Consider the following 57,671-nt stretch of genomic DNA (forward strand, 5'->3'; position numbering starts at 1 on the left):
CGACTCCTAGGAGCTCGAGTCATAAGCAAATACTCTGCGGGAGAAGAACCCTCCCTCCGAGTATTCGTCTTATGCTTATCGCTCCTGACCAGTCGTCTCAGCTTTTTAATCAATCCAGCTTCAGGGCCTAGGAGCTCGAGTCATAAGCAAATACTCTGCGGGAGAAAAACCCTCCCTTCGAGTATTTGTCTTATGCTTGTCGCTCCTGACCAAGGCCCTTCAGCTTTTTCTTAATCTAGCTTCGGCTCCTAGCTCCTCGAGGTCATAAGGATAGTCACTGCGGGAGGGAAGTGCGCCTCCCTGCGTTGCCTCTCCTTATGCTTGTCGGAGGCCTACAGGATGTAGGTCACAAAGATGTTGCCACACGATGTGGCGTTCTTAATCTTTGTTCCTTATTTCAGTCGCCTCAGCTTTTTCGTTTCCGCTGTTTTTGGCTTTCTCTTCGATTTAGGTAGGCGAGTTCGCGTTGGAGTTTGAGGTAGCTGGCAAAGCGTTCTTTGCTCAGCATTCCGGTTGATAATGCTTCTTGTACGCTGCAGCCTGGCTCGCTATCATGGTGGCAGTCTGTGAATTTACATTGTGATGATAATTCTTCTATATCCGTAAAACTATGACTGATTCCCTCGTCAGCATCCCATAATTGCAATTCCCTCATTCCAGGAGTGTCAATGATAATTCCGCCATTCTTCAGAAGTACAAGTTCTCGATGTGTGGTTGTATGTCGGCCTTTATCATCATCTTCCCGAATGGATTTTACTTCCAGAATGGAATCACCATATAGGACATTGGTTAAGGTTGATTTCCCCGTACCGGAGGAACCAAGTAAGGCAATCGTTTTCCCCTCTTGAATATAAGGGTCTAATTGCTCTAAACCCTCTCTTTTTTCAGCACTGATGGCATGAATCGGGACCCCTAAAGCAATTCTTTCTGCTTCTTTAATTTTTTGCTCACTATCATCACATAAATCGGATTTACTCAAGATAATGACTGGATTAGCTCCACTTTCCCAAGCCATTAGTAAATATCGCTCCAGTCTGCGCAGATTAAAATCGGTATTTAGAGCATTAACTAAGAAGACTGTATCAATATTGGTGGCAACTAGCTGTTCTTCTGTAGTCACTCCAGCCTTTTTTCTTGAGAACTTACTTTTTCTCGATAGAACTGCATGGATGGTTGCTTTTTGTTCCTCTTTTCTGGAAGTGATGACGACCCAGTCACCGACTGCGGGAAAATCGGAGCTTTCCTTTGCTTCATGCCGCATTTTTCCTGTAACTTCAGCTAACAGATTACCATCCTCGCATAAAACGCGATACATTCCTTTATGCTCCAGGGCGATCCGGCCAGCTGTATATCCCTTATTTGCATATTGTTTAAAAGCTTCTACAAAATATTGATTCCAACCTAATTGTTTTAATTTCAATTTAAATTCCTCCAAATGTTTGTATGTGATTGCATATAAAAAGGAGACCGAACGCACCGGTCTCCTTTTTGTCAGATCTGAATAAGACAAATCAGACAAATAAAAACCATGGGCTACGCACAGCCCATGGAAAATATGCAAATTCAATCATATGGAACATACGGAATTTAAGCATCCTTACCAGAGGGCTGTGATATGAAATTGATTTGGGTTAATTGAACAAATTGAGTATTCATAAAACATTCCTCCTTCATGTAAGTGATTACATTAACTATAGTGTAAGTGTGTACGGTTTGTAAATATTTTATTCAATTTTTTTGAAAATGTTCTATATGACATTTATCATATTCGCCTATTGACGTTTATGACTGTTTTGGAGCTCTGTGACGGTATATCATTAAAGATAAATAATAGTTTAGAGGTGAACAGAATGTCGAAGGAGAAAAATATATCCTTAAGAAAACAAATTGCTCCCTATGAAAAGGCAAATACAAAATCAAGCGTACAACAAATTTTAAATACATTTTTACCGTTTCTGATCTTTTGGTTTGCTGCGTATCAAAGCTTAGAGATTTCGTATTGGCTGACATTGTTTTTTGCGGTACTTACATCTGGGTTTGTTATTAGATTATTTATTATCTTCCATGATTGTTGCCATCAATCCTTTTTTAAGAAGAGGAAATGGAACGATATATTGGGGACAATAACCGGAGTTATTACGATGTTCCCGTATGAACAGTGGAAAAGAAGCCATTCTATTCATCACGCAACAAGCAGTAATTTAAATAAGCGCGGAACCGGAGACATTTGGATTATGACCGTTGAAGAATACAAGGAGGCATCGTTTAAAGAAAAATTAACGTACCGCCTGTATAGAAATCCAATTGTTATGTTCGGATTAGGCCCAATCTATTTATTCTTAGTTACAAATCGACTCAATCGTAAGGGTGCCAGAAGGAAAGAGCGCATCAATACGTATATTACCAATCTATCAATCATCGTCATTTATGCATCTATGTGCTTGCTCATCGGATGGAAGGAATTTTTATTAATTCAATTACCGATCTTGTTTATTGCTGGCGCTTTAGGAATCTGGTTATTTTATGTACAGCATCAATTTGAGGATTCGTATTTTGAAGAAGAACAAGACTGGGATTATGTAAAAGCGGCGATTGACGGAAGCTCCTATTATAAGCTTCCCAAAGTTCTTCAATGGGTAACTGGGAATATAGGCTTTCATCACGTCCACCATTTAAGTCCGAGAGTGCCGAATTATCATCTTGAAAAAGTCCATAACGAAACTGCTCCTTTACAGGAGGCTACGACAATTACAATTGCCACAAGTTTAAAAGCAATCCGTTTTCGATTATGGGATGAAAAAGGAAAAGGATTTGTGAGTTTTAAAGACTTGAATAGGCGTTCCAGCAAGGTAAAGCCATAATTTAAGATGAACCAAAAAATACAGTAGACATACTGTATTTTTTGTATTTACTGGTATATGCTAGAGTAAATTATTGGGGGAGGGAAGGGGCAAGTGAAAGCAGTGTATCAGTTATTACCGAACAAAGGGCTGAATATCTATATTTGGCTTGTATTTTGTATTCTCCCTTTTTATTTTATTATTAATACGAAATCAATTTTAATGATTGTAATAGGCATCATTCTTATCCTGTTATTTTTTGTTAGCAATCGTGTTTCAGCTATTTCAAAAGGTGGGTCTGTTTATTTTTGGGTGAGCCTCCAAATAGTCATTTGTATTGCTATGTCTTTAATTTTTAACTTCGTTTATTTTTCACTTTTTTTGGCCTATTTTATTGGGAATATTGAAAATAAAGTAGGATTCTTTATTTTATATGGCATCCATGTCGGTGGGACAGTTATGACGGTTTATTGGGGCTTCATTACACAAAACCCACTATTTTTTTCACAATTCCCCTTTATTATAATAAGTGTAATCGGTGTTATTTTACTTCCTCTGAGTTCTTATAGTATTCATAAAAGAGAAAGGTTGGAGGCTCAGTTGAAGGATGCCCACCAACAAATATCAGATTTAATTAAGCTTCAAGAACGACAACGTATTGCCAGGGATTTACATGATATTCTTGGACAGAAACTTTCTTTAATCGGATTGAAGAGTGACTTAGCTGGAAAACTGATCCAAATAAATCCTGAACAAGCAAAGCATGAACTGAATGATATTCGATTGACTGCCAGAGTTGCATTGAAAGAAGTACGTGAAATAGTGGCTGACATGAGAGGTACCAAATTAGAAGACGAGTTAATCCGGGTCAAGCAGATATTAAAGGCTGCTCAAATGGAGTTTTATGTTGAAGGTGAAAAGCGTGTTCATAAAATTCCGTTGCTCGTTGAAAATGTCTTGAGCATGTGCTTAAAGGAGGCGATCACTAACATTGTGAAACATAGCAGTGCGACTGCATGCAAACTGAATATACAAAAAACATCTACAGAATTAACAATGGTCATTCAGGATAATGGGAGAGGGATTGTCGAAAAAGATATGCAAGAAGGAAATGGTCTAAATGGCATGAGAGAGCGGCTTGAATTTGTAAATGGAAGTCTTGATATTCAAGTAGATTCAGGGACGGAACTAGTTTTTAGAATTCCATTGATAGATAGGCCACTCCAACAGGAGGTAATGGCATGATTAAAATCGTGATAGCAGAAGATCAAAGAATGTTGCTTGGTGCATTGGGCGCATTATTAGATTTAGAATCAGATATGACTGTGGTTGGTAAAGCAAAAAATGGAGACGAAGCTCTAAGCATGATCAACCAGCACCATCCTGATATTTGTGTGATGGATATTGAAATGCCTGGAAAAAGTGGATTAGATGTTGCAGAAGAATTAAAAGGAACCGGATGTAAAGTCATTATTTTAACGACTTTTGCGCGAGCAGGTTACTTTGAAAGAGCACGGAAAGCTGATGTGCGCGGTTATTTACTAAAGGATAGCCCGAGTGAAGAATTGGCTAATTCCATTCGGACTATCATGGATGGCCGGCGTATCTATGCACCTGAACTCGTTGACATGATCTACGAGGAGGAGAACCCTCTGACGGAGCGTGAACAACAAGTTTTGGGGTTAATTGCAGACGGAAAAAATACAAAGGAAATTGCCAAACAATTATATATAACGACAGGAACGGTTCGTAATTATATATCCGTTATCCTTGATAAATTAGACGTCAGTAATCGAATAGAAGCCATCTCTCGATTTAAAGAAAAAGGTTGGTTTAAATAGACTCTGAGTTTTTTGTAATACTATATGATTGATAATGTCCTAATTTTCTAGGAATATTTATAATATTTATGAATGAAGGTAAAATAGAATTGGGCAACTTGATTTATTTGTCACTCTATTTTACTTTTTTATTTGTTTTGAATATACCACAATAGACCGATCCCACATATTAATCCCTTCACAGTAATAGACTTCGTAGTACAGCAACTTAAATCCAAACGAAACTTCAATGCAATGCATTCACTAAACTATATTTAATCGTTTTAAATCCCTGCTTCTGATAATGATAAAAATATGTATTCCTAGATAATAAAATAATTTAATTTAATAGATTGATCACGAAATATAAAGTAGGTAGTAATAAGTAGTATTATTCCGAAAAATGGCAATCAGTGGAATAATTTGGTTGACGAGCCAACTTTATATACATATAATTCTAAATAACCCATATAATTTCTGAAAATAAAAAATATTGAGGTAAGTATTTGCAAGGGGGAAGAACGTTGATTGTTTTTGATCAGGTGAATAAGTATTTTGGTGATTTTCATGTTTTGAAAGATATAAATCTACAAATTGATAAGGGTGAAGTTGTAGTCGTCATTGGTCCCTCTGGATCTGGTAAAAGTACGATGCTCAGATGTATTAATCGGTTGGAGAGTATTAATAGCGGTACTTTAAAAGTCAATGATATTTCGGTCAATGATAAGAAGACAGATATTAATAAAATCCGTCGTGAAATTGGAATGGTTTTTCAACATTTTTATTTGTATCCTCATAAAACAGTACTTCAAAATATTACATTGGCTCCTATAAAGGTTTTAGGTAAATCTGAAAAGGAAGCTGTAAAAACTGCAAAAATCTATCTCGAAAAAGTAGGTATTCCTGACAAGGCGAATGCATATCCAGCCCAGCTTTCAGGTGGACAGCAACAACGTGTAGCCATTGCGAGGGGATTAGCGATGAATCCGGAAATAATGCTCTTTGATGAGCCAACTTCAGCTCTCGATCCTGAGATGATTGGCGAAGTGTTAGATGTTATGAAGGCATTAGCAAAGGAAGGCATGACAATGGTTGTTGTTACACATGAAATGGGCTTTGCGAAAGAGGTTGCCAATCGTATTGTCTTTATGGATGAAGGGAAGATTTTAGAGGAATCAACACCGGCTGAATTTTTTACGAACCCAGAAGAAGAAAGGGCTCGTACATTCTTGAGCCGTATATTAAATCATTAATAAGGGGGAAAAAGAATGTCACTAAAAAAGTTTTGGAAGGTATCTATCATTTCGATTATGGCTGTATTGATGTTGGCAGCTTGCGGCAAAGAGGATGAAAAAACAGGAGGATCTGCTGAAAACGGTCTGGGGAAAATCAAGGATAAGGATAAAATCGTCTTTGGTGTAAAAAATGATACTCGCCTGTTTGGATTAAAGAATACAAGTACTGGCGAAGTGGAAGGCTTTGATATTGATATTGCCAAAGCACTGACTAAAGAAATTCTTGGAGATGAAAATAAAGTCGAATTCACGGAAGTAACCTCTAAAACTCGTGTTCCACTCCTTCAAAATGGAAAGATTGATGCTGTAGTTGCCACAATGACCATTACAGAAGAACGTAAAAAAGAAGTGGATTTTACAGATGTATATTTTGAAGCAGGGCAATCCTTGCTTGTTAAAAAGGGAAGTAAAATCAAAAGTATTGATGATTTAAAAGCAGGTACGAAAGTTCTTGCAGTTAAAGGTTCTACGTCTGCTGTTAATATCGCTGAAAAAGCACCGGATACAGAAGTTCTTCAATATGAAAACTATGCTGAAGCCTTTACTGCCCTTAAATCTGGACAAGGGGATGCCCTAACTACGGATGATTCTATCCTTTATGGAATGGTTGCTGAAGACCCTTCCTATGAATTAGTTGGCGGTCAATTTACAGAAGAGCCTTATGGCATTGCGGTTAAAAAAGGTAATAGTGAATTAGTGGATGAATTAAATAAAGCACTTAAAACGATTAAAGAGAACGGAACTTATGATGAGATTTTCAACAAATGGATTAAAAAATAAATAATTTCTCCGGTCAGGATGGGCAGAAAGCTCATCCTGATTGATTAAGAGGAGTGAAATAATTGCTGGATTTTTCGATACTCACAGAAAATATGGATATGTATTTAGATGGTTTTTACAAAACGATACAAATTAGTCTCTTGGCTCTTGTGGGAAGCTTTTTATTAGGAGCGATTATAGCCGTGATAAGGATTGCACCATTCAAGCCGCTGAATTGGGTTGGTACAGCCTATGTTGAGTTTGTACGAAATATCCCATTGTTGATCATTGCATTTATCTTTTACTATGGGGCCAAGATGCCAGGTTTTGCGGCAGGTTCGTTAGCCTTAACGATTTATACGGCTGCGTTTATTGCAGAAGCCATTCGGGCAGGGATTCTTTCTGTACATAAAGGGCAAATGGAAGCGGCGCGTTCTTCAGGTTTAACCTATGGACAGGCTATGAGAATGGTTATTTTACCTCAAGCGATCAAAATAGTTATTCCTCCATTAGGAAATCAATTTATCAATCTAGTTAAAAATTCATCGATTCTGGCTGTTATTGCCGGGGGTGAATTAATGTATCAAGCTGATTTGATTTCTCTTCACACATTTGTCGTGTTCGATGTTTATGTGTTTGTTGCTGTATTCTATTTGATTCTAACTATTCCACTCAGTTTAGGTGTTGGCTATTTAGAAAAACACCTGGCAAAAAGTTCGTAAGGAGGCGTAATCATGGATTTTGCAGGAGCATATACGCCCGATAATCTCAAATTTTTATTAGATGGTTTTCTTGTTACATTAGAGGTTGCTGTTATTTCAATTATCCTTAGTTTTCTTATAGGAGGGATATTGGGCATCATCCGCTATGCCAAGATACCGGTGTTATCAAATGTAGTCGCTGTTCTGGTGGAAACCATCAGGAATCTGCCATTAATCTTAATTATTTTCTTTGTTTATTTTGGCTTACAGGATCCTAGCAGAAGCTGGTCCTTGGATATGAGTGTAACGACCGCTGCCATATTGGCGTTAACGACTTTTGAATCTGCTATGATATCGGAAATTATTCGAAGCGGTTTAAACTCCGTGCCAAAAGGTCATATAGAAGCGGCTCGTTCATCAGGGCTCAATTATATGCAGACTCTTATTCATATTATTTTGCCACAGGCCTTACGCAATATGGTTCCTCCTATCGTCAGTCAGTTTATTTCCTTATTAAAAGATACATCATTAGCGGTTATTATCGCCTTGCCTGAACTGACACATAACGGACAAATCATCTACGCTCAAAATGGGAACTATATTTACCCCGTCCTAATCCTTATTGCACTTATGTATTTCGTTGTCAATTATGGGTTATCACAGATTGCGCGGAGATTAGAGCTTAAGAGGGCTTAAAAAAGTACGAGTTTCGCATCATCCATAAGGATGATGCTTTTTCACTTTTGCTCATTAGATTGATTTATTATCATATACATAAAGAATACATTTCGTTGAACTCTGTATGTATAGGAATAAATGAATAAGAAAATATACTGTTTTTTAATCAGATACATTTATAGTATGATAATTATTGAGATTAAAAGAAAGTGACGCATGGATGGCTAATTAGTATGGTCATGGAAAGATGATTTTCATGATTTTCCAACCATTTGCAGTGATTTTCTATCGTGATTCATGTATATAATAAGATATGACAAATATAAATTCAGAAGGTTGAGAGTATGAATAAACAAAAAATAGTTGAAGAATTGCAACAGATTATTCAGACAGAACATATTAAACAGGATGAACCTTTACGTGAATATACTTTTACTAAAACAGGTGGGAATGCTGACTTTCTAGTGTTACCAACAACCTATGAAGAAGTTCAAAATACGATTCTATATGCCCATAAGAATGATATTCCGCTGACCATTTTAGGAAATGGGTCTAATTTAATTATTAGAGATGGTGGAATCAGAGGGATTGTCCTGATACTAAGTCATTTAGAAAAGATTTATATGGAAGACGGAAAAATTATAGCACAGAGTGGTGCAACTATTATTAATGTATCCAGATTTGCTTTAGAACAGAAGTTAACTGGCCTTGAGTTTGCGTGCGGTATTCCCGGATCAGTTGGTGGAGCTGTATATATGAATGCAGGCGCTTATGGCGGGGAAATATCACAGGTCATTGAGTCAGCTGTCGTATTAAATGAGAAGGGTGAACTTCTTACACTGACAAAAGATGAGATGGAGCTTACTTACCGCAGCAGTTTGATTGCTAAGCAAAATTATCTCGTTCTTGAAGCCCGTTTTGCACCGGTGCCGGGAGATGTAAACGTAATTAAAGAAAAAATGGATGAGTTAACGTTTTTAAGGGAGTCCAAGCAGCCACTCGAATATCCGTCCTGTGGAAGTGTATTTAAACGTCCTCCAGGCTATTTTGCTGGTAAACTTATTCAGGATAGCGGTCTGCAAGGTGCTCAAATTGGCGGAGCTCAGGTATCTACAAAACATGCTGGTTTCATCATCAATACTGGAAATGCAACGGCTACTGACTATCTGGCATTAATCAAACATGTACAGGATACGGTTAAAGCTAATTATGGTGTCAGTCTGGAAACAGAAGTAAAAATAATTGGTGAAGAAGAATAAATTTATAGGTATATTGAATGCAAAAGCCCCTCATGCAAGAGGGGTTTTTTTGTGTTAATCAGGAGTAAAAAGAGTTTATAAGAGCAAAAAAGTTTAGAATTTCCCTAAATGAGCTATAGTAATAAGTGGGGAAATAGTTTTGACTAAAAAAATACATAAAAGGAGTGGTTGTTTGCAGTCAAAAATAAGTATAAAAAATGTCGTAAAGGTGTTTGGTAAATCTCCGCAATCTGCAATGGATCTATTGAATCAGGGCGTTTCAAAAAAAGATATCTTAAAGAAAACGGGATGTACCATTGGTGTTAACAAAGTAAATCTTGATATCTATGAAGGGGAAATATTCGTAGTTATGGGATTATCGGGGAGTGGGAAATCCACGTTAATTCGAATGTTAAATCGTCTTATTGCTCCGACATCCGGTGAGATTTTGATTGATAATGAGAATATAGTCAACATGTCACCGGCTGAATTACGTGAAACCAGAAGAAAGAAAATTAGCATGGTGTTTCAAAACTTCGCCCTATTCCCTCATAAAACGATCCTGGAAAATACAGAGTATGGATTGGAAATTCAAAATATACCCGAACAGGAACGAAAACAGAAGGCAATGGAATCACTAGAAGTGGTTGGCCTAAAAGGATATGAAGATCAATATCCATCCCAGTTGAGTGGCGGGATGCAGCAGCGTGTTGGGCTTGCGAGAGCTTTAGCCAGTGATACAGATATTCTTCTTATGGATGAGGCGTTTAGTGCCCTTGATCCTCTTATCCGTAAAAGCATGCAGGATGAGCTGCTGGAAATACAGGATAATTACAAAAAAACCATTGTGTTTATTACACATGATTTGGATGAAGCTTTAAGAATAGGTGACCGGATCGCCTTGATGCGTGATGGCAGGGTCATTCAAGTGGGAACTCCTGAAGAAATCATGATGAATCCTGCTAATGATTATGTGGAGCGATTTATTGAAGGAATTGATTTGTCGCATGTTCTGACAGCGTCTTCGATTATGACACGGGCGGAACGTATTACAATTGATAGAGGTCCTCGTGTTGCCCTGCAAATTATGAAGGATAGGGGATACTCCAGTATATTTATTGTAGACCGTAGACAGACATTGCTTGGGGCGCTATCTGCCGATCAGGCAAGAGAAGCTATACTAAAGCAAATCCCTATCGAAGAGATCATGACAAAAGAAGTGCCAACAGCATTGGAAAATACTATTCTATCTGATTTGCTTGACGATATGGCAAATGCCCAAATTCCTTTAGCAATTGTTGATGAGGCTAACAGATTGAAGGGTGTTCTTGTACGTGGTGTTGTTATTGGAGCATTGGCTGGCAACAAAGATGTACTCCAAGATAAGGAGGAAAGTCAATGAACCTAGAAAAATTACCGATAGCTGCTGGAGTAGACCGTTTTGTTGATTGGGTGACAGAAGTATGTGGACCATTTTTTAATTGGGTCTCAATCGTTATTCAAACCATTATAGATACAAGTGTGGAGGTACTGGGCTTAGGGCCTTCTATTATATTAATTATCCTGATTACGCTGCTAGTTTTTTATACAAATAATTGGGGAATGGCCTTATTAACATTTATAGGATTATTACTGATTGATAATCTGGGACTTTGGGATGCTATGATTCAAACATTAGCATTAGTATTGGCATCCGTTCTGATTACGGTTATTATCGGAGTTCCGATTGGTATTTGGGCATCACAAAGTAATATTGTAAAGAGAATCATTATGCCGATCCTGGATTTTATGCAAACAATGCCAGGCTTTGTTTATCTGATTCCTGCGATCCTTTTCTTTGGAATTGGAGTCGTTCCTGGAATCGTGGCCTCTTTCATTTTTGCTGTTGCGCCGACGATTCGAATGACGAATTTAGGAATCAGGGAAGTTCCGGGAGATTTAATTGAAGCATCACAAGCCTTTGGTTCCACCACATGGCAAAAAATTACGAAAGTCCAATTGCCATTGGCTGTTTCCACTATTATGGCTGGAATCAATCAAAGTATCATGCTTTCTTTATCTATGGTGGTTATGGCATCCCTTGTTGGTGCACCTGGATTAGGTGCTGAGGTATACCGTGCCGTTTCACAAATTGCGGTAGGTGAAGGATTTGAAGCTGGACTAGCACTTGTCATCATTGCAATTATTTTGGATAGAGTATCGCAAAACCTTAGAACTCCTGTATATGAAAAAGTAATTTCTAAGAAATGGGTCTATGGTTTCTTAATTTTAGTCTTTCTTGGAGGATATGCTTATATTGCAGTATCTTCATCTGCAGAAACAGGCACGAAAGATAGTGCCTATGTAGGCGATCAGGTGGATTATAAGATCGTTGGCATCGAGCCTGGAGCAGGAATTATGTCAGCAACTGAAGAAGTGTTGAAGAAATATGAACTGGAAAAAGACTGGACTTTACAGGAAGGATCATCTGCTGCTATGGTTGCTGAGCTTCAAAAAGCTTACGATAATCAGGATCCAATTGTTCTGACAGGTTGGACACCGCATTGGAAGTTCCAAAAATATGATTTGAAATATTTAGATGATCCTAAGAATGTATATGGTGATAGTGAAAATATTAATACATTAGTCCGAAAAGGCTTGAAAGAAGAGTTGCCCGGAGCAGAACAAATCTTAGATCAATTTTACTGGACTCCAGCTGATATGGAAGAGGTAATGGTGAATATGGAAGGTGGAATGACTCCAGAAGAGGCAGCAACCGAATGGATTGAAAAATATCCAAATAAAGTGGATCAATGGCTGACAGGTGCAGAAAAGGGAGAAGGACAAAGTATTAGTCTAATCTATGTTGCCTGGGAGTCAGAGATCGCATCAACAAATGTTATTGGTGAAGTATTAAGAATGCATGGATATAGTCCGGAATTAAAGCAGGTAGAAGTTGGACCGATGTATGCATCAATTGCCAATCAAAAAGCAGATGCCATGGTTGCGGCTTGGCTGCCATTAACTCATAAAGCCTACTATGATAAGTATAAGGAAGATTTAATCGACCTAGGTCCAAATCTAAAAGGTGCCAAGAGTGGACTTGTTGTTCCTACTTACATGGATGTAGACTCTATTGAGGATTTGATAAAAAAAGAAGATTAGGTCCTATTTTTAGAAGAGAATTCAACTCTAAAGATTTGATAACCTGTAGGCATGAGTTCGGTACTATACTGGACTCATGCTTTTTTGTACAATTTTAAAAATCTCTTGAATTCGAGGTAAAGGGCGATAAAGAATCGCCCTTTTACTTTTCTAGGATTCGGTTTAATTCAGAGCTTAAAATTCGTATTCCATCTTGACTTAATATTAGTTTTCCATTGGCCAGGGAGATATTTTGGTTGCTCACTTCTCCGGTGATGGCACATGCTTTACCCGGAGTGTATTTTTGTAGAATAATTTTATCCTCATCCGTAAAAATCTCGATGGAATCTTTTATATTTATATCAAGAGTTCTTCTTAGTTCAATTGGGAGTACAATTCTGCCGAGCTCGTCTACTTTTCTAACTATCCCCGTAGATTTCATTTTTACACCACTCTTCTTCCTTTTTATTGAATAATAGTATTATTTTGGTTAAATGTAAATGGATTTGCTCAAATATTAACAAGATTGTAATACATAATACTATGTTAGAAATAATGTTATTCATATGCTCATCATTCTACGTTTTTTTTGAATAAATTATTGTACCAATGGACAATTTACAGAAGAAGGAGGTGGATGTTATGGCTAAAATTGGTGTGGAGCAATCTTTATCAGATGTTCAACAAGCTTTACGTGATAAAGGGCATAATGTAATTGAATTAAAACAGGAATATGACACAGAAGGGTGCGATTGCTGTGTTGTAACCGGCCTGGATAATAACGTAATGGGTATGCAGGATACCGCCATGAAAGGCTCAGTCATTAATGCGGATGGTCTTACTGCAGAGGAAGTATGTCAGGCAGTTGAAAATAAGATTCAATAAAAAAACTAACGGTTGCTAATCTGAGCGGCCGTTAGTTTTTTGTTATATGTAAAGTGTTTTTAATAGGATCGTACTGGTGAAATGAGATGAAGATAAGATGGATCATTAACAGGTTCAATTAAAACCGGTCTAAAAGATCCATCAAAACTTACTTTTATTTCACTTTCTTTGATATTTTTCAAGGCATCGAGCAGAAATTCTCCATCAAGAGAAAGGCTTAATTCTTTCTCCCCCTGAATCATATTGATATCCAATACTTCTACTATTTTCCCTATTTCTGTTGAGTTGGAAGAAATCTTTAGTTGTTTTCCATTTCGCATTTCAATAAATATATTGTTATTTTTCCATACACTTGCAAACAGACGAGCCCGATCAATGCCCTTTAACAGCTTTACTGTATCCAGTATGATAACGGTTTTAGAGTCTGTTGGAATAAGTTTAGATATGCCAGGAAAATTACCTTCAATTAGTCTGGAATAAAAAGAGGTAGTTGGTGATTTGAATACGATATAGTTGTCCGTTATGTGAAAATGTATAAAACCTTCTTCACTATTCATTAACTTTGTGAGCTCAGTAAGACTGGTGCCAGGAACAATGAAAGACGCTTCAATTCGGGAGTGTATGGGTATTTCCCTTAAAACCAGTCGATGTGAATTAGTTGCGATGCAAGTAAGCTTGTTGTCTTTAAAAGACATATTAACGCCAGTTAGAACAGGTCTAGTATCACTGTTGGAAACGGCAAATGTAGTTTGATTGATTATTTCTATTAAGGTAGAGTTGTTTATCTGTATAAAAGGATCTGTATCAATGGAAGGATAAGTAGGATACTCGCCGGGATTAAATCCATTTAGGTAGACCATGACTTCACCTGATTGAATAGTGGCTGATTTATTTCCACTCACCTTAATATGAATGTCCTCCGATAATTTTTTTACCACTTCACATAAGTATTTTGATGGAAGGACTGCACAGCCTGGTTCAACTACTTCTAAAATAATCTCTCCCTTCATTTCTAAGGGGATTTTTCTTTCTATTATTATATTCGTATTGCTGCCAATCAAAATTAAACCATCATGATGTGCTACTATCTTGATTCCGCTCAAAATGGGTAAAAGCGACTTTGTTGTTACTGCTCTGCTAACATCAGATAATGCCTGATTGAAATACTCTTTATCTATTATAAATTCCATAGGAAATCTCCAAGTTCTTAATTATTTTGATATATATTCAATTCTCTATAAAAAATCATATTCCTTCTTGCTTTAATCAGCTTCACATAAAAAGCATGGCTATCTTTGGTGGTTGGAAGATAAGCCTGATTTTAGAAGGTGCTTTTAAAATAGAATATCGAATAATATCGCATCTCTAAATATAAGGGTATGACTTTACTAAGAGGTTTGTCCAATTGCCAATTCAATATACTTTTATCTCCTTATCTTTTCATATAAAGAAAGTGCGGGCACTGGATTTCTCCTTAGTTGCTCCGCACGAATGGTTTACTCCATAACATTTCTGACGAATAGCTCTTTATTTTGGAAAATGATGATACTAGCCCAGGCAAGTAATAGACCGGAAATCAGGAATACGAATCTGACCCCCATTAAATCTGCTATGATTCCCATTAATAATGAGGAGATACCAAAAATGCCAGTAGAGACAGCTCCTAAAGAAGTATATACCGTTGATAGTTCATCCTTCCCTACACTGGATTGGATGATGGTTTGTTGCGGAATGTTCTTGATTTGTCCGACAATCCCTACGCATAAAGATAGGAATAAGGCGACAATAGGAATACTGTTCATACTAAATAGTATAGTTATCAGGAATGTCGCCAACAAATTTATTAAAATGACATTTCCTAACCTTTTTTCAATAAAGGTGGAGTATTTCACACAGTAGACGCTGCCAGCTATTAAACCCAAAAAGTAAGCACCGTTAATAAATCCCCACCATTTTTCATCACTATTTAAGGCATCTCCGACAAAAATCAAGATAATCGCCGCAATCCAAACTGTCCCAGCAATCGTTTCAAGAATATCCACCTTTACGATTTTTCTTAATATAGGTGTAGTAGATACTGTTTTCCAGCCTTTTTGAATTTGAGCTAATTTCCCGCTTTGATAGATAGGTTGTTTGCTAGGGACATGATCCAAAAAAGACAGCAAAATACTTGCTAGGGCAAATAGGCATCCAACAACCCAAATTAATTGTTGTGAACTTAGGAAAATCAAGAATAAACTGCCTATAAACCACATAATGGTCTGTACAAATTGGGTGACGGTTTCGCTAATTCCATTCGCTTTTAGCAGTTGATCTGATTTCACAAAGTAGGGGATCAAGGTTTGCCTGATCGGATTGGCGCACCCATCGAGGAATGCAATCAATCCGATAAGTAGAAATATCCAATAAAAAGTAGATTCCGTTATGACGATTAACAAGAAACCTAAAAAAATAAGCAAAATGGTTTTCCCTATTTGTGAACCTGTCATCAACCACTTTAGGCTGATTTTTCCGAATAACAAAGGTGTCAATAAACTAGATATAAACATGCAGGTCGTAATTGTAAATGGTACAAAAGAGGCTGCGGTTGCCGAGTCGGTTAACGTGAAAATTAAGTTGATTATACTCACTGTATAAAGAATGTCACCCATATTGGCAAGCGATTGACCAGTGAGTAATAAATTGAAGTTTTTATTCATTTAAATATCCCCCATTCTTTTAAAATCACTCAATCGATTAACAGGGGGGGTTAAATTGGACTGTTCATAAAAAGCATTCCTCCTATTCACAAGTAGATAAATCTTGGGGGAATAGATTTATCAAGATTTTATTTTAAGAACACCAATATTCTTATTTACTACGATGTACCTTTAGGTAATGGATGAGTATTGTTTGATTTTATATGTAGGGAATAAGAGGATTCTGATCATATGATATACCTATTCTATAATTCACTCGAAATTCCTCCCATTGGTTTAGAGAACAAGTGATAAAGCATTCCGAGCTTGGTAAATAGACTATTTCAGCGAAAATAGGCCGTTATCGATTTTTTTGCTTGGTATATTCTGGTTAATCCGGCCGATTAAGCACATAATTGAGCCGAATACAGGAGGAATCCAGCCGAATCAGCAAAAAATCCAGCGGAAAGCAGGGGTAATCCAGCTGAATCCGTCCAAGATCCAGCCAATGCTTCCTCATATTGAGTAAATTGATATCTCCTAAAACAAAAAAGCCACCGGTGCTGACCCGGCGGCAAACATACAATCAATATTTATAGTGCTTGAACATTTCGTACTTGAGCATGGTAAATTTGATAAAGCAACAGAGCTCCTAAGGTAAGAATCGCTCCTGAAATATAAGGGAGCCCAATCGAATAGGAGTACAATAAACCTCCAAGTGGAGGGCCAATGATTCTGCCCAGGGAATCAAAGGATGAAAGAAGTCCGGTTGAACCGCCATGCCCCCCTTTTGAAGTCTTCGTCAATAATGCAGTAACAGCTGGACGAATGACCCCGTTCCCCAAGCCAAAGATGGTCAAAAAGATTGTAGCTGTCCAGAAACTATTAGTGAATAGGATCAGGATAAACCCAATAACGGATACGACTAGCCCAATTTGAATGACGCGACCTTCTCCCCATTTCTTCGTCATGATACCAATGAGCCCTCCCTGTACAATTGCGCTGCCAAACCCCATCACCATAAAAATATAGCCTAATTGAACGGTATCAATTCCTGCCCTTTTAGCGGCAAAATAAGCAAATGTTGTTTCAAGACCAGCCATGGACAAAGATACAATGCATTGAAGCACAAAAAGAATGGAGACTGCACCGGTGAAGTTTTTCCACATCGAATGGTTCGTCGATTTCTGCTTCCCTAGTTGTTCAGCAGGCAAGGATTCTTTCAAGATGATGAGAACTAACAGGAAGGTGAAAGTCGAAAGGATTCCGGCAATTAAGAAGGGGGTATTTAAGCTTGATTTTGAAAGAATTCCCCCAATAGCGGGACCAAAGATAAAGCCTAACCCAGTTGCAGCACCGATAATCCCCATTCCTTTTCCACGATCCTCTTCCGTTGTAATATCCGCAACATAGGCCATCGTTGTTGGCATATTGGCAGAAGAAAGGATACCGCCAATGATCCGTGCTACAAACATGACCCACAATGAATCGGCCATTGCCATGATGAAGAATGATAAGGCCAGGCCAAAAATGCCGATTAACATGACTGGTTTTCTGCCAATCCGATCCGATATCTTCCCCCAAACCGGAGCAAAGATTAATTGCATTAACGAATAGGTCGCCATTAAAAAGCCAAGCTGAGTAGGCGTACCGCCAACCTCTTCTGCTAAGAAAGGAAGGACCGGAATGATAATGCCGAAGCCAACCATAACTAAAAACATGACAAGGAATAGAAGGGGCAATACTTTTTTATTTTCCATGCGTTTCTCCTCTAAAACCGCTTAAAATACTTGAATGGAGTAAAAGTGCTCAGGATGTTACACAGATTTATGTATCAAGCGGTTACGTAATAGTTATGTACTTTTCAACTGTACAAAATCAACATTTCAAACGTCAATTGTAAAGACTTTCAGAGTAATATAGCGGGCTTTAAAAAATGTTTTGACTGACATTTTACCGACACATTATGGTCATATAGTTTGTTTATAGAAAAGCTTTTCGAACTATTTACCTGTTATAGATTGTCAGAGAGGATGAGTAAGATGAATTTTATTAAAAGGGCTTTTTTAAGTGTAAAAGCCAGAAAAGGGAAGAGCATTTTACAGTTGGTTATATTTACTGCTATTTGTGTGCTTGTGTTATCAGGTCTTTCCATTCAGACAGCAGCAAACAAATCAGCAGAGCTCGCAAAACAGAGTCTTGGCAGTGAAGTTACACTTAGTGCAGATCGTGAAAAACTAATGGAACAGCAACGGCAGGAGCGTGAAAATCAAGAAAACAGTGGAAATAGAGAACCAGTTAGATTGATGGAAGAGCCTGTCGCGGTTAACGATGCGAATGAATTATTATCTTTGTCACAAATTAAAGGATATAACTACTATTCTACTACATTTGGAGTAGCAGGAAATTTTGATCCAATAGAAACAGAGTCAACAAGCACAACAAATGAAACGAACCAGAATGGTCGAGGTCCAGGATTTGGAGGAGGCGGCGGCGGTTCAAGCATGGCCGATACTGATATTAGTCTTCAAGGAGTCGCCTTTACAGATACAACAAGCGAGTTTATGGATGGAGATGCCGAAATGGTAGAAGGCACTCATATTTTAGAAGATCATTTAACTAAAAAGGTAGCCATTATTGAAGAGACACTGGCTGAGGAAAATGAATTGGCTGTCGGGGATCAATTAGAGATATCCTCTGCGACAGATGAAGATACAACGGTTGAAGTTGAGATAATCGGTATTTATAAAACTTCTTCAACATCAACTGATTCAGGGATGATGAATTTTACGGCTATGAATCCGTATAACAAAGTATATGTGCCATATACACTAGTCAATGAATTGAAGGGTGAAGATTACGAGGATACGATCGAAAGTGCAGTCTATTATATGAATGATCCAGCAGATACGGATTCTTTTATTAAGGATGCGGAAGCGACCGGAGCCATTGATACGGACGTATTTAAATTGGATGCTAATGACCAGCTCTATCAACAGATGGTTGAACCGATTAACAATGTAGCCTCCTTCTCTAAGAACGTTGTATATCTTGTAACCATCGCGGGTGCTATCATTCTAGGATTGATTGTCATGCTTGGTATCCGGGAACGCAAATATGAGATGGGTGTACTGCTTGCTATTGGTGAGAAGAAAAGCAAGCTGATTGGGCAATTTATTGTTGAAATATTAATAATCGCTGTGTTTGCTCTTGGTATATCTGCCGTAACGGGTAATCTAGCAGCTGATAAAATTGGTGACCAATTATTATCCCAGCAAGTTGAAACGGAGACACAATCCACCAATGATCCATTTGGCGGTAAAGGAATGCAAATGGGAGGCGGCATGGGTCCAGGAATGGATCGAGGAGGAAACGGTCCTGAAGGAGCGAATCAGGTACAGGCAGAAACAGCTCAAGTGGATGATCTAGATGTTAAAGTAACGGCTTCCGACCTTGGCGTGTTAACCGGTATTGGGTTACTGATTGCCATCCTGGCCACATTGATTCCATCATTATCTATACTTCGATTGCAGCCAAAGGCAATACTTTCTAGACAGGATTAGGAGGAATATAAATGAGCGCATTATTGGAGTTTAAGGATTTAAGTTATTGGTACAGACATAATAATAAACAGCATGATATAGTAAAGAAAATTAATGTATCTTTTAATAAGGGATTATTTTATGCTATAGTCGGCCCATCCGGTTCGGGTAAAACCACGCTGCTGGCGTTGGCGAGTGCGTTGGATGCTCCGAAAGACGGACAGGTCTTATACGAAGGTAAAGATATTAGAAAAATTGGATACACGACCTTTCGAAATAAGTATGTATCAATTGTTTTCCAGGCTTATAATTTATTACCTTATATGACAGCTTTACAAAATGTCATTACAGCCATGGAGATTACCGGCAATAAAGTTAAGGACAAAAAACAGTATGCACTTGAGATGCTTAGAAAAGTGGGTATCGATGAAAAACAGGCAGGGCAAAAGGTACTAACATTGAGTGGCGGACAGCAGCAACGTGTTTCCATTGCCCGAGCCCTTTCTTGTAAGTCCGATTTAATCGTTGCGGATGAGCCGACCGGAAATCTGGATGAGGATACCGCTCAGGATATCATTAAGTTATTTATGCAACTGGCACATGAGGAAAACAAATGTGTCATTATCGTAACGCATGATCATCATATTGCTGACATTGCAGACCAAACGATTCGTCTTTCTAAAGGCGAAATAACGATTGTTAATAATACAAGCGCACATTTGCCCCAATAAGAAAATCTACGTTTTAATGAAAATCTCCGAGTTACTCGGGGATTTTTGTCCTATCTTTTTACTCAGAGGAGTGAGCATTAGATGCAAAAGATTTTAATTGTGGAAGATGAAAAGGCTATCAGCCAGGTTTTAAAGGCATACTTGAAGAAAGTAAACTACGAAGTTGAGCAGGTATTTACAGGTGCAGAAGCCATTGCTAAATTTGAGGAGTTTCAACCAAATCTTGTTTTGCTTGATGTAATGCTCCCGGGTATGAGTGGGTGGGATATATTAAAAGAAATTCGTACGAAAAGCACATGCCCAGTTATCATGCTCACAGCACTTGGCGATATCAATTACAGGCTCACAGGCTTGAATGATGGGGCCGACGACTATATCACTAAACCTTTCATTGGAGATGAAGTAGTTGCCCGTGTCCAGGCAGTTTTAAGAAGATCCATACAAGTCATTGATGATAAGGAAAAGAAGCAGTTTGGTGCCTTATGCATTAATATGAAAGCTCATACCATCACATTAAATGGGGTTGAGCTTGACTTAACTCCGCGCGATCTCTCTCTGCTTATTTTCCTGGCTCAGCACCCAAATCAACTATTTACGAGGGATCAATTAATTGATCATGTATGGGGAATGGATTACGAAGGTAGTGACCGGGCAGTTGATTTGTCCATCAAAAGGCTGAGAAAGTCCCTGCAAAATTGGCCTTCATCTGAAGGAGAAATTAAAACTCTGCGAGGATTGGGGTATCAATTAAGTGTCTATGAAAAAAAACATTAATCAAATGGAGTTTTTAAGGAGATTGAACCTGAAAAGGGAAAATCATCAAACTAAACGTGTCAGTTTATTGAAATACTGGACGACGAGGTATCTGGTTACTCTGTTTATTGGACTTATTGTTATAGGGTTTGTTACAGGAATCATTATTAGGCAGTCCACTCTTAATAAGAACCTGGATATTAATAAATATTTAGCTGAGGAAGTGGCGGCGCGGATATTGGATCAGACAGTTGGGACTGACATCCTGCCAGAACAGAACCCCAAAGTTTTCTCAAATCGGAAAAAACTATTGGAGGTTAGCGGAAACCCATCTATTTATGTAGCAGATGTCAATGGAAAAATACTAATAGAGAATCGTTCAAGTAACCACCTTAATGTATCTTCATTTGCACCTGCACTGCTTAATAGCGAGGATGAAGTGAAACAATTAAACAATATAGGCGGTATGGATTATTATCTGGTTAAGCGGCCTCTGATTGTGAATGATACAGTAATTGGTTGGATTGTAGTTATGCAATCTGAGGATGAGTTAACTGCAGTAGATCAAGAATACAAATTACTTTTGATTATGATTATAAGTTTAGCCTTGCTCGGATGGGTTGCGATTTACTTTCTATCGAAAAGATTGGTTAAGCCGATTGAGAATGTAGCTGAGGCAGCTAAGCAGGTTCAAAAAGGTAATTATAATATTGAACTTATTGAAGAGGTAAACGAACAGGAAGTTTATGATCTTGTTCATTCCTTTAAAGAAATGGCGATTAAATTAGAGCAGCTGGAAGCAATGAGGGCAGAATTGCTGGCGGGCGTTACACATGAATTAAAAACGCCTGTCACTTCTATCAGTGGTTTACTTCAGGCTGTAAATGATGACGTTGTAACAGGGGAAGAAGCAAAAGAGTTTCTGGCGATATCTTTGCAGGAAACGACTCGTATGCAAAAAATGGTGGGGGACCTATTGGAGTTTAACTCTTTTACAGCTAATGCAATCCCAGTTAATAGAAAGTCGGTTCAAATTGGAGAAGTCATAAAAGAAATGATCTATCAATGGGAAATTGTACAGGAGGATCAATCTGTTAAGGCAACAGTAAAACTGCCTAAAGAAGAAATGACAGTATCAGCTGACCCTCTCCGTTTGCAACAAATTATCATTAATCTTATGAATAATGCCAAGCAGGCCATACAGGGAGAGGGAACGATAGAAGTTCGTGTCTATAAGCGTGACGAGAACTTTGCCGCTATTGATGTGCAGGACAGCGGTACCGGAGTGCCTCTTGCTGAACAAGACTTAATATTTGAACGTTTTTATCGTGGGGAAGAAAAAAAATACACAATCCGTGGTCTAGGATTGGGATTGCCATTCAGTAGAATGCTGGCCAATGCCATGGATGGTGATTTAGTATTAACAAAAAGCAGCAAAGAAGGAACAACCTTTACCATTATAATACCTTTATATAAAAAGTCCTGAGCTCCTAGTCTTTGAAGCCGGATTAAACAAAGTGCTGAAGGGCCTTGTCCAGGAATGAGGAGCATAAGACAGGGGCACGGAGGGGAATGTCCTCCCCCGCAGAGGCTATGCTTATGTCCCGAATTCCTAGGTCCTGAAGCCGGATTACAAAGTGCTGAGACGACTATAATAAGGAATAAAGACTAAAAGCTAGCTGCCTATGGAAATGGGCAGCTTTTTATTTTTTATAAGCGATTAGAAATTTTAAATAATTTACTGTTTATCTGACATTTTACTGACACATACAGTTAGTAAAGTGATAGTGTAAAGAACAGAAATGCAATTTTACTATAATTATCGTAATATATTAAATAGACAGTCTAATGGGCAAGGAGAGGATTTTCAATGGAGAATAATAACCGCCGTGATTATGAACATTTAGATAAACCAATAGATGCTGCTAATCAGGAGAGTAAAGAGAAGTCTGAAATGCAAAATGAACAAGATATTGAAAAGGAATTCATTTCGTACCGCGGGTATCATGAATTACGTCCAGAAAATGACGAAGAGAGTGCCCTTGAACAAAAGAGCCCACTCAATGATTCTTTGCCAGAAACGCAGCCTCTTGCTTCTAGAGAAGATGATGAACTGGAGCTAAGAACGGTTGGGAAGAAGAAAAGAAGAAACAGATGGCTGACGCCATTCATTACTGCGATTCTAGGTGGAACAGTAGCCTTGGGTGCAGGTTCTTACTTTGGCTTTGTCGATTTATCAGGTTTACTTCCTGACGGGTCAGGTTCTGTAAAAACAGCGATTGCTACAAATGATAAAGTAAATGATGAAGAAGGATTAAAGATTATAGATACAACCAAGACGACTTCTGAATTAATTCAAATGATTGAGGAAGTATCTCCGGCAGTTGTAGGCGTTGTTAATATACAGAACTCCACCAACTATTATGATTATCGTCAACCTGCAACAAATGAGGAATCAAATAACAGCCAGGAGAGCGGCACGGGCTCAGGGGTTGTCTTTAAAAAGTCCGGTAATGATGCATTCATTGTTACGAATAATCATGTTATTGAGAATGCAGATACCATTGAAGTGTCATTGGCAGATGGTTCAAGGATAACTGCGAAACTGGTTGGAACAGATCCATTAACAGACTTGGCTGTATTAAAAATTGATGGAAGCAATGTGAAAAAGGTAGCTGAATTTGGTGACTCTGAAAAGCTAAGTGTTGGTGAACAAGTATTAGCCATCGGTAATCCGCTGGGTCTTGACTTCTCAGGATCAGTAACCCAAGGGATTATTAGTGGCTTGCAGCGTACAGTAACTGTCAGCACGTCAGCTGGTGAATGGGATATGGAAGCAATCCAAACGGATGCCGCTATAAACCCTGGTAACAGTGGCGGCGCGTTAGTAAATGGTGAGGGACAAGTTATAGGAATCAATAGTATGAAAATTTCCTCTGAAGAAGTTGAGGGAATTGGATTTGCTATTCCAAGTAAGGATGTTTCAGACATTGTGAATGATTTGCTTGCCGATGGAAAAGTTCAGCGGCCATATGTTGGGGTAAGCTTACAAGCTATATCCGAAATACCTCAATATGTCTTACAGCAGCAATTGGGTCTACCTTCCGAGGTAACAAGTGGCGTGCTAGTAACTCAAGTGGAAACTGGTTCCCCGGCTGCTGAAGCTGGAATAGTTGCTAAAGACGTGATAGTGGCGATCAATGATAAGGAAGTCACTACACTTGGTGACTTCAGAAAATACCTGTATAGCAATGCAGATAATGGAGATAAAGTTAAAATCAAGCTATACAGAAATGGATCAGTGAAAACTGTATCTGTTACAGTTACTGAACAATAATAATTTGGAGAATAGCTGTCGACTACCTTCCCCGCTTGGGTAGAAGACATTATTTAAATAGATGAAGATTTCGTTTTGAAGCCTGATATTCAGGCTTCTTTTTTTTAGCATTGAGCAAGTTGATTATGTGGTGGACATATAATAAGAGAAAAAGAGATTAGGGAGGCCTAAATGGGAATATCATACGATCCAGCGCGGAAGTTATTCCATTTAAAAGCGGGTGAGATGAGCTATGTGATAAAGATCTGTCACCATGATTATTTATCTCATTTATATTGGGGAAGAAGGATTAAGGATTCCAATGAAAGTAATCTGTTACAGTTTAAATACCGTTTATTCTCTCCAAATCCAGAAGGGTTTGACAGGACATTTTCTCTAGATACACTGCCTCAGGAATATCCCGCAAATGGAAACACAGATTTTCGTACACCCGCCTATCAAATCCAATTCTCAAATGGGACAACCGTTACAGACTTAAAATATAAACATTTTCATATCTATAAGGGCAAGCGAACATTAGCCGGATTACCGGCTACGTATGTTGAGGATGAACAGGAAGCGACCTCAATTGATATCACGCTAGAGGATGAACAAATAGGGCTTTTAATCATATTGACTTACTGTACATACGAAAATAACAATGTGATTACTCGATCAGTTCGGTTTATAAACCATGGAGAGTATCCAATGAAAATACTTAAAGCCATGAGTACTTCCATTGATTTCAGGGAGAGTGAATTTGACTTGCTGACGTTATACGGTGCTCATGCAAATGAATGTAATTTATCTAGAAAACGTTTGGCACCTGGAAGCCATCTCATCGAAAGCACGCGTGGGGCCAGTAGCCATCAGCATAATCCATTTATATGTCTGACAAAACCAGATACCAATGAAGAATATGGGGAAGCATTTGGATTTAGTTTGGTTTATAGTGGGAGTTTTCTAGCGCAGGCTGAGGTGGACCAATATGAAACAACGCGCCTAACAATGGGCATTAATCCCTATAATTTCAGTTGGTATTTAGAGACAGGGGAAACTTTTCAAACACCGGAAGCTGTTATGGTTTATTCCTTTAAAGGATTAAGTGATATGTCCAGAACCTATCATGAATTATACCGGTCTCGTTTGGCTAGAGGGCTGTACAGAGATTGTCTGCGGCCTGTGTTATTGAATAATTGGGAAGCTACGTATTTTAAATTCAACTCCGATAAACTTGAACAGCTTGCGCAAGAAGGGAAGGAGCTCGGGGTTGAATTATTTGTCCTGGATGACGGTTGGTTTGGGAAACGGAACGACGCTAAAACCTCTCTTGGGGATTGGTATGTGAATACACAGAAATTGCCGGGTGGCTTAGAAAAGCTGGCAGAGCGGATTAATCAGATGGGAATGAAATTTGGAATTTGGTTCGAGCCGGAAATGGTATCTATGGATAGTGACTTATTTCGTAAATATCCAGAATGGTGCATTCAAGTCCCAGATCGTCCGAAATCATTAGGGCGTAATCAATTGGTTCTCGACCTAACAAGGGCTGAGGTATGTGAGTACATTATTGAAACCATTTCAAGTGTTTTGTCATCAGCCCCTATCAGCTATGTGAAGTGGGATATGAACCGACATATGACAGAAGTCGGTTCGTTGGCTATACCACCAGAAAGGCAGACGGAGACGGGCCATCGTTATATGCTTGGCCTCTATACTATATTAGAGGTGTTAACGAACCGCCACCCAACTGTTTTATTTGAAAGTTGTTCAGGTGGAGGGGGGAGATTTGATCCAGGACTGCTCTTTTATATGCCCCAGGTGTGGACCAGTGACAATACTGATGCTGTTTCTAGATTAAAAATTCAATATGGAACAAGCCTTGTATATCCGCCGGTGACGATGGGCGCACATGTTTCAGCTAGCCCAAATCATCAGGTGCATCGTCACACTTCCTTATCCATGCGCGGACATGTTGCCCTTTCAGGAAATTTGGGATATGAGCTGGATCTTACGAAGATGAACCAATCAGAAAAAGAAATGATTAAGGATCAGATTAAATTGTATAAAGAAATCCGTGCTATTATTCAATTTGGTACGTATTATCGGTTGCTTAGCCCTTTTGCAGGAAATCAGGCAGCCTGGCAATTTGTTTCAGAGGATTTATCTGAGACAGTTGTGATGTATTTCAGAATGATGGCGCAGCCTGCAGAGCCATTTCGTATCCTCAGGCTAAGGGGATTGGATCCCGCTAAAACATACTTCGATAAGGATACATCCTTAGTGTATGGAGGAGATGAATTGATGTATGCCGGGCTCTCTATCCCTGAATTGAAGGGTGATTACTGCAGTATATTATGGAGATTGAACGAAAATGAGTAGATAATAGAGCGCTACTTTAAAGTTCTTCTATACCATCTATATACTGAAAAATCAGAATATAATATTTTACTTTAGATATAATTTCCTCTAAACTTCAAAGTATACCATTGTTCATGAAGGAGAATTAGATGACAAGTGAATACATGGCAAATCTATTTATTAATCTCTTTATCATCCTAATTATTATTCAGCTTATCTATTTTTGGCATGTGAAGTATGGATCATTGGGAGAGGTTAATCATTTAATCGTTGGAATCGGTCAAGCGATTAGTATTCTACTAAATAGTTTATTCTTCTCTGTTGAACCATCACCTGGTTTCCAGATGGTTAGTTTGAGCTCTATATCCATTATTATTGGTATCTATTATGGCGGATATGCCGTTGGGGCAGGTTTGTATATACTCACACTTCTTACAACTTTCCTTTCCACCACCTCATTTGATTGGTTTCACACCTTTTCAGGCCTTAGTTCCTTAATCGTTGCATCCATTTTTAGAGTAAGATATAAAAAACTAAAGTCTAATCAACGTTTGATTGCAACCGGCTTAACAGCTCTTATTTCCTCTTTAGCTAGTATCATAATTTTTACGTTTTTGTATGGTCAAGAATTCACTCCAAAAAGCAGTTTCTTATATGTTCTACTTTTTTTATTTGGAACTGTATGGATGGTTTACGCCATTGAAAAGCTGGAGAAAAACAGAAATTTTAAAAATAAATTGATTGATACAGAAAAATTACAATCAGTCAGTCATTTAGCTGCTTCTATTTCTCATGAAGTTCGTAACCCATTAACCGCAACGAAAGGATTTCTGCAATTACTAAGAAATGATGAGAATCTATCGAAGGAAAAGAAGCAACAGTTTATAGATATTGCGTTATCTGAATTAGACCGAGCTGAGACCATTATCAAAGATTATCTGGCATTTGCTAAGCCACAAATAGATAGTAAAGATCATATCAATATTCACATAGAATTAAATAAAGTAGTCGATATCGTAAAGCCGCTTGCCAATATGCGCAATGTGAGAATTCAAATTAAAGTGTTTCCCTATCTAGTGGAGGGGGAGAGACAATTATTTCAACAATGCTTTGTGAATATTTTAAAAAACGGCATCGAATCAATGGAGAATGGAGGATCTCTTACATTAACGACTGTTAAAAGGAAGAAGGGTGTAGAAATTATTATTGTTGATACGGGTATTGGTATGACCGCTGAGCAGTTAAAACGGTTGGGTGAGCCCTACTTTTCGACAAAAGGAGTGAATGGGACAGGGCTTGGGATGATGGCAGTATATAGAATTATTGGTTCTATGAAAGGATCGATACATGTTAAAAGTAATCCTGGGGAAGGTACAACCTTTACGATTTATTTACCGGGATACGAATTGAAATCCATGTAAATGAACACGGATAAGTAACAAAGACCTAATGGGGAGTGTCCATCAGGCCTTTGTTAATTAATCAGCCAATCGTATACAATTCAGGTGATATGGTCTCAAGAAACGGACTCATTTCCTCTTTACTAAAGAGATAAAGTTCATGCATCGCTCTTGTACAGGCCGTATAGAATAGCTTTCTTTCCAATTCACGCCCGTATGCTTCTTTCGAGGCATCATAAATAAGGACAGCGTCAAATTCAATCCCTTTTGACAAATAGGATGGCAGAATCAGAGTTCCTTTACTATATGAATAGGTGTTTTTTGTCATCAGCTGAACATTAAGATTCTTGGATAATTGTTCGTAAGCTTTTCGTGTTTCATCCTCGGTTTTACAGATAATCGCAATCGTCTGATGACCAGCTTTTTCTAAAGAAGAGATCAAGCTGCTGATTTCAAGGTTACGTTCGGAATTGTTATTCACTATTTTCACGGTAGGTTTTGGTCCACTTCTGTTAAACGGTTCAATTTGGATTTTACCCAGAATCTCCTTTGAAAATTCAACAATTTGGCGGTGGATCGGTAGCTCTTCGTCAGCTCCATTTTTTCAAACTCTCCTGTATTGTATAGCTCATCGGATAGCAGGGTTGGCGCATCAATGGAGTGAGCATAGATTGCCTGATTAAAATCTCCTAATATCGTCATTTTACTAGCGGGAAATAACTCCTTTAGAACTGCGAATTGAAAAGGGGTATAGTCCTGGGCTTCGTCAATAAATAGATGACGGATAAGATTATCCGTTTTTCGCCCCTCCAGCTTTGCTTTTAAATAGATAAAACCAATCCCATCTTCATTAGCTAATTCATTTTGTTGGCAACGTTTCAAGGTGTATTCACAAATTTGTGGCCACATCTCGGGGAATTCCGCTTCGTTAACCTGTTTATAGCCCTCTGTGAAAAAGTTTTTATAGACAGCCTTAACATGAATAAACTTTAGGTTTTTAATGGCTTTTTTTATCGGATTAAAGTAGGTGCGAACTACTTTTTTCGCCAATTCATTTTTTTCCTGTTCAAAATCATTAAATGTATCCTCTGAAAAATGCTGTTTTGCTTCAAGTTCCATATAAGTCGCTGTATATTCTTCTGTATCCAATAACTCCAATTCATCCTCGACCCATTCTTTTTTAAATTCGATTCTTTCCTTCTCTTTCAAATTACGTAACAGCCATTCTTTAACTGTCTGCATGCGAGCAGGGATTGGAAGGTCAGAGTCGAGAGAATAAAAGTAGGTCGCTATCTCACTTGACGTAATAAGTATTTCACCTCGAAAAGAGATATTTTTAAATTTAAGATCCCTTGTGCTGAGATGCTGTATATAATCATCCATAATTCTTTTATATTGTAAACCGGCTTTAAAACGAATCCCCTCAAGTCTGGCTTGATTATATACTCCCTTTTCATTTTTTAATACGTATTCCATCTGTTTAAATGGGTCCTCTATCGCAAAATCTTTACCTGCATACTTATCAATATAATCATGGAAGGTGGTTTGCTGCATATTTTCCTCACCTAAATTAGGCAATACGGTTGCTATATAGCTATTGAATAATGGGTTTGGAGAAAATAACATGATATTATCTGACTGGATCTTTCCTAAATAGCGATACAGTAAAAAGGCAACCCGCTGAAGTGCAGCAGAAGTTTTTCCACTACCCGCAACACCCTGGACGACTAAATACTTACTTTGTTCATTGCGGATAATTTTATTTTGTTCTTTTTGAATGGTAGCAACAATATTTTTCATTTGGTTATCCGCATGAGTACCGAGAACCTCTTTTAAAAGCTCATCGCCAATTGTTATACCGGTATCAAACATGCTTTTCATCTGTCCATTTTTTATGATGAATTGTCTTTTTAGTTCCATGGTACCCGTAATTGTCCCATCTAAGGTTTGAAATTCTGCCGGACCGGGAGAGTAATCATAATATAGGCTCGAGATAGGGGCACGCCAATCATAGATAAGGAAATTTTCGTTGGTTTGATCCATTAAAGAGGCAATTCCTATATAGACTGTATCCGTTTGTTCCTCGCCATTTTCATGAAAGTCGATCCTTCCGAAATAAGGAGAATCTTTAAGTAAGTCTAATGTTTTCAGTTGCTTGGTAACCTGGTTTTGCGTTCTTTCTCTTTCCGAAAGCAATTCGGATTGCTGTTTAATACTCGCCAATGTTTCAACTGCATCTTCCACATTATCCATATTGACGGTGACATCTTCCCAAAAGGTTTTTCGAATAGTACGAACCTCTTCTTTTATTCCCCCTGAGGATTGTTCCAGCATGTTTGTCTTATGATCGATAATCTTGATAATGGTTGATAGTCGTTTCTCTTCATAGAGTTTCTCTTGATTTTGTTCGGTCATATCCTGTCCTCCTGACGGTCTTAAAAAAGCTTATGACGCTTTATGAAACATACTATATAAATGGCAAATGCGAATGGTGAATTCCGTATATATACTCAGGTAACATGTCAAATTATTCTTTTCCACATTCTAAAAGATTAAAACCCGGTATGGGTGACAGTTGAACCCTGTCATCCATACCGGGCATGATTTAAGGCTGCTTACATTTTTGTTGAATGAACTTCTTTCTGTTGGTCCGCATCTTTTTCAAAGAATAAGATTAAAGAAGGAAGTAAAAGGCCTCTGACAAGGAATGTATCTAATAAAATGCCGATAGCTACAATAAAACCAAAAACGAACAAAATAGCTATTGGTTGTGTCATTAACACGGCGAATGTGGCCGCAAGAATGATTCCTGCAGAGGAGATGACACCGCCAGTATTGGCTACAGCGATTTCGACTGCTTTTTTAACAGGATGTTTTTCACGTTCTTCCTTATATCTGGATATCAGGATAATATTATAGTCAATACCGAGTGCTACAAGGAAAACGAACGCATATAGTGGTACCCGAGTGTTGATTGCATCAATATCAAACAAGACATCTGCTAAAAATGTTCCAAGTCCTAAAGCCGCCAGGAAAGAAATTAAAATTGTGCCCATCATATAAATCGGCATCTTGAAGGATCTGGTCAGAACACATAGTAAAACTAAAATAAGAATAGTTTCAGCAATAACGATGACGATAATATCACGATTATTAATCGCTCGATCGTCGACCTTTGTGGCCGTTTCTCCAGCAAAGTAAAGCTCACCATCAATATCTGCTTCTTTTAAGAGAGTGTCTGATTTGTCTCGTATAGTCTCTAAAGCATCTATCGTTTCTAATGCATAAGGGCTTTCCGAAAATGAAAGATTATACTTGATTGCTTTTCCATCCTCGGTAGTACCTGTTGGACGAACATTTGCAACCATATTTTGTTTTCCGAGCGTTTTTGCTAGTTCATCGATTTGTTCCTGAGAAATAGCTTGGTCAGACTTAAGTAAAACAGTGGTAGGTGCCAAATCGCCTTTATCAAACTTTTCTTCTACGATTTCATAGCCTTCGCGAGACTGCATATCCTCTGGGAATCCCTTAACTGTATCGAATTCATATTTTATATTAAATATATTTAAAGCAGAGATGATTAGAATGGCAAAAACCATTCCTCCTGCCACTAATGGCTTAGTGGTAACGAAGTTTGCAATTCGTGACCAGAAGGTTGCTTTTGTTGCTTTGCTTTCTCCAACCTTTGGGACCTTCGGCCAAAAAGATTTTCGGCCAAATAGAGTAAATAAAGCCGGAACTAATGTTACGGATGCAAGCATAATGATGAACATCGTTGTGCCGAAAGTAGGAGCAAAGTTTTGATAGTCCCCACTTTTAGCCAGGAATAGGACAAGCATGGCGGCCAAAACTGTTCCGCCTGAGAAGAAAACAGGTTCGCCTGTTTCTCTCATCGCCAATTTCATCGCTTCATGTTTGCTGGTAAAACGTTTCAATTCTTCGCGATATCGCGCAAAGACAAATAGAGAATAGTCAATTACAGCAGCAAATAAGAGAATAGTCATAATGGAGAGAGACTGTGTACTCATTTCCAAACCGGCTTTACCCATTATACCAAGCACTTGATCTGTCACTATATACACAAACCCTGCTGCCAAAAGGGGAATGAGTGCCAATAATGGTGAACGATAAATGACAATTAGCAGGACTAAAATCAGCCCGACTGTTGAAAATAATAAAACAAGGTCTGCTTTTGAGAACAAGTCCAATGTATCAGCAGCAATCCCCGCCGGACCCGTGATTTTAAACGTCATATCAGCAGTGGTGTCTTTTACTGCAGTATATATATCCTCAATGCCGGCTTGAATCCCTTTTGATTCAAGTGAACTTTCAAAGTTGAGAGGAATAACAGCAGTTGTTCCATCCTTTGATAAAAATTGCGCTTGTGCCTGTGGAGGAAGTGAGGAAAATGGAACGGCTTCTTTAACACCCTTTATGTCTTCTTTAATGATTTCATCCATTGCCTGACTTATGGTCTGCGTATCTGCTTTACCGGACTCAGCGGAGAATACTAAAAGAGCCGGGACCCCTTGATCATCTTTAAAATATGTATTCAATTGTTCATTAGCGATTACGGATTTTGCATCATCGGGTAATGTTTGTATACTGGATACATCATACTCTTTGGCGCTCGGAGAAAATAAGAATAATCCTAATGTAACCACTAACCAGGCTATTAATGTTATCCACATGCCGCGTTTTGTGGTAACCCAATCTGTTAGTGCGGCCAGTAATCTTTTCAATTATTTGTTCCTCCTTTAGGGAAATGATATAAATAGTTTTTATTATCTTAATTTAATTAAATAATTTATGCCTGGATATATCAAATATGTAGATTCAATCATCCGAGCCCTGATCTCTGTTTTGGATACTGAAACGTGAAACGTATTGTTTGAAACAATCTATCTAGTGAGATATAAAGGGTATAATGAGTGTAAGAATGAAAGAAGGTAACAAATTGGAAACAAAGACATGCAGTGAAACTAGAATTGTAAAGACAAACCGTATATTTCCAAGCGATGTAAATGATCATAATACGTTATTCGGTGGTAAATTAATGAGTGATATTGATATGACAGCTTCACTTTCAGCATCAAGACATAGCCGTAAAACAGTTGTCACGGCATCAACGGATTCTGTAGATTTTCTAAATCCTATTACAACTCAGGATTCTGTCTGTCTAGAGTCATATGTGACCTTTACCGGTAAAAGTTCGATGGAAGTCTTCGTAAAGGTAATAGCTGAAAATTTGATGAGTGGTGAACGAAAAATAGCAGCCACAGCTTTTCTCACATTTGTGGCACTCGATGAGAACGGAAAACCATGTCGTGTTCCGACCATCATCCCTGAAACCGAAGAAGAGAAAAAGCTAAATGAAACAGGAAGCATTCGTGCTGCTAAACGAAAGCAGCATCGTTTACAAAGTAAAGAGCTTGCAGAATATATTACGACAAAAAGGCCTTGGGAATAAGTGTGGTTCTTAATAAAGGGAATGTAGATGATGGTGATGCCATGATTTGCATTCCTTTTTTGTTCTTCTTTTACATCACCAGCTTATGTCATTTTTGATTCGATAGGTCGTAATAGCCGCATATTCTCTAATATGTGATTTTAATCTTGCTATTTTAGGTGTTTTAGCAGGTATACCAATTAGCTTCAAGTCCTGTTTCTCAGCGATTTTAATGGTTCGATAGAGATGATAATCATTCGTTACGACTGCGCCGGATTTTAAATGACTTGGTATAAGCACTTTCGAAAAGGCTATGTTTTCTTTCGTGTTTGTTGAAGTATCCTCCAGTATTAATCGACTGCTGGATATACCGTATTCTATCAATCCTCTTTTCATTGCCTCAGCCTCGGAAATATTCTCTCCTTTTCCCTGTCCTCCGGAAAGGATTGCTACACAATTCAAATGCTCGAGTAAATAATTAGCTGCGGCGTCAATTCGGTATTCAAGTGAAAGAGAAGGAGTTGAGCCTTTTACTCTGGCGCCCAATACAATAATGTAATCTATTGTTCCCTCGTGTTCTTGATGTGAATAACGATACATATTAAATTGAAGAATGGATATATAAATAAGTAGGATGGCTATAGAACCGATTGCTATTTTCTTTTTCACCACTCGATACTCCCTTCAAACAACCCTATCAATATCATAGAGTAAATATGGAAAGAAGTGTAAGAGTTTTGGGTGGGTAATGATCAAAAAATTAAAAATAGTCATTCGTCTTAAGAATCGTATGTGCAGAAAAATCATAGGTGGGTGACAGGAAAGACAACTGAATAGGCTGTAGACCTTTGGTTTCTGATATTAATCGGAAAGAGATCATATAACTAATCTCATTTTATGGAACGGTTAAAAGTATATCTAAAAAGGAGGGGCATCTGGATAGATGCCCCTTTTACCAAGTGGCTAAAGGAATACCTATTCTTTTTTCTTGTAAATGCTATGTTTCGGTACGGCCATTTCATCAAAATGGTTTGCTAGGGTGTTAAGCTCCTTTTTTAAATATTCCTCAAGAAGCGGGAGACCATGGCCAGTTACAGCGAAGTTCGGGTTCAGCTGATTTAATTTAATTACAGAATCTTTGGCGGCATTCCAATCTGTTGTGAAATAACTTGGTGGACCACTGATTTCTTGTTTTTGGGTAAGGACTTTATAAAGCGATTCTTGTTTAACGCCAACAAAAGCATCACCAGCAATCAGAAAGCCGTCTTCTTCACGATATAGTGAAATATGCCCAGGTGAATGTCCTGGTGTATGAATCCATCTCCAGCCAGGCATTTCAGGAACGCTTCCATCAGCTGGAAGGGGCTGTACCTTATCGCCGATATCAATGCCATGATTAGGAAAGAAACGGGCAATATCAGGAACAAGCCCACCATCCGCCTTATAGTCAGGCTCAGGATAATTCTTTTGCCCAGTTAAGTAAGGGAGTTCCAGTTCATGGGCATAAACAGGCACATCCCACTTATCCAATAATTCTTCAAGTGCGCCAACATGGTCGAAATGGCCATGCGTTAAAATAATCGCTTTTGGCTTGCTTCCTTTACCAAATCGCTTGTTTACTGCTTCAATAATCTCATCATCTGCTTTGGGCATACCGGCATCAATCAAAACAAAATTGTCTTGAGCAGGCAGCCCTACGAATGTGACATTAACGATTTGTGTATTCAGGACACAAATATCTTCTTTCACTTCAATGCCCATTCCGCTTGTAGATGATGTTAAAGGAATATATGTATGACGAAATGTTTGTTTAGATTTATGTTCCATAAAAAATCCCTCCTAAAATAGGCTCTTACTAGTATGTACCCTTATTACTTATCTCATTAACAATAAAAACGAGATTGTCATAAATTTACTTTAGCCATCGGCTAGAGAGGATCTTGTTGAATATTCAAGGTAAATTTTAATCTTAATTTACTCTTTATTGTTATCGTTTCAGTATTAAAATTAAGGTGAATAGAGATAGCTAGTATAAGCTTAATAGATACAGAGAATAGCAGGAACTGGTACTTGCAGCGGAATATATGTATAATTATCTTTTTCAGGAATTATATTCTTGATACCGTGTCAGTTGTGATTTTATCTTGTTCAAGTATAATAAAAGAAATGGCTCTGGCCTAATTAGTATGAATATGGTGGTTTATCATGTCTAACAATAAAAATTTTACGTCGAGAATAGATTATGGTCTTCTATTTATCGTTTTTCTCCTCTTTATAACAAGCTGTATGGCTATATATAGTGCACAAACAACAGGTCAGTATGCTGAGAACTTTCTTGTAAAACAGATTGTTTGGTATGTCGTAGGAATCAGTCTTGCATTTTTGATTATGAGATTTGATGCTGATCAGTTGAAAAAAATGAGCTGGTATTTATACTTCTTCGGCTTATTTCTTTTGATGTCTATCATTATTGCACCAACTAGTATTGCACCTGTTGTTAATGGAGCAAAAAGTTGGTTTAGGTTTCCTGGGATTGGTTCCATTCAACCATCTGAGTTTATGAAGGTATTTCTGATTATGGCGTTGGCAGCGCTAATTCAAAATCATCATATGAAGCATCGAATTAAAACACTTCAAACCGACTTCATACTTCTATGTAAAATTGTAATCACTACAGCAATACCTATTTTGCTTGTCATGAAGCAGCCTGATTTGGGGACTTCCCTTGTTATGATTGCCATTATGGTTGGGATGATTTTTGTATCAGGAATTACATGGAAGATACTGTTGCCTATTTTTGGGGGAGGATCCCTGTTAGTTGGTGTTATTTTCTACCTTGTGGTCTGGCATCCAACTATTATGGAGAAATATTTTCATGTTAAACAATATCAATTTGGGCGGATATATGCATGGCTTGATCCGTATAACTATACTTCTGCCGAAGGCTATCAGTTAATTAAATCATTGTTGGCAATTGGATCTGGAACCACATCTGGTAAGGGATTTGCCAATAGAGAGGTCTATCTGCCGGAGGGGCATACAGATTTTATATTTGCTGTCATTGGGGAGGAATACGGATTCCTCGGATCAAGTATTGTCATCAGCTTATTCTTCTTATTGATTTATAACATGACAAAAATTGGTCTCGAGACAAAAAATGATTTTAATACCTATCTTTGTGTCGGTGTTATCTGCATGTTGACGTTCCATGTATTTGAAAACATTGGAATGACAATCGGCTTACTGCCGATTACTGGTATTCCTTTGCCGTTCCTAAGTTATGGAGGAAGCTCATTACTCGGAAATATGTTGGCGCTCGGATTAATATTTAGCATAAGATATCATCATAAGAAATATATGTTCTCTACATCTTAATGAAAATGATACCTAAATACCTCTTGCTGGATTTGGCAGGGGGTATTTTTTTATACGATAAAAGGTAAAAAAACATTATAAGCTTGGTGAATATTCATAGCTATACCCGTTTATTACTGACAGCTTATATGGCCCACAACATAGTCGCTATCATACTAATACTAAAATGGGAGATTTCAATTTTTATTTAGTTTGAAACTATATGGTAGATATTGTTATATAATGTTCTATAAGTGGTCATACAGGAATATAGAAGAGCAGATAAGAACATTGAATTAATGTCAGAATTTATTAAAAGGATATGAATAAAATAAGAGTATAGGAGAGCGTAAAAGTTAATCTGTATAATGGAAACTGAAATTTATTGAAAATATATACTTTTTTAATTTTTTAGCTTAATATTGTTATTTTAGTATTATTTTTTTGATACTATATAGAGAGAAGCATCTTACAGTTTGTACTATTATTCGATTGCTTAAGACTAGACTATTGGTACAGTAATGTTTACTGACACATCGGATGTGAGCATAATGAATGGTCGTGGAAGGGACTCATCTAGGTGTTAAACTCTTACTCTTCTTTACCTGCGCGGAAATGTTAAAGGCTAAGTCAGTAGAAGGATAGAGATTAGTTAGGTGCGTGTGGTTGAAAATGGAAGCGCTGTCCGCAGTACATTAAGTACTTTCTGGTTGTCCCTGCATATTCTTTCATGAAGTCAGCATGTGGTTCTAAACTAGTAGCTGTTATGATCTAAAGCTTAATTGAAGGGTATCCGTTATAGAAAGCTTTTGCTGTAAGAGAAGTTTGTTTAAATCCGTTTCAATAAATACTTTGTTTGCAAGCTCGAGTTACTAGAAGAAAAAACTTCTACTGAACAATACATATAAGTGGGTGTTCGAATGAAAGCTAAGGCAATTCAATTATTAAGACAGGTTGATCTATTTTCATGCTTATCAGAAAAAGAGATAAAGGAACTGGAGCCGTTCTTATATGAAAGAACATATAAGAAAGGACAATATCTATTTGTTGAGGGGGATCCTAGACTTAGGATTTATATACTGCTTGATGGTTTTGTTATGCTTGAAAAATCGAACCAAGAGGGTAGTTTATTATATACAAGTTATGTGAAGAAGAATACAGTTTTCCCTTATATGGGCTTATTTGAAAATGAAGAGTATAGACATAGTGCCATCGCAGAAACAGATATTCGAGTCTTTTATATGGTGGCGGATGCTTTTGAAAGTGTTGTCGCTAAAAATAAAGTTCTCCTCAAAAAAGTTATTCTTCAAATCAATGAACTGCTTGCGTTACAAGAAAATAGAATTAAAAATGTCATGACCCCAAGTGCTCATACAAGAGTATTAAATACCATTAACTATTTGATGAATGATCTTGGAGAAAGAGAATCGGATTTAATTCGTATTAATTGTCCGATTACGACCACAAAAATTTCAGTTATGTCCGGAACTTCGAGAGAAACTGTTAGTATGGTCGTCAATAGATTAAAGAAGGATCAGGTCCTATCCATAAAAGATCGAATGCTTCATATACATAAACCGGAATACTTTGGAAAGGAAGTTATTTGAGGAAAATTTATGAACGGATTAATTGATAATTCCTTCATTCCCCTTCTATAATAGGAATATTATACTAAGGGGGTGGAGTATATTATGATAAAAATCTCCTATCACACATTGGGAGCAGCTACTTTTATTTTGGGATTAGTATTACAGTTAAAGTGGCCGGGTCAGGATGAGACCATAGGTAACCAGCTGTTTCAATCTTACTCTATTCCTATTGAAGGAGAGATAGGAATCTCTTATGTTTGGATTTTCTCTCTCATCATACAGGTCAGTGGAATTCTGCTATTTTTGAAATGGTTTTCTGAGGAGCACCCTCAAATTTTAAAGAAGTATACGCGATTTGAACCTGTTTTCCTCGCTGTTTTGCTGTTCGCTATTCCTTATGTATGTAATAGTCTATTAAGTACTTCAGCCAAAACCTATGTATATGCTGCGGAGAATGGAACTAATGCTATAGAATATGTGGAAAATGAGAGTACAATAAAAAAAGCCACAGAAGATGGTTTGTACGAATGTAAAATCATCCTTAAAAATTATGAACATCAATCACAAAAGATCATATTGAAATTCCCTATTTCTGAATCCTTAAAGAAAGAAAAGAAAGTGGCTGCTTATTTACAGGTACATGAGAAGAAGGAAATTACCGTTCGATTTTCAGCTGACGAATTAGTTGAAATGGAAGGGATACCTGAATTCATTATTCAATCATAGTAGAGTATTAGTTTAATAACACTCTAAAAAACATGAAAAATCGGAGAAACGTGTATAAATCAACGTTTCTCCGATTTTTGTTTTACTAAAATATCCTGGGACTAGATCCTTGGAGTTACATTTCTTGCGGTGCTTCCATTCCTAATAAACGCATACCTTCTTCAAGAACGATAGTAATCGATTTTATTAAGGCTAATCGATTTTGCAAATCGCTATCAGTCTCTAATATCCGTACATGTCCGTAATAGCGGTTAAAAGATTGAGCTAAATCAATCAAGTATTTAGCAATAATGGATGGTTCCATTCTTTCGAAAGCCCGTCCAATCATAGAAGGAAATGCCAGTAAAAGCTTCACAATATCAAAGCTGTACTCATCAGATAAACCTGCTGTGTCACTAGCAGGATAGGAAGCTTTTCTGAGAATGGAATGAGCTCGGGCATTTGTATATTGTAAATAGGGACCGGTTTCTCCTTCAAACTTCAAGATGTCTTCAAGAGAGAATTCGATATTATTCATCCGGTCATTTTTCAAATCGTTAAAAATAACTGCTCCAACGCCTACTTGTCTTGCAACCTCATTTTTATTTTTTAAATCTGGATTTTTATTCTCAATATTTTTACCGGCAAGCTCTATGGAATTTGCCAACACTTCTTCAAGCAGGACAACTCTGCCTTTACGGGTCGACATTTTCTTACCGTCTTTCGTAATCATGCCGAATGGTACATGTTCTATTTGGTCAGCCCAGTCAAATCCAAGTTTCTTTAAGACAGCTTTTAGTTGTTTAAAATGCAAGGACTGTTCATTTCCGACAACATATACTGCTTTGGCAAACTGATAGGTGCGATGACGATAAAGTGCAGCTGATAGGTCCCGGGTAACATATAGAGTAGCTCCATCTGATTTTTTGATTAAACAAGGTGTTAAGCCTTCTTCATCTAATCTGACAACCATGGCTCCCTGATCTTCTATAAGTAAGCCGCTATTTTCAATTAATTCCACGACCTCTGCCATTTTATCATTATAAAAAGCTTCCCCGTTAAAAGAGTCGAATTGGATGCCGAGCAGTTTGTATATTTTTTCAAATTCCTTCAGAGATTCATCTCTGAACCATTCCCATAATTCTGTTGCTTCTTGATTTCCATCTTCAAGCTTTTTGAACCAGTCACGTCCCTGTTGTTCAAGCTCAGGGTTGTCTTCCGCTTTTTCATGGAATGTAATATATAGTTTTAAAAGCTCGCTGATGGGACTCTCTCTTACTTTTTGTTCATTTCCCCAAGCTTGATAGGCAACAATCAATTTGCCGAATTGTGTGCCCCAATCGCCAATATGATTAATTTTAACGGGAGTATATCCGCATTTTTCAATAATATTAGCTAAGGAGGCGCCAATCACGGTTGAGCGTAGATGCCCCATAGAAAAGGGTTTGGCGATATTAGGTGAAGACAGATCAATCGCGACGTTTTCCCCATTGCCAATTGCAAGTGAACCATAATGATGTTGTTCAGTTAATATTCTATTAATCACTTTTTCACTAATGGTCTTTTTATCGAGAAAAAAGTTAACATATGGCCCAATAGCTCTTACATCTTCATATCGATCATCTTTTAAGCTTTCAGCCAATGATTGGGCAATTTTCTGAGGCGATTGCTTCCATTGCTTTGCCAAAGCAAAGCAGGGAAATGCCAAGTCACCGTGCGCTTTATTCTTGGGTATTTCAATCAAAGATAAGCATGTCTCAAGTGCTAAATCATCCTTGGTTAGTTCATTAATATGAGAAGCCACATCCATTTTAATATCCATACTTTTAACCTCCAATGTTAAAATAATAAAAAAAGCCCGTCTCTTAATAATTATTAAGAGACGAGCTTGTAAACCCGCGGTACCACTCTGCTTGTTCTAATGAACCACCTTATCTTTATAACGGAAAGACCGGCCCAAACTACTAAAAGATGTTCGAATGAGCATTTCAGAAGCGCGTTCCTTAAAATCACCAATACCAGGCTCCCACTACTCCCGGCTCGCTATAATCTGTATTTTAAGTACTATTCTTCCTCAAAAATTGTATCAATATTTATTTATATACGAATAGTATAAATGGTCTAAAAAGAATGTCAATATATACTATGATTTTTGGAGGATTAACTTGCTCATTACTGCACAAATAGGTATACAATAGAATTATAATACTTGGCGAAGGGAGTATTCTACTATCATGAATAAAGAGAAAAGGCTGGCTATTATTAAGCAAGTAATCCAGAATAATGAGATTAAAACTCAGGAGCAGCTGGTTGAAGAATTATCAAAGCAAGGATTACATATTACTCAAGCTACCATTTCCAGAGATATTCGGGAATTAAGCTTAGTAAAATATCCATCGAAGACCGGTGGGACGAAATATGGCTTTATTGGGGAGCATAAGTACAATGATACAATGAAACTCCGGAAAAAAATGCAGGATGCCCTACTGAATATAGAAAGAATTGAATATTTTATTATCATTAAAGCATTACCAGGTCATGCACACTCATTTGGAGCCATTTTAGATGAGCTTGATTGGGATGAAAAAGCAGCAACGATATGCGGGAATGACACATGTATGATTATTTGTCGGACAGTTACTCAAGCAGAGGTGCTGGAAGAAAGACTAAAATCGATTGCAAATTTGTAAGAAAAATATTTTAAACATTTAGAGTATTTTATGCATGAAAATATACATACATTTATCCTGTTAAGTAGGTATTGTGAAGAGATTATTAAATATTCATACAAGAAATAGTTTATTTAAAGAGATTTATGTGAAGATTTACACATTATTTATGTGAAAAATCTCACATATCTTTTTTTTCACTCCTGTACACTAAAAATGTAAGAAAAATAAGGTGTGCAGGAGGAAAGGCAAGATGACAAATCCAATTCATGTTACTTCTGAAATTGGTACGTTAAAAACAGTTATGTTAAAGCGTCCTGGAAAAGAAGTAGAAAATCTTACTCCAGAATATCTGGAGAGGCTATTATTTGATGATATCCCGTATTTGCCGATTATTCAGGAAGAGCACGATTATTTTGCTAATACATTAAGAGATCAAGGAGTAGAAGTATTATACCTTGAAAAGCTAGTTGCTGAATCGTTAACAAATCCTGAAGTGAAAGAAGAATTTGTTAGTCGTATGCTGGAAGAAAGTAACGCAAAGGTACAGGGTACTTTCGAAAACCTTAAAGAGTACTTATTATCTTTTTCAAATGAAGATATGATAGAAAAAATTATGTCTGGTATCCGTAAAAATGAACTGGAAATCAGCAAAAGAAAACATCTGTATGAATTAATGGAAGACCATTATCCATTCTATACAGATCCAATGCCAAACCTTTATTTTACGCGTGACCCGGCAGCGGCAATTGGAAATGGGTTAACGATTAATAACATGCGTGAGCCTGCAAGACGCAGAGAATCCATGTTTATGGAGTACATTATTAAACATCATCCAAGATTTGCTGGTAAAGATGTTCCTGTATGGCTTGACCGTACTTATAATAACCCGATTGAGGGTGGAGATGAGCTGGTATTAAGCCCAGAAGTAGTCGCAATTGGAGTTTCAGCCAGAACTTCCGCTAAAGCAATCGAAAAGTTTGCATTGAACATCTTGAATAAACAGGAGCAATTCAAGAAAGTAGTCGCTATTGAAATACCAAAAACTCGTGCATTTATGCATCTGGATACTGTATTTACAATGGTAGATTACAATAAATTTACGATGCACCCAATGATTCAAGGACCTGGCGGAAAAATGAATATCTATATTCTTGAAAAAGGTGCTGATGAGAATTCAGTATCCATTACTCACCGTACAGATCTTAAAGAAACTTTGAGAGAAGTACTTGAATTGCCTGAGCTTGAAATCATTCTTTGCGGTGATGGAGATGAAATCGCAGCTCCACGTGAACAGTGGAATGATGGCTCCAACACATTAGCGATTGCACCAGGTGTGGTTGTTACATATGATCGAAACCAAGTGTCAAATAGAGTCCTTCGTGAACATGGTGTCAAGGTTATTGAGATCAAAAGCTCGGAATTGGCTCGCGGTCGTGGGGGCCCACGCTGCATGAGTATGCCGCTTGTACGTGAAGATATTTAATCAATAGATAGAAGTCAGTTATCTTTGGAAGGAGAAGTTGTAATGATTAAAACAAGACCAGATCTTAAAGGTAGAAGTTTCTTGGCTGAAAAAGATTTCACTGAAGAAGAATTCTTACACATGATTAATTTTGCCGCTGAGTTAAAAGAAAAGAAAAAACAAGGCATTCCACATCGTTATATGGAAGGTAAAAATATTGCCCTATTATTTGAAAAGCCATCCACACGTACTCGTTGTGCATTTACGGTAGCTTGTACTGATTTAGGTGCACATCCGGAATACTTAGGAAAAGATGACATTCAACTTGGTAAAAAAGAATCCATCGAAGACACTGCTAAAGTATTGGGTCGCATGTTTGATGGTATCGAATTCCGTGGCTTCGAGCATTCAAAGGTGGAAGCTTTAGCTGAGCACTCCGGAGTACCTGTATGGAATGGTCTTACAGATTTATGGCATCCAACACAAACATTGGCAGATTTCTTAACAGTACAAGAAAATATCGGCCATTTAAAAGGCGTTAAATTTGTATATGTTGGAGATGGACGTAACAATGTTGCGAACAGCTTATTAGTTGGTGGAGCAAAAGTTGGTATGGATGTACGTATTTGCTCTCCTGAATCCTTATTCCCTGAAGCTTCTATTGTAGAGCTTGCTGAAGAATTAGCTAAGGAATCCAATGGTCGCATTACGATTACTTCTAATGTTGAAGAAGCGGTTTCCGGAGCAGATGTAATCTATACAGATGTTTGGGTATCTATGGGAGAAGAAGACAAATTCGCAGAACGTATTGCTCTTTTAGCTCCATATCAAGTGAATATGGATATGATTAAAATGACTGGAAACGAAAATGTGATTTTCCTTCATTGCTTACCAGCATTCCATGATCTTGAAACAGCATATGGACGTGCGATTCATGAGGAGCATGGTTTAGCTGAAATGGAAGTAACAGATGAAGTCTTCCGCAGTAAGCATTCAAAAGTTTTCGATCAGGCAGAAAACAGAATGCATACGATTAAATCTGTAATGGCATTGACATTAGGCAATATTGAATAAGGAGATGAGCAGGGAATTGGTTCTATCTAATTCCCTGCTACCATTATTAATTAGAGGTGAAGAAGAATGGCAGACGATAAAAAGATTGGTTTGTTTGCTTTAATTGCAATTGTTGTAGGCTCCATGATTGGTGGAGGAGCATTTAACCTTGCTTCAGATATGGCGGGAGCGGCTTCCCCGGGTGCAATTATTATAGGTTGGACAATTACTGGGATAGGGATGATTGCCCTAGCGCTTTCTTTCCAGAATCTGAATACGAAAAGACCAGATCTTGATGGCGGTGTATACAGTTATGCTGCTGCTGGATTTGGAAAGTTTATGGGATTCAACAGTGCTTGGGGATATTGGTTGTCAGCATGGTTAGGTAACGTTGCATACGCTACACTTTTATTCTCATCTATTGGATATTTCATCCCGGTATTTGAAGGTGGACAAAACATTGCGGCCATTATTGGCGGCAGCGTACTGCTGTGGGCTGTTCATGCTTTAGTTCTGCGTGGAGTTCACTCAGCTTCGCTGGTAAATATCGTAACTACTATTGCGAAGTTAGTTCCTATTTTCTTATTTATTATTATCGGTATTTTTGCGTTTAATGCGGATATTTTCTTAGATGATTTCTGGGGAACTGGCGGAGGTTTCCAATTTAGTGATGTTATGGCTCAAACAAAAAGCACAATGCTTGTGACACTTTGGGTATTCATTGGTGTTGAAGGGGCAGTGGTTTTATCCAGCCGTGCGAAAGATAAAAAAGATATTGGTAAAGCAACAGTTATTGGTTTAATTGGTACTTTAATTATCTATGTATTAATTTCCATTATGTCAATTGGTGCGATGAACCGTGCAGAGGTGGCCGGATTAAGTAATCCATCTATGGCTTATGTGTTTAAAGAAATGGTAGGTCCGTGGGGAGCTACATTCATAAACCTTGGCTTGATCGTTTCAGTACTAGGTGCTTGGCTTGGATGGACATTGTTAGCATCTGAGATTCCATACTTGGCAGGGAAAGATAAATTATTCCCTAAATGGTTTGCAAAAGTAAATAAAAATGGAGCCCCATCTAATTCCTTATGGCTAACAAATGGGTTAATTCAAGTGTTCTTATTAACATTCCTTGTATCTGAGCAAGCATATAACTTTGCCTTTTCATTGGCGTCTTCAGCCATCTTGATTCCATATGCGTTCTCTGCTTTCTATCAATTGAAGTATTCCATTCAGGATAAAGCGGCTGATCGCATTAAAAATATTATTATTGGTGTTGTTGCAAGTGCCTATGGTGTTTGGATGGTTTATGCCGCTGGTATTGACTATTTACTATTAACAATGATTTTATATGCACCAGGTATCCTTATTTACAGAGCTGTACAGAAAGAAGCGAATGTCAAACAAGTATTTACAAAAACAGAGTTGGCTATAGCAGCGGCCTTTGTTGTATTTGCCTGCTACGCGATCTTCGAATTGATCACTGGAGGCATTACTATTTAACCTGATTTCTAAACATCAACTGATATTTGGAGGTATCGAGTCTACTATGGAAAGAAAGAAAGTAGTTATAGCTTTAGGTGGTAATGCCATTCAATCTGGTGATGCCAGTGCAAAAGCTCAACAGCTGGCCCTTGAAAAAACAGCTGAACAGCTTGCAACACTTGTGGAGAATGGAATGGATATTATCATTTCACATGGTAATGGTCCACAAGTTGGTAATATTCTTCTTCAGCAAAAAGCGGCTGATTCAGAAAAAAATCCAGCCATGCCTCTTGATACATGCGGAGCTATGTCTCAGGGGATGATTGGGTATTGGATGGAAAATGCAATGGACAAGGCCCTTTCCAGAAGAGGAATTCACAAGGATGTAGTGGGGATTGTAACAAGGGTTGTTGTTGATGAAAATGACGGAGCCTTCAAAAATCCTACAAAACCAATTGGTCCTTTTTACTCAGAAGAAGAAGCGATGAAACTAATCCAAGAGACTGGTGCTTCCTTTAAGGAAGATGCAGGCAGAGGTTGGAGAAGAGTAGTGCCTTCCCCAAAACCAGTCAGCATACTGGAGCATAAGAGTATTAACAGTCTTGTGGAAAGCGGAAAGATTGTTATTTCTACAGGCGGCGGTGGTATTCCAGTTCTGAAGTCCAATGATGAATTAATTGGAGTAGAAGCTGTTATCGATAAAGATTTTGCTTCTGAGAAGCTGGCTGAATTAGTAGATGCAGACGCTTTAATTATTTTGACTGCAGTAGATAACATCTATATTAACTATAATCAGCCGAATCAACAAAAACTAGAATCCATTACAACTCAGGAAATAAAAGCATTGGCGGAGGAAGGTCATTTTGCACCAGGCAGTATGCTTCCTAAAGTAGAAGCTGCCATTCAATTTGCAGAATCAAGACCAGGCCGTTCGACAATCATTACATCCCTGGATAAAGCATTGGAAGCATTAAAAGGAAATGCCGGAACAATCATTTCCATGCAGGAAGAAAAAATAATGGCCTAATAATTATGAATGAAAATATACCCCAATTCATTTGATGATTTGGGGTATATTTTGTTTTTACCTAGTTTAGGCGGAGCGCAATACCTACACCTTGTACATATAAATGTATAAAGAAACTTATTTTTTAAATTGGTTATTCTGACTGTTTACTTTAGAATGATGCTTTTCATGATGTGGACCGGCATTCCCCTTAACGCTTGCAGCACTGACTCCTGCTTTGCTTGGATTCTTTTTAAGCTTTGCCATTAAAATCACCTCCTGTATTAGTTTGACCAAACTAAAAATTAATAACAAATTACCATTTTTTTGATTTTACAATTGCGGAATTTTCTAAAATCTTTTATAGTTAGAGATGTAGGATTTTTATTCCATATTTTTTTGCAGTAAAAATGAATGAGCATTCATTCAAATTAAAGGGGGATTTAATGTTGAACCTTCAAATTAAAAAAGTAGCTGTACTTGGATCAGGGGTTATGGGTTCGGGAATCGCAGCACATTTAGCCAACATTGGAATTCCGGTTAAGCTATTGGATATTGTTCCAAGAGAACTTAGCGCGGATGAGGAGAAAAAAGGGCTAACTCTTGAAGACAAACAAGTACGTAATCGTTTGGCCCAAATATCCATTCAAAAACTACTTAAACAAAAACCTGCACCTTTAACCTCCAAGAAGAATTTATCTCTTATAGAGCCGGGAAATTTTGAAGACGACTTGTCGAAAATTAATGACTGTGACTGGATTATTGAGGTCGTTGTTGAAAGACTTGATATTAAACAAAGTGTATTTGCACAAATAGATGAATATAGAAAACCAGGCAGTATTATAAGTTCGAATACATCTGGGATTTCCATTGAGGCCATGGCGGAAGGACGTTCTGAGGATTTCCGTAAGCATTTCCTTGGTACCCATTTCTTTAATCCACCTAGATACTTGAAGCTGCTAGAAATTATCCCAACCAACGCAACATCACCTGAAGTAGTAAGCGCAATGAAACAATTTGGGGAAGATGTTCTAGGCAAAGGCGTCGTAATAGCAAAAGACACCCCGAATTTTATTGGAAACCGAATTGGAACCTATGGTTTATTAGTAACCGTTCGTGAAATGATGGAGCGAGGCTATAGTATCGGTGAAGTTGATTCTGTTACTGGTCCTTTAATTGGCCGTCCGAAGAGTGCTACGTTCCGTACACTCGATGTAGTGGGACTGGATACATTTGCCCATGTGGCTAAAAACGTATATGACAATGTAGATGATGAAGCAGAGAAATCTGTATTTGAAATACCTGAATTTATGAAAAAAATGCTTGAAAACGGATGGTTGGGAAGTAAATCCGGCCAAGGATTTTTCCTTAAAAAAGGAAAAGAAATACTAGAACTGGATCCTTCCACTTTGGAATATGTTGAACGGAAAAATTTAAAAGCTCCATCGTTGGATATGGTAAAGCAAGAGAAAGGCGCTGCAAGAAAATTGAAAGCGCTTATCTATTCGGATGATCGTGTCGGTGAATTGTTATGGAATGTGATCAGCCCTACGTTACTCTATTCGGCAGACTTACTTGGTGACATTGCGGATGATATTGTAGCCATCGACCAGGCAATGAAGTGGGGATTCGGATGGCAGCTTGGACCATTTGAAACCTGGGATGCGATTGGTTTAGAGAAATCCGTTGCCAAGATGCAGGAGGAGGGCCAACGTGTTCCTGATTGGATTACGCAAATGATAGATAGTGGCGCTACAACCTTCTATAAAGAAGGAGAAAATGGAACTCTTTATTATGCAAACGGCGAATATCAACAACTTGAAGTGAATGAAAAAAATATTAATTTGAAGTTGATTAAGAAACAAAAAGGGGTCATTAAGAAGAATAGCGGTGCCAGTCTGATCGATATAGGTGATGGCGTAGCCTTGCTGGAATTCCATTCACCTAATAATGCGATTGGTTTTGACATTATCAATATGATTAATTATGCAATTGAAGAAGTAGAGAAGAATTACAAAGGATTAGTCATAGGGAACCAAGGTAAAAACTTCTGCGTTGGAGCCAACTTGGCTATGATTCTGATGGAAGTACAAGATGACAATATTTTTGATGTGGAAATGATAACACGTCAATTCCAGCAAGCAATGATGAATATTAAATATAGTAGGAAGCCGGTCGTTGCCGCACCGTTTAATATGACGCTAGGCGGCGGGGCTGAAATTTGCCTGCCTGCAGCAAAAATACAGGCTTCATCTGAGACGTTTATAGGCTTGGTAGAAACCGGTGTCGGCTTATTACCTGGCGGCGGTGGAAATAAGGAGCTTTATATTAAATATTTGAATAGCTTACCGAACGGGGTTGATTTCGACCTTACTAAGATTGCTATTAATGTGTTTGAAACAATTGCTACGGCCAAAGTATCGACTTCAGGTGACGAAGCCAGAGAAAATAACTTCTTGAATAACAATGATGGAATCAGCTTTAATCCTGATCATCAGCTATATGATGCAAAACAGGCTGTTATTGCCTTGTATGATACGGGCTATAAGCCGCCGGTACGCAAAAAAATTCCGGTATCAGGTGAACCGGGTTATGCGGCTCTTTTATTGGGAGCGCAGTCCATGCTTTATTCCGGTTATATCTCAGAGCATGATTTAAAAATCGCCCAAAAGATTGCTTATGTTTTAGCTGGCGGAAAAGTGCCATATGGAACAGAGGTAGATGAACAGTACTTACTTGATTTAGAAAGAGAAGCGTTCATTAGTCTTGTCCAGGAAGGGAAAACCCAACAGCGCATGCAACATATGCTTGTTAAAGGAAAACCATTACGTAACTAATAGAACAGAAATTTGATTGATTAAGAGGAGGATTGGCATGAGAGAAGCAGTAATTGTTGCCGGAGCCAGAACCCCGGTTGGCAGAGCCAAAAAAGGAACTCTTGCAAATGTTCGACCAGACGATTTAGGTGCATTAGTAGTAAAGGAAACTCTGAAACGAGCAGAAAATTACGACGGGCCAATTGATGATATGATCTTTGGTTGCGCGATGCCTGAAGCTGAGCAAGGGCTTAATGTGACACGTAATATCGGCGCCTTGGCAGGTTTGCCATACAATGTGCCAGCTATTACGATTAACCGCTATTGTTCATCAGGTTTGCAATCTATTGCCTACGGTGCGGAGCGAATTATGCTCGGGCATTCAGAAACGGTCATTTCCGGCGGGGTTGAATCGATGAGTATGGTTCCAATGATGGGGCATGTTGTTCGTCCAAATTCCAAATTGGCTGAAGCAGCTCCTGAATACTATATGGGAATGGGACATACAGCAGAAGAGGTTGCAAAAAAATACGGTATAACACGTGAAGAACAGGATGCCTTTGCTGTACGCAGTCATCAAAAGGCTGCACAGGCCATCCGTGATGGAAAGTTTAAAGATGAAATTGTTCCAGTAGATGTGACTCTTCGTCATGTTGGATCAGATCATAAATTGAAAGAGCGCTCTGTCCAATTTACAACCGATGAAGGGGTTCGTGAAGGGACGACAAAGGAAGTACTGGGGAAATTAAGACCTGCATTTTCACTTACAGGAACAGTGACAGCCGGCAATGCTTCACAAACAAGTGATGGAGCAGCAGCTGTTTTACTGATGGACCGGGAGAAGGCGGAAGCGGAAGGCTTCAAACCACTTTTGAAATTCCGCTCATTCGCTGTTGCGGGTGTACCTCCTGAAATTATGGGGATCGGTCCGGTAGAAGCGATTCCTAAAGCGCTTAAGCTGGCTGGATTAAGCTTATCGGATATTGGTTTATTTGAATTGAATGAAGCATTTGCATCTCAATCCATTCAAGTCATACGCCACTTGGGAATCGATGAGGAGAAAGTAAATGTGAATGGCGGTGCGATTGCATTGGGTCACCCACTTGGTTGTACCGGTGCAAAATTAACCCTGACACTTTTAAATGAAATGAAACGTCGTAATGAGCAATTTGGCATTGTAACTATGTGTATTGGCGGAGGCATGGGCGCCGCTGGTGTATTTGAATTATTGGCATAAAAATGTAAAAGGGATGAGATGATTGGGCATAGAAACTCCCTGGTCATCTCCATATAAGGAGGAAATATAGTGGCTAATCAAACTGAAGAAGTATTAAAAGGCGGAGCATTTTTAATTGAGGATATTGAAGCAGAAGATATGTTTACTCCTGAGGATTATACAGATGAGCACAAAATGATTGCAAAAACGACTGAAGATTATTTAGTAAATGAAGTGTTGCCTCAAGTGGAATATCTAGAAAATCATGAGTTTGATCGTTCAGTGAAATTATTGAAGCAAGCTGGAGAACTTGGATTATTGGGTGCGGATGTACCGGAAGAATACGGCGGTTTAGGCTTGGATAAAGTAAGCTCTGCCCTGATTTCAGAAAGATTATCACGTGCAGGAGGATTCTCCATTTCTCATGGAGCACATGTTGGAATCGGATCACTGCCAATCGTTTTATTTGGTAATGAAGAACAAAAACAAAAGTATCTGCCATTATTAGCTACGGGTGAAAAATTAGCTGCCTATGCTTTAACAGAACCAAGCTCAGGTTCTGATGCACTCGGAGCAAAAACAACAGCTAAATTAAATGAAGCTGGAACTCACTACATTTTAAATGGTGAAAAACAATGGATTACAAATGCAGGCTTTGCTGATGTATTTGTTGTATATGCGAAAATTGATGGAGATAAATTCTCTGCATTTATCGTTGAAAGAGAATACCCTGGTGTCTCTACTGGAGCAGAAGAAAAGAAAATGGGAATCAAAAGCTCTTCAACCAGAACACTAATCCTTGAAGATGCTGAAGTACCTGTTGAGAACTTATTGGGTGAAGCGGGAAGAGGGCATGTGATTGCCTTTAATATTCTTAATATTGGCCGTTATAAATTGGGGGTTGGCGCAGTTGGGGCTTCCAAGCGCGGATTTGAATTGGCTGCTACGTATGCTAATCAGCGCCAGCAATTTAAAACACCAATCTCTTCGTTTAATTTAACAAAAGAAAAGTTGGCTACAATGGCTTCCAAAATATATGCAGCAGAAAGCTCTGTCTACAGAACTGTTGGATTATTTGAAGAAAGAATGAGCCGACTTAGTGATGAAGAGGTCAAAGATGGGAAAGAAGTCGCAAAGGCTATTGCTGAATACGCGATCGAATGTTCCTTAAATAAATTCTTTGCTTCTGAAGTACTGGATTATGTTGTCGATGAAGCCGTTCAACTTCATGGTGGATATGGATTTATGGCTGAATATGAAATTGAAAGAATGTATCGCGACTCTCGCATCAACCGTATATTTGAAGGTACAAACGAAATTAACCGTCTGCTTGTACCTGGAACATTCTTGAAAAAAGCGTTAAAAGGTGAATTACCACTCTTGCAAAAAGCACAGGAACTGTCTGAGGGATTAATGATGCTTATGCCTGAAGAGCCGGGTACTGAGCCGCTTGATCAAGAAAAGCATCTCGTTAAAAATGCCAAAAATATCGGTATTATGATTGCGGGATTAGCTGCACAAAAATACGGTACTGAGCTGGAAAAAGAACAAGAAATTCTTGTGAATATTGCAGATATCGCTTCTTTCATCTATGCAATGGAATCAGTTGTTCTTCGAACAGAGAAGGCAATTAAAAAAGATGGACTGGAAAAGAATAAACAAAAATTACTTTATACTCAGATCTTCTGCCAGGAAGCATTTGGAGAAATTGAAAAGCATGCTAAAGAAACATTGGTGGCAACAGAAACAGGGGATACATTACGTATGATGACCTCTGCTCTACGTAAATTTACACGTTTCACACCAATCAATGTCATTGCAACTAAACGTGAAGCATCAGAAAAATTAATTGAAGTTGAACGTTACACTGTTTAATCTAGACGGTTATAGAGGAAGCCTGGTGAAAAAACCGGGCTTTTTTCTTTTTTCATATAGAGCAGACTAATGGACACTTATTTAAGCAATGTAAATCAGTTTAAGCGGGCTAAAAAAATATGGTATGCTTCAATTGAGGTGAAAAAACAATGATAACATTCTTTTGGTATCCCAAATGTGGGACATGCAGAAAAGCTAAAAAATGGTTTGATGAAAATGGAATATCCTATCAGGAAATCGATATAGCACAAAATCCACCGTCCAAAGAAGAATTGGAAACAATGTATAAAAAAAGCGGATTGCCACTTCAGAAATTTTTCAACACAAGTGGTATGAAATACAGAGAGCTTGGATTAAAAGATAAAGTGAAGACAATGTCAGAAGATGAAATGCTTACCTTACTTGTATCTGACGGGATGTTGATTAAGCGTCCAATCGCTTATGATGGAGAGAAAGTAACTGTCGGGTTCAAGGAAGAAAATTTCCAAAATTCATGGGCATGAAATTATTGTCAAATGAGTAGTTTGATGTCATGATGAGGTAAGAACCATATATACATTTTGGGGGGATAAGATCATGAGCATTCCAGCAGAATTAAGATATACAGCAGAGCATGAATGGGTTAAACAAGAAGACGGAAAGATTCGAATCGGCATAACTGATTTTGCTCAAAAAGAGTTGGGAGATATCGTATTTGTAGAGCTTCCTGAAGTTGGAGATGAATTAACACGCAATGAACCATTTGGCAGTGTGGAATCTGTAAAAACAGTATCTGAATTATATGCTCCAATCAGTGGTAAAGTTGTTGAAGTAAATGAAGAATTAATGGATAATCCAGAATACGTAAATGAATCTCCGTATGAAAAAGCATGGATGATTTTAATTGAACCATCCGAAACAAGTGAATACGAAGAATTAATGGATGCTGACCAATACGAAACAGCAACTAAAGAAGATTAAAGGAGAAAGAAGCTTTGCTTCTTTCTTTTTTAGTGATCCTAACTATCAATTGTTACTTTTTAGCTGGTTAGGGTAAGATACTTGTAATAAAATGGCGAGAATCTATGTGTGTTTAACATAGTCTCCTGGCAAAAGGTGATAAACATGTGGGAGTCTCTCAACGAAAAAGTAATTATAGTGGAAGGTTCAACTGATCGTAAAAGGGTACAAGCTGTTCTAAATGAACCCGTTGAAATCATATGCACGAATGGAACGATTAGTCTTTCGAAATTGGATGAATTAGTCGATGCACTTGAAAATAAGGAAGTGTATATTTTGGCTGATGCTGATGAATCCGGAGAAAAGCTAAGAAAACAGCTGCGGCGAGAAATGCCGAACGCTTTTCATTTATATATCGATCGGACCTATCGGGAAGTGGCAAATGCCCCGGGGTATCATTTGGCAACGGTTCTCTTAGCAGCCAATATCGATGTGAAGGCTGAATTTTTAAAACAAATAAAGGATGTTAAGCAAAATGAACGATCAAGCTTCGATAAATAAAGCAATCTATACGTTTACCCCCCTTTGCGGTACCTGTCAAATAGCTGGAAGAATGCTTGATATCGCAAAAGAAGTTCTCCCTAGTGCACCATTAGAAAAGGTGAATCTTAACTATTCAAAAGAACTTGCAGAAAAATATCAAATTGAAAGTGTACCGTGCCTCATTTTAATTAAGGATAATCAAGTAATAGAGAAAATATATGCCTTTCATTCCGTTCCATATCTCGTGGATCGATTAAAATTAATTATAGATTAATAGGGATTATTTCTTAGGAAATATGTCGATGAACGATTTGCTAGTGTATGTCTATATAATCGACATACACTTTTTCTTACTTTTTATGAAATATTGTAGGAGAAGTTTGCAGATTATAAGCGTATAATATATTTATTTTAAAAATTCAGAATAATCAGTTGATTAGTATATATCGATATGCTATAGTTTTAACAACTTAATAGTTGCTTGATTCTTATCAAGAGAGGTGGAGGGACTGGCCCTTTGAAGCCCGGCAACCGGTATTTATTATCATACACGGTGCCAATTCCTGCGGATATATATCCGGGAGATAAGGAGAGATGGAAAATGCCTACCTCTTCTTGTGAAGAGGTTTTTTCATTTACTCACTTCTCTACTAAAACGAAATGGAGAGATGTAAAATGGCAAACGAGCAAAAGAAGTATCGGTTTGAAACAGTGGGTATACACGGAGGCCTACAGCAAGATCCATTAACAGGAGCGAGAAGTGTACCAATATACCAATCAAATGCGTATTTATTTAAAGATACAGATCATGCTGCGAACTTATTTGGATTAGCTGAACCCGGATATATTTATACGAGAATCCATAATCCCACATCAAGTGTATTTGAGGAAAGGATAGCTGAACTCGAGGGGGGAATTGGAGCTTTAGCTGTTTCAAGTGGTGCTGCGGCTATCACACTCTCCATTTTAAATATTGCAGGATCAGGTGATGAAATTATCTCTGCTTCCACTCTATATGGAGGAACCTATAATTTATTCGCTAATACTCTTCCTAAGTATGGGATTGATGTAAGATTTGTAGATCCAGTGAATCCAGAAAATTTCAGAGAAGCCATTACTTCAAAGACGAAAGCGATTTTTGCAGAGACCATCGGAAATCCAAGCCTGCAAGTGCTAGATATTGAACGGGTTGCGGAGATTGCCCATGAAGTTGGAATTCCTTTGATCATTGATAATACTTTTGCCACTCCTTATTTAACACGGCCGATTGAATTTGGAGCAGACATCGTCATTCATTCTGCTACGAAGTGGTTACTTGGAAATGGAACGACATTAGGCGGAGTGATTGTAGATGCCGGGAATTTTGATTGGAATTCGCCTAAATTTCCTGGGTTTACAGAACCAGACCCAAGCTATCATGACTTGATTTATAGTGAGGCAATTGGAGCCGCAGCTTTTATTACAAAGGCAAGGGTACAGCTATTGAGAGATTTGGGTCCGTCCCTAAGTCCATACAACGCCTTTCAATTTATTCTTGGATTGGAAACCCTGCATGTAAGAATGAAAGAGCATATCGCTAATACAAGAATAATAGTCGATTATTTAAAACAACATCCTGCCGTATCCTGGGTCTCATATCCAGGCGATCCAGACCATAATGATTTTGAAAAGGCGAAGAAATATTTACCTAAAGGAGCAGGAGCAGTCGTTGTTTTTGGAATAAAGGGAGGACGTGAGGCAGGTAAAAAGCTGATTGATTCCATTGAGCTATGGTCCCATGTGGCCAATGTCGGTGATGCAAAAAGCTTAATTATTCATCCGGCAAGCACTACTCACCAGCAACTTAGTGAGGAGGAATTAAAGGCCTCCGGGGTGCAGGAGGATCTAATCAGGCTTTCCGTCGGTATAGAACATGCAGAAGATTTAATTGAAGAATTGGAGCTGGCGATTGAAAAGTCAACAGGGATTTCTTCGAATAAAGTCGTGGCGAATTAATCTAGTATTCACGCTATAAAGACTTTGCTGTTGACAGCTCTTTCTTCAACATGATAGGATAGCAGACAGTTAGATTTAATTGTATAGTGTCATTTACTCTTATCAAGAGAGGCGGAGGGATTGTGCCCTTTGAAGCCCGGCAACCGGCAATCTAGCAGATTGAAAAGGTGCCAATTCACACAGGATGAACTAAAATCCTGGGAGATGAGAGAAAGGAACATGTTTATAAATTAATCATGCCTTTCTGCCTCCGCAGAAAGGCATTTTTGTTTAATTGAAAACTATCTTAAAACTAGATGTTGAAAGAAAGAGCGGTGAACTTTTTTATGATTACATTACGTGATGTATCGAAGACCTTCTCGGGAACCTTTAAACGTTCATCAGCTGTCAAAGCAGTAGATCAAGTCTCTTTGTCAATTGAAAAGGGAGAGATCTTTGGAATCATCGGGTACAGCGGAGCAGGAAAAAGTACCATGATTAGAATGCTGAACGGTTTGGAGAAACCATCCGAAGGCAGTGTAGTAGTAGCAGGTAAAGATATGGCTGCTATTAAAGGTGCTGAACTTAGAAAAGCCAGAATGGAAATAAGTATGATATTCCAACACTTTAATCTTCTCTGGTCCAGGACAGTCAGTGAAAATATAGAGTTTCCTTTAGAAATTGCCGGTATACCAAGCAAAAAACGTAAAGAAAGAGTAAAAGAGCTAGTCAAACTGGTTGGATTAAATGGACGTGAAAATGCCTACCCATCCCAATTGAGCGGAGGTCAAAAACAACGGGTTGGAATTGCGCGTGCATTAGCCAATAATCCAAAAGTTTTGCTTTGCGACGAAGCAACTTCAGCACTTGATCCGCAGACTACAGATGACATTTTAGAGCTGCTGGTCGATATAAATGAACGACTTGGCTTAACAATCGTATTAATTACGCATGAAATGCATGTCATACGTAAAATCTGCCATCGCGTTGCTGTGATGGAGATGGGGAAAGTAGTAGAGAGCGGAAACGTGCTTGATGTATTTAAAAAACCAACTGCCCCGATTACGAAACGATTTGTACAGCAGGTTACCGAGCCAGAGGAAACGAAGGAAACCATCGAGCATTTGCTTGCTGAATATCCGACAGGCAAAGTCGTTCAGTTATCCTTTATCGGTGAATCTGCTGAAACACCTGTTTTATCAGAGGTCATTCGCTCTTATAAAATTAATGTAAATATATTGCAGGGAAAAATTTCACAGACTCAGAATGGATCCTATGGAACATTATTTATTCATGTAGATGGAGATCCAACTGAAGTTTCGAAAGCAATTGAATTTCTTCACAATCAGGAAATCGGTGTGGAGGTGATTTCCGAATGATAGAAACATTATTTCCAAATGTAGTATGGGAACG

49 protein-coding genes, 2 riboswitches and 1 other annotated feature (1 of these 52 running past the window's edge) are annotated in these 57,671 nt (G+C 38.1%); of the genes, 37 read left to right on the forward strand and 12 right to left on the reverse strand.

Features of this window, described 5'->3' with window-relative positions:
• Positions 1-406: 406 nt before the first annotated feature.
• The gene (gene rsgA / locus AC58NB_RS13415) at positions 407-1,420 is read right to left on the reverse strand and encodes a ribosome small subunit-dependent GTPase A (protein WP_497427349.1); all 1,014 of its coding nucleotides are present in this window, start codon (positions 1,418-1,420) and stop codon (positions 407-409) included.
• Between the two features lie 430 nt (positions 1,421-1,850).
• Here rsgA and desA point away from each other — a divergent pair, with 430 nt between their 5' ends.
• From desA to AC58NB_RS13465, 10 genes are all read left to right on the forward strand, one after another.
• Positions 1,851-2,861 carry a Delta(5) desaturase DesA gene (gene desA / locus AC58NB_RS13420; RefSeq protein WP_497427350.1) on the forward strand — a complete coding sequence of 337 codons (1,011 nt, stop codon included), beginning with the start codon at positions 1,851-1,853 and terminating at the stop codon, positions 2,859-2,861.
• 93 nt (positions 2,862-2,954) lie between these two features.
• Positions 2,955-4,085 (forward strand): sensor histidine kinase, encoded by a 1,131-nt coding sequence (locus AC58NB_RS13425; RefSeq protein WP_497427351.1) that lies wholly within the window; start codon positions 2,955-2,957, stop codon positions 4,083-4,085.
• Positions 4,082-4,681, forward strand: a complete 600-nt coding sequence (locus tag AC58NB_RS13430) for a response regulator (RefSeq protein WP_497427352.1) — start codon at positions 4,082-4,084, stop codon at positions 4,679-4,681. The genes AC58NB_RS13425 and AC58NB_RS13430 overlap by 4 nt, the downstream gene beginning before the upstream one ends.
• A gap of 503 nt (positions 4,682-5,184) precedes the next feature.
• Positions 5,185-5,913 carry an amino acid ABC transporter ATP-binding protein gene (locus AC58NB_RS13435; protein WP_497427353.1) on the forward strand — a complete coding sequence of 243 codons (729 nt, stop codon included), beginning with the start codon at positions 5,185-5,187 and terminating at the stop codon, positions 5,911-5,913.
• A 15-nt stretch (positions 5,914-5,928) separates the two neighbouring features.
• A complete protein-coding gene (locus tag AC58NB_RS13440) occupies positions 5,929-6,735 on the forward strand; it encodes a transporter substrate-binding domain-containing protein (RefSeq protein ID WP_497427354.1) in 807 nt (268 codons plus the stop codon).
• A 65-nt stretch (positions 6,736-6,800) separates the two neighbouring features.
• The gene (locus AC58NB_RS13445) at positions 6,801-7,436 is read left to right on the forward strand and encodes an amino acid ABC transporter permease (RefSeq protein ID WP_497427464.1); all 636 of its coding nucleotides are present in this window, start codon (positions 6,801-6,803) and stop codon (positions 7,434-7,436) included.
• Between the two features lie 12 nt (positions 7,437-7,448).
• Complete coding sequence (locus AC58NB_RS13450; protein ID WP_497427355.1) at positions 7,449-8,111, forward strand: amino acid ABC transporter permease; 663 nt, start codon at positions 7,449-7,451, stop codon at positions 8,109-8,111.
• A 326-nt stretch (positions 8,112-8,437) separates the two neighbouring features.
• Positions 8,438-9,352, forward strand: coding sequence for a UDP-N-acetylmuramate dehydrogenase (gene murB / locus AC58NB_RS13455; RefSeq protein ID WP_497427356.1), 915 nt, complete (start codon positions 8,438-8,440; stop codon positions 9,350-9,352).
• A gap of 172 nt (positions 9,353-9,524) precedes the next feature.
• Entirely contained in the window at positions 9,525-10,733 is a 1,209-nt protein-coding gene (locus AC58NB_RS13460) for a quaternary amine ABC transporter ATP-binding protein (protein WP_497427357.1), read from the forward strand.
• On the forward strand, positions 10,730-12,475 hold the full coding sequence (locus AC58NB_RS13465) for a glycine betaine ABC transporter substrate-binding protein (protein ID WP_497427358.1): 1,746 nt from the start codon (positions 10,730-10,732) through the stop codon (positions 12,473-12,475). The genes AC58NB_RS13460 and AC58NB_RS13465 overlap by 4 nt, the downstream gene beginning before the upstream one ends.
• Positions 12,476-12,617: 142 nt before the next feature.
• On the opposite strand, the gene AC58NB_RS13470 is transcribed toward AC58NB_RS13465, so the two are convergent.
• A complete protein-coding gene (locus AC58NB_RS13470; RefSeq protein ID WP_497427359.1) occupies positions 12,618-12,896 on the reverse strand; it encodes an AbrB/MazE/SpoVT family DNA-binding domain-containing protein in 279 nt (92 codons plus the stop codon).
• A gap of 200 nt (positions 12,897-13,096) precedes the next feature.
• On the opposite strand from AC58NB_RS13470, the gene AC58NB_RS13475 reads away from it, so the two are divergent.
• The gene (locus tag AC58NB_RS13475; RefSeq protein WP_497427360.1) at positions 13,097-13,339 is read left to right on the forward strand and encodes a YkuS family protein; all 243 of its coding nucleotides are present in this window, start codon (positions 13,097-13,099) and stop codon (positions 13,337-13,339) included.
• A gap of 59 nt (positions 13,340-13,398) precedes the next feature.
• Here AC58NB_RS13475 and dnaN read toward each other — a convergent pair whose 3' ends face one another.
• The 3 genes from dnaN to AC58NB_RS13490 form a co-directional block, all read right to left on the reverse strand.
• On the reverse strand, positions 13,399-14,529 hold the full coding sequence (gene dnaN / locus AC58NB_RS13480; protein ID WP_497427361.1) for a DNA polymerase III subunit beta: 1,131 nt from the start codon (positions 14,527-14,529) through the stop codon (positions 13,399-13,401).
• Between the two features lie 306 nt (positions 14,530-14,835).
• Entirely contained in the window at positions 14,836-16,038 is a 1,203-nt protein-coding gene (locus AC58NB_RS13485; protein ID WP_497427362.1) for an MFS transporter, read from the reverse strand.
• A 572-nt stretch (positions 16,039-16,610) separates the two neighbouring features.
• Complete coding sequence (locus AC58NB_RS13490; protein WP_497427363.1) at positions 16,611-17,777, reverse strand: MFS transporter; 1,167 nt, start codon at positions 17,775-17,777, stop codon at positions 16,611-16,613.
• Positions 17,778-18,059: 282 nt separating this feature from the next.
• Here AC58NB_RS13490 and AC58NB_RS13495 point away from each other — a divergent pair, with 282 nt between their 5' ends.
• From AC58NB_RS13495 to AC58NB_RS13525, 7 genes are all read left to right on the forward strand, one after another.
• On the forward strand, positions 18,060-19,580 hold the full coding sequence (locus AC58NB_RS13495) for an ABC transporter permease (protein WP_497427364.1): 1,521 nt from the start codon (positions 18,060-18,062) through the stop codon (positions 19,578-19,580).
• Positions 19,581-19,591: 11 nt separating this feature from the next.
• A complete protein-coding gene (locus AC58NB_RS13500; protein WP_497427365.1) occupies positions 19,592-20,290 on the forward strand; it encodes an ABC transporter ATP-binding protein in 699 nt (232 codons plus the stop codon).
• 81 nt (positions 20,291-20,371) lie between these two features.
• Positions 20,372-21,064, forward strand: coding sequence for a response regulator transcription factor (locus AC58NB_RS13505; RefSeq protein ID WP_497427366.1), 693 nt, complete (start codon positions 20,372-20,374; stop codon positions 21,062-21,064).
• Positions 21,048-22,529: a HAMP domain-containing sensor histidine kinase gene (locus AC58NB_RS13510; protein ID WP_497427367.1), complete on the forward strand. Its 1,482-nt coding sequence runs from the start codon at positions 21,048-21,050 to the stop codon at positions 22,527-22,529. The genes AC58NB_RS13505 and AC58NB_RS13510 overlap by 17 nt, the downstream gene beginning before the upstream one ends.
• 384 nt (positions 22,530-22,913) lie before the next feature.
• Positions 22,914-24,380 (forward strand): S1C family serine protease, encoded by a 1,467-nt coding sequence (locus tag AC58NB_RS13515; RefSeq protein ID WP_497427368.1) that lies wholly within the window; start codon positions 22,914-22,916, stop codon positions 24,378-24,380.
• A 171-nt stretch (positions 24,381-24,551) separates the two neighbouring features.
• On the forward strand, positions 24,552-26,741 hold the full coding sequence (locus AC58NB_RS13520; protein WP_497427369.1) for an alpha-galactosidase: 2,190 nt from the start codon (positions 24,552-24,554) through the stop codon (positions 26,739-26,741).
• 128 nt (positions 26,742-26,869) lie between these two features.
• A complete protein-coding gene (locus AC58NB_RS13525; RefSeq protein ID WP_497427370.1) occupies positions 26,870-28,141 on the forward strand; it encodes an ATP-binding protein in 1,272 nt (423 codons plus the stop codon).
• A gap of 61 nt (positions 28,142-28,202) precedes the next feature.
• On the opposite strand, the gene AC58NB_RS13530 is transcribed toward AC58NB_RS13525, so the two are convergent.
• The 3 genes from AC58NB_RS13530 to AC58NB_RS13540 form a co-directional block, all read right to left on the reverse strand.
• A complete protein-coding gene (locus AC58NB_RS13530) occupies positions 28,203-28,610 on the reverse strand; it encodes an ATP-binding domain-containing protein (protein ID WP_497427371.1) in 408 nt (135 codons plus the stop codon).
• The gene (helD, locus tag AC58NB_RS13535; protein ID WP_497427372.1) at positions 28,607-30,535 is read right to left on the reverse strand and encodes an RNA polymerase recycling motor HelD; all 1,929 of its coding nucleotides are present in this window, start codon (positions 30,533-30,535) and stop codon (positions 28,607-28,609) included. The genes AC58NB_RS13530 and helD overlap by 4 nt, the downstream gene beginning before the upstream one ends.
• Positions 30,536-30,735: 200 nt before the next feature.
• Positions 30,736-32,862 (reverse strand): MMPL family transporter, encoded by a 2,127-nt coding sequence (locus tag AC58NB_RS13540; RefSeq protein WP_497427373.1) that lies wholly within the window; start codon positions 32,860-32,862, stop codon positions 30,736-30,738.
• A 197-nt stretch (positions 32,863-33,059) separates the two neighbouring features.
• Between AC58NB_RS13540 and AC58NB_RS13545 the strand changes: the two genes are divergently transcribed.
• Entirely contained in the window at positions 33,060-33,590 is a 531-nt protein-coding gene (locus AC58NB_RS13545; RefSeq protein WP_497427465.1) for an acyl-CoA thioesterase, read from the forward strand.
• Between the two features lie 75 nt (positions 33,591-33,665).
• Here the strand turns inward: AC58NB_RS13545 and AC58NB_RS13550 are convergent, their stop codons facing one another.
• Positions 33,666-34,241 carry a YdcF family protein gene (locus AC58NB_RS13550; RefSeq protein ID WP_497427374.1) on the reverse strand — a complete coding sequence of 192 codons (576 nt, stop codon included), beginning with the start codon at positions 34,239-34,241 and terminating at the stop codon, positions 33,666-33,668.
• Positions 34,242-34,544: 303 nt separating this feature from the next.
• A complete protein-coding gene (locus tag AC58NB_RS13555; RefSeq protein WP_497427375.1) occupies positions 34,545-35,396 on the reverse strand; it encodes an MBL fold metallo-hydrolase in 852 nt (283 codons plus the stop codon).
• A gap of 378 nt (positions 35,397-35,774) precedes the next feature.
• Here AC58NB_RS13555 and rodA point away from each other — a divergent pair, with 378 nt between their 5' ends.
• From rodA to AC58NB_RS13570, 3 genes are all read left to right on the forward strand, one after another.
• Positions 35,775-36,944: a rod shape-determining protein RodA gene (rodA, locus tag AC58NB_RS13560; protein ID WP_497427376.1), complete on the forward strand. Its 1,170-nt coding sequence runs from the start codon at positions 35,775-35,777 to the stop codon at positions 36,942-36,944.
• Between the two features lie 899 nt (positions 36,945-37,843).
• A complete protein-coding gene (locus AC58NB_RS13565; protein WP_497427377.1) occupies positions 37,844-38,530 on the forward strand; it encodes a Crp/Fnr family transcriptional regulator in 687 nt (228 codons plus the stop codon).
• 84 nt (positions 38,531-38,614) lie between these two features.
• Complete coding sequence (locus AC58NB_RS13570) at positions 38,615-39,238, forward strand: hypothetical protein (protein WP_497427378.1); 624 nt, start codon at positions 38,615-38,617, stop codon at positions 39,236-39,238.
• A 115-nt stretch (positions 39,239-39,353) separates the two neighbouring features.
• On the opposite strand, the gene argS is transcribed toward AC58NB_RS13570, so the two are convergent.
• Complete coding sequence (argS, locus tag AC58NB_RS13575; protein WP_497427379.1) at positions 39,354-41,039, reverse strand: arginine--tRNA ligase; 1,686 nt, start codon at positions 41,037-41,039, stop codon at positions 39,354-39,356.
• 53 nt (positions 41,040-41,092) lie between these two features.
• Positions 41,093-41,304, reverse strand: a binding site (T-box leader).
• A 147-nt stretch (positions 41,305-41,451) separates the two neighbouring features.
• On the opposite strand from argS, the gene argR reads away from it, so the two are divergent.
• The 5 genes from argR (at position 41,452) to arcC (ending at position 46,916) form a co-directional block, all read left to right on the forward strand.
• Positions 41,452-41,907, forward strand: a complete 456-nt coding sequence (gene argR, locus AC58NB_RS13580; protein ID WP_497427380.1) for an arginine repressor — start codon at positions 41,452-41,454, stop codon at positions 41,905-41,907.
• Between the two features lie 232 nt (positions 41,908-42,139).
• Complete coding sequence (arcA, locus tag AC58NB_RS13585; protein ID WP_497427381.1) at positions 42,140-43,372, forward strand: arginine deiminase; 1,233 nt, start codon at positions 42,140-42,142, stop codon at positions 43,370-43,372.
• Positions 43,373-43,414: 42 nt separating this feature from the next.
• On the forward strand, positions 43,415-44,425 hold the full coding sequence (gene argF / locus AC58NB_RS13590; protein WP_497427382.1) for an ornithine carbamoyltransferase: 1,011 nt from the start codon (positions 43,415-43,417) through the stop codon (positions 44,423-44,425).
• A gap of 66 nt (positions 44,426-44,491) precedes the next feature.
• Entirely contained in the window at positions 44,492-45,907 is a 1,416-nt protein-coding gene (gene arcD, locus AC58NB_RS13595) for an arginine-ornithine antiporter (RefSeq protein ID WP_497427383.1), read from the forward strand.
• A 46-nt stretch (positions 45,908-45,953) separates the two neighbouring features.
• Positions 45,954-46,916: a carbamate kinase gene (gene arcC, locus AC58NB_RS13600; RefSeq protein ID WP_497427384.1), complete on the forward strand. Its 963-nt coding sequence runs from the start codon at positions 45,954-45,956 to the stop codon at positions 46,914-46,916.
• A gap of 117 nt (positions 46,917-47,033) precedes the next feature.
• Here arcC and AC58NB_RS13605 read toward each other — a convergent pair whose 3' ends face one another.
• Complete coding sequence (locus tag AC58NB_RS13605) at positions 47,034-47,162, reverse strand: YuzL family protein (RefSeq protein ID WP_497427385.1); 129 nt, start codon at positions 47,160-47,162, stop codon at positions 47,034-47,036.
• A 179-nt stretch (positions 47,163-47,341) separates the two neighbouring features.
• Between AC58NB_RS13605 and AC58NB_RS13610 the strand changes: the two genes are divergently transcribed.
• The 10 genes from AC58NB_RS13610 to AC58NB_RS13655 form a co-directional block, all read left to right on the forward strand.
• Positions 47,342-49,732, forward strand: coding sequence for a 3-hydroxyacyl-CoA dehydrogenase/enoyl-CoA hydratase family protein (locus AC58NB_RS13610; RefSeq protein ID WP_497427386.1), 2,391 nt, complete (start codon positions 47,342-47,344; stop codon positions 49,730-49,732).
• A gap of 37 nt (positions 49,733-49,769) precedes the next feature.
• Positions 49,770-50,948: an acetyl-CoA C-acetyltransferase gene (locus tag AC58NB_RS13615; RefSeq protein ID WP_497427387.1), complete on the forward strand. Its 1,179-nt coding sequence runs from the start codon at positions 49,770-49,772 to the stop codon at positions 50,946-50,948.
• Between the two features lie 69 nt (positions 50,949-51,017).
• Positions 51,018-52,802 (forward strand): acyl-CoA dehydrogenase FadE, encoded by a 1,785-nt coding sequence (locus AC58NB_RS13620; protein WP_497427388.1) that lies wholly within the window; start codon positions 51,018-51,020, stop codon positions 52,800-52,802.
• Between the two features lie 149 nt (positions 52,803-52,951).
• The gene (locus AC58NB_RS13625) at positions 52,952-53,305 is read left to right on the forward strand and encodes an arsenate reductase family protein (protein ID WP_497427389.1); all 354 of its coding nucleotides are present in this window, start codon (positions 52,952-52,954) and stop codon (positions 53,303-53,305) included.
• Between the two features lie 73 nt (positions 53,306-53,378).
• On the forward strand, positions 53,379-53,762 hold the full coding sequence (gene gcvH, locus AC58NB_RS13630) for a glycine cleavage system protein GcvH (RefSeq protein WP_497427390.1): 384 nt from the start codon (positions 53,379-53,381) through the stop codon (positions 53,760-53,762).
• 144 nt (positions 53,763-53,906) lie between these two features.
• Positions 53,907-54,302, forward strand: a complete 396-nt coding sequence (locus tag AC58NB_RS13635; protein ID WP_497427391.1) for a toprim domain-containing protein — start codon at positions 53,907-53,909, stop codon at positions 54,300-54,302.
• Entirely contained in the window at positions 54,277-54,558 is a 282-nt protein-coding gene (locus tag AC58NB_RS13640) for a thioredoxin family protein (RefSeq protein WP_497427392.1), read from the forward strand. Before AC58NB_RS13635 ends, AC58NB_RS13640 begins: the two co-directional genes overlap by 26 nt.
• Positions 54,559-54,769: 211 nt before the next feature.
• A riboswitch (SAM riboswitch) is annotated at positions 54,770-54,875 on the forward strand.
• 84 nt (positions 54,876-54,959) lie between these two features.
• Positions 54,960-56,279: an O-acetylhomoserine aminocarboxypropyltransferase/cysteine synthase family protein gene (locus AC58NB_RS13645; RefSeq protein WP_497427393.1), complete on the forward strand. Its 1,320-nt coding sequence runs from the start codon at positions 54,960-54,962 to the stop codon at positions 56,277-56,279.
• A gap of 96 nt (positions 56,280-56,375) precedes the next feature.
• A riboswitch (SAM riboswitch) is annotated at positions 56,376-56,490 on the forward strand.
• A gap of 115 nt (positions 56,491-56,605) precedes the next feature.
• A complete protein-coding gene (locus AC58NB_RS13650) occupies positions 56,606-57,637 on the forward strand; it encodes a methionine ABC transporter ATP-binding protein (RefSeq protein ID WP_497427466.1) in 1,032 nt (343 codons plus the stop codon).
• Positions 57,634-57,671, forward strand: partial view of a methionine ABC transporter permease gene (locus AC58NB_RS13655; RefSeq protein WP_497427394.1) — the 5' end (the start) only. 631 nt of this gene lie beyond the right edge of the window; the window shows 38 of its 669 coding nt (coding positions 1-38); the start codon lies at positions 57,634-57,636; the stop codon falls past the right edge of the window. Before AC58NB_RS13650 ends, AC58NB_RS13655 begins: the two co-directional genes overlap by 4 nt.

This window comes from Pradoshia sp. TA40_28, assembly GCF_059694525.1.

Coding starts and splice junctions, on each gene's coding strand:
- desA (WP_497427350.1), top strand. CDS start 1,851: ATGTCGAAGGAGAAAAATATATCCTTAAGAAAACAAATTGCTCCCTAT.
- AC58NB_RS13430 (WP_497427352.1), top strand. CDS start 4,082: ATGATTAAAATCGTGATAGCAGAAGATCAAAGAATGTTGCTTGGTGCA.
- AC58NB_RS13440 (WP_497427354.1), top strand. CDS start 5,929: ATGTCACTAAAAAAGTTTTGGAAGGTATCTATCATTTCGATTATGGCT.
- AC58NB_RS13450 (WP_497427355.1), top strand. CDS start 7,449: ATGGATTTTGCAGGAGCATATACGCCCGATAATCTCAAATTTTTATTA.
- murB (WP_497427356.1), top strand. CDS start 8,438: ATGAATAAACAAAAAATAGTTGAAGAATTGCAACAGATTATTCAGACA.
- AC58NB_RS13465 (WP_497427358.1), top strand. CDS start 10,730: ATGAACCTAGAAAAATTACCGATAGCTGCTGGAGTAGACCGTTTTGTT.
- AC58NB_RS13470 (WP_497427359.1), bottom strand. CDS start 12,896: ATGAAATCTACGGGGATAGTTAGAAAAGTAGACGAGCTCGGCAGAATT.
- AC58NB_RS13475 (WP_497427360.1), top strand. CDS start 13,097: ATGGCTAAAATTGGTGTGGAGCAATCTTTATCAGATGTTCAACAAGCT.
- dnaN (WP_497427361.1), bottom strand. CDS start 14,529: ATGGAATTTATAATAGATAAAGAGTATTTCAATCAGGCATTATCTGAT.
- AC58NB_RS13485 (WP_497427362.1), bottom strand. CDS start 16,038: ATGAATAAAAACTTCAATTTATTACTCACTGGTCAATCGCTTGCCAAT.
- AC58NB_RS13490 (WP_497427363.1), bottom strand. CDS start 17,777: ATGGAAAATAAAAAAGTATTGCCCCTTCTATTCCTTGTCATGTTTTTA.
- AC58NB_RS13495 (WP_497427364.1), top strand. CDS start 18,060: ATGAATTTTATTAAAAGGGCTTTTTTAAGTGTAAAAGCCAGAAAAGGG.
- AC58NB_RS13500 (WP_497427365.1), top strand. CDS start 19,592: ATGAGCGCATTATTGGAGTTTAAGGATTTAAGTTATTGGTACAGACAT.
- AC58NB_RS13505 (WP_497427366.1), top strand. CDS start 20,372: ATGCAAAAGATTTTAATTGTGGAAGATGAAAAGGCTATCAGCCAGGTT.
- AC58NB_RS13510 (WP_497427367.1), top strand. CDS start 21,048: ATGAAAAAAAACATTAATCAAATGGAGTTTTTAAGGAGATTGAACCTG.
- AC58NB_RS13515 (WP_497427368.1), top strand. CDS start 22,914: ATGGAGAATAATAACCGCCGTGATTATGAACATTTAGATAAACCAATA.
- AC58NB_RS13520 (WP_497427369.1), top strand. CDS start 24,552: ATGGGAATATCATACGATCCAGCGCGGAAGTTATTCCATTTAAAAGCG.
- AC58NB_RS13525 (WP_497427370.1), top strand. CDS start 26,870: ATGACAAGTGAATACATGGCAAATCTATTTATTAATCTCTTTATCATC.
- helD (WP_497427372.1), bottom strand. CDS start 30,535: ATGACCGAACAAAATCAAGAGAAACTCTATGAAGAGAAACGACTATCA.
- AC58NB_RS13545 (WP_497427465.1), top strand. CDS start 33,060: ATGAAAGAAGGTAACAAATTGGAAACAAAGACATGCAGTGAAACTAGA.
- AC58NB_RS13555 (WP_497427375.1), bottom strand. CDS start 35,396: ATGGAACATAAATCTAAACAAACATTTCGTCATACATATATTCCTTTA.
- rodA (WP_497427376.1), top strand. CDS start 35,775: ATGTCTAACAATAAAAATTTTACGTCGAGAATAGATTATGGTCTTCTA.
- AC58NB_RS13565 (WP_497427377.1), top strand. CDS start 37,844: ATGAAAGCTAAGGCAATTCAATTATTAAGACAGGTTGATCTATTTTCA.
- AC58NB_RS13570 (WP_497427378.1), top strand. CDS start 38,615: ATGATAAAAATCTCCTATCACACATTGGGAGCAGCTACTTTTATTTTG.
- argS (WP_497427379.1), bottom strand. CDS start 41,039: ATGGATATTAAAATGGATGTGGCTTCTCATATTAATGAACTAACCAAG.
- argR (WP_497427380.1), top strand. CDS start 41,452: ATGAATAAAGAGAAAAGGCTGGCTATTATTAAGCAAGTAATCCAGAAT.
- arcA (WP_497427381.1), top strand. CDS start 42,140: ATGACAAATCCAATTCATGTTACTTCTGAAATTGGTACGTTAAAAACA.
- argF (WP_497427382.1), top strand. CDS start 43,415: ATGATTAAAACAAGACCAGATCTTAAAGGTAGAAGTTTCTTGGCTGAA.
- arcD (WP_497427383.1), top strand. CDS start 44,492: ATGGCAGACGATAAAAAGATTGGTTTGTTTGCTTTAATTGCAATTGTT.
- arcC (WP_497427384.1), top strand. CDS start 45,954: ATGGAAAGAAAGAAAGTAGTTATAGCTTTAGGTGGTAATGCCATTCAA.
- AC58NB_RS13605 (WP_497427385.1), bottom strand. CDS start 47,162: ATGGCAAAGCTTAAAAAGAATCCAAGCAAAGCAGGAGTCAGTGCTGCA.
- AC58NB_RS13610 (WP_497427386.1), top strand. CDS start 47,342: ATGTTGAACCTTCAAATTAAAAAAGTAGCTGTACTTGGATCAGGGGTT.
- AC58NB_RS13615 (WP_497427387.1), top strand. CDS start 49,770: ATGAGAGAAGCAGTAATTGTTGCCGGAGCCAGAACCCCGGTTGGCAGA.
- AC58NB_RS13625 (WP_497427389.1), top strand. CDS start 52,952: ATGATAACATTCTTTTGGTATCCCAAATGTGGGACATGCAGAAAAGCT.
- gcvH (WP_497427390.1), top strand. CDS start 53,379: ATGAGCATTCCAGCAGAATTAAGATATACAGCAGAGCATGAATGGGTT.
- AC58NB_RS13635 (WP_497427391.1), top strand. CDS start 53,907: ATGTGGGAGTCTCTCAACGAAAAAGTAATTATAGTGGAAGGTTCAACT.
- AC58NB_RS13640 (WP_497427392.1), top strand. CDS start 54,277: ATGAACGATCAAGCTTCGATAAATAAAGCAATCTATACGTTTACCCCC.
- AC58NB_RS13645 (WP_497427393.1), top strand. CDS start 54,960: ATGGCAAACGAGCAAAAGAAGTATCGGTTTGAAACAGTGGGTATACAC.
- AC58NB_RS13650 (WP_497427466.1), top strand. CDS start 56,606: ATGATTACATTACGTGATGTATCGAAGACCTTCTCGGGAACCTTTAAA.